The 56,690-nt window shown below is 61.5% G+C and carries 53 protein-coding genes, 2 rRNA genes and 1 pseudogene (1 of these 56 only partly in view); 27 read left to right on the top strand and 29 right to left on the bottom strand.

Going from position 1 to position 56,690, the window contains the following annotated elements:
• Positions 1-169: the final stretch of a phosphoribosylglycinamide formyltransferase gene (gene purN / locus NUH87_RS24415; protein WP_338526924.1), read on the top strand. The gene continues 482 nt to the left of window position 1, outside the view; only the last 169 of its 651 coding nucleotides appear in the window; its start codon lies beyond the left edge, outside the window; its stop codon occupies positions 167-169.
• An 8-nt stretch (positions 170-177) separates the two neighbouring features.
• Entirely contained in the window at positions 178-891 is a 714-nt protein-coding gene (locus tag NUH87_RS24410; protein WP_338523009.1) for a DUF3108 domain-containing protein, read from the top strand.
• A 78-nt stretch (positions 892-969) separates the two neighbouring features.
• On the opposite strand, the gene NUH87_RS24405 is transcribed toward NUH87_RS24410, so the two are convergent.
• Positions 970-1,578 carry a LysE family translocator gene (locus NUH87_RS24405; RefSeq protein ID WP_338523008.1) on the bottom strand — a complete coding sequence of 203 codons (609 nt, stop codon included), beginning with the start codon at positions 1,576-1,578 and terminating at the stop codon, positions 970-972.
• Positions 1,579-1,654: 76 nt separating this feature from the next.
• Here NUH87_RS24405 and NUH87_RS24400 point away from each other — a divergent pair, with 76 nt between their 5' ends.
• Positions 1,655-2,614: a transcriptional regulator GcvA gene (locus NUH87_RS24400; protein WP_338523007.1), complete on the top strand. Its 960-nt coding sequence runs from the start codon at positions 1,655-1,657 to the stop codon at positions 2,612-2,614.
• A 230-nt stretch (positions 2,615-2,844) separates the two neighbouring features.
• Positions 2,845-3,033, top strand: coding sequence for a hypothetical protein (locus tag NUH87_RS24395; protein ID WP_040070139.1), 189 nt, complete (start codon positions 2,845-2,847; stop codon positions 3,031-3,033).
• 92 nt (positions 3,034-3,125) lie between these two features.
• On the opposite strand, the gene NUH87_RS24390 is transcribed toward NUH87_RS24395, so the two are convergent.
• The 5 genes and pseudogenes from NUH87_RS24390 to cysM all read right to left on the bottom strand — a co-directional run bounded on the left by NUH87_RS24390 (position 3,126) and on the right by cysM (position 9,294).
• Positions 3,126-3,671: a DUF2058 domain-containing protein gene (locus NUH87_RS24390; RefSeq protein WP_040070136.1), complete on the bottom strand. Its 546-nt coding sequence runs from the start codon at positions 3,669-3,671 to the stop codon at positions 3,126-3,128.
• Between the two features lie 25 nt (positions 3,672-3,696).
• Complete coding sequence (gene mazG / locus NUH87_RS24385; RefSeq protein WP_338523006.1) at positions 3,697-4,548, bottom strand: nucleoside triphosphate pyrophosphohydrolase; 852 nt, start codon at positions 4,546-4,548, stop codon at positions 3,697-3,699.
• A gap of 129 nt (positions 4,549-4,677) precedes the next feature.
• Positions 4,678-6,920: pseudogene (gene relA, locus NUH87_RS24380) on the bottom strand (GTP diphosphokinase).
• A 119-nt stretch (positions 6,921-7,039) separates the two neighbouring features.
• The gene (rlmD, locus tag NUH87_RS24375; RefSeq protein WP_338523005.1) at positions 7,040-8,392 is read right to left on the bottom strand and encodes a 23S rRNA (uracil(1939)-C(5))-methyltransferase RlmD; all 1,353 of its coding nucleotides are present in this window, start codon (positions 8,390-8,392) and stop codon (positions 7,040-7,042) included.
• A complete protein-coding gene (gene cysM, locus NUH87_RS24370; protein WP_338523004.1) occupies positions 8,392-9,294 on the bottom strand; it encodes a cysteine synthase CysM in 903 nt (300 codons plus the stop codon). The genes rlmD and cysM overlap by 1 nt, the downstream gene beginning before the upstream one ends.
• A gap of 291 nt (positions 9,295-9,585) precedes the next feature.
• On the opposite strand from cysM, the gene NUH87_RS24365 reads away from it, so the two are divergent.
• The 4 genes from NUH87_RS24365 (at position 9,586) to NUH87_RS24350 (ending at position 14,354) form a co-directional block, all read left to right on the top strand.
• The gene (locus NUH87_RS24365) at positions 9,586-12,339 is read left to right on the top strand and encodes a response regulator (RefSeq protein ID WP_338523003.1); all 2,754 of its coding nucleotides are present in this window, start codon (positions 9,586-9,588) and stop codon (positions 12,337-12,339) included.
• A 71-nt stretch (positions 12,340-12,410) separates the two neighbouring features.
• Positions 12,411-13,400: a 2-hydroxyacid dehydrogenase gene (locus NUH87_RS24360; protein WP_338523002.1), complete on the top strand. Its 990-nt coding sequence runs from the start codon at positions 12,411-12,413 to the stop codon at positions 13,398-13,400.
• A gap of 115 nt (positions 13,401-13,515) precedes the next feature.
• Entirely contained in the window at positions 13,516-13,950 is a 435-nt protein-coding gene (locus NUH87_RS24355) for a hypothetical protein (RefSeq protein WP_338523001.1), read from the top strand.
• On the top strand, positions 13,950-14,354 hold the full coding sequence (locus NUH87_RS24350) for an META domain-containing protein (RefSeq protein ID WP_338523000.1): 405 nt from the start codon (positions 13,950-13,952) through the stop codon (positions 14,352-14,354). Before NUH87_RS24355 ends, NUH87_RS24350 begins: the two co-directional genes overlap by 1 nt.
• Positions 14,355-14,357: 3 nt before the next feature.
• Here NUH87_RS24350 and NUH87_RS24345 read toward each other — a convergent pair whose 3' ends face one another.
• Positions 14,358-14,819 (bottom strand): TlpA disulfide reductase family protein, encoded by a 462-nt coding sequence (locus tag NUH87_RS24345; RefSeq protein WP_338522999.1) that lies wholly within the window; start codon positions 14,817-14,819, stop codon positions 14,358-14,360.
• A 115-nt stretch (positions 14,820-14,934) separates the two neighbouring features.
• On the opposite strand from NUH87_RS24345, the gene arsC reads away from it, so the two are divergent.
• The 3 genes from arsC to NUH87_RS24330 are packed head-to-tail and all read left to right on the top strand — an operon-like array spanning position 14,935 to position 16,308.
• Positions 14,935-15,288: an arsenate reductase (glutaredoxin) gene (gene arsC, locus NUH87_RS24340; protein WP_040070126.1), complete on the top strand. Its 354-nt coding sequence runs from the start codon at positions 14,935-14,937 to the stop codon at positions 15,286-15,288.
• Complete coding sequence (gene wrbA, locus NUH87_RS24335; protein ID WP_040070125.1) at positions 15,285-15,890, top strand: NAD(P)H:quinone oxidoreductase; 606 nt, start codon at positions 15,285-15,287, stop codon at positions 15,888-15,890. Before arsC ends, wrbA begins: the two co-directional genes overlap by 4 nt.
• Positions 15,883-16,308 carry a DUF2069 domain-containing protein gene (locus NUH87_RS24330; protein ID WP_338522998.1) on the top strand — a complete coding sequence of 142 codons (426 nt, stop codon included), beginning with the start codon at positions 15,883-15,885 and terminating at the stop codon, positions 16,306-16,308. The genes wrbA and NUH87_RS24330 overlap by 8 nt, the downstream gene beginning before the upstream one ends.
• 124 nt (positions 16,309-16,432) lie before the next feature.
• On the opposite strand, the gene NUH87_RS24325 is transcribed toward NUH87_RS24330, so the two are convergent.
• Together NUH87_RS24325 and ttcA are read right to left on the bottom strand one after the other, a co-directional pair.
• Positions 16,433-17,104, bottom strand: a complete 672-nt coding sequence (locus NUH87_RS24325; protein WP_040070123.1) for a DNA-3-methyladenine glycosylase I — start codon at positions 17,102-17,104, stop codon at positions 16,433-16,435.
• Positions 17,104-17,928, bottom strand: coding sequence for a tRNA 2-thiocytidine(32) synthetase TtcA (gene ttcA, locus NUH87_RS24320; RefSeq protein ID WP_040070122.1), 825 nt, complete (start codon positions 17,926-17,928; stop codon positions 17,104-17,106). Before ttcA ends, NUH87_RS24325 begins: the two co-directional genes overlap by 1 nt.
• Positions 17,929-18,212: 284 nt before the next feature.
• On the opposite strand from ttcA, the gene NUH87_RS24315 reads away from it, so the two are divergent.
• Both NUH87_RS24315 and NUH87_RS24310 read left to right on the top strand, forming a co-directional pair.
• Positions 18,213-18,815, top strand: a complete 603-nt coding sequence (locus NUH87_RS24315) for a Yip1 family protein (RefSeq protein WP_040070121.1) — start codon at positions 18,213-18,215, stop codon at positions 18,813-18,815.
• 135 nt (positions 18,816-18,950) lie between these two features.
• Complete coding sequence (locus tag NUH87_RS24310; RefSeq protein ID WP_338522997.1) at positions 18,951-19,445, top strand: SprT family zinc-dependent metalloprotease; 495 nt, start codon at positions 18,951-18,953, stop codon at positions 19,443-19,445.
• A 15-nt stretch (positions 19,446-19,460) separates the two neighbouring features.
• Here the strand turns inward: NUH87_RS24310 and NUH87_RS24305 are convergent, their stop codons facing one another.
• Together NUH87_RS24305 and NUH87_RS24300 are read right to left on the bottom strand one after the other, a co-directional pair.
• Positions 19,461-20,642 carry a CaiB/BaiF CoA-transferase family protein gene (locus NUH87_RS24305; RefSeq protein WP_338522996.1) on the bottom strand — a complete coding sequence of 394 codons (1,182 nt, stop codon included), beginning with the start codon at positions 20,640-20,642 and terminating at the stop codon, positions 19,461-19,463.
• 158 nt (positions 20,643-20,800) lie between these two features.
• Positions 20,801-22,132: a dicarboxylate/amino acid:cation symporter gene (locus NUH87_RS24300; protein WP_338522995.1), complete on the bottom strand. Its 1,332-nt coding sequence runs from the start codon at positions 22,130-22,132 to the stop codon at positions 20,801-20,803.
• Positions 22,133-22,468: 336 nt separating this feature from the next.
• Here NUH87_RS24300 and NUH87_RS24295 point away from each other — a divergent pair, with 336 nt between their 5' ends.
• The gene (locus NUH87_RS24295) at positions 22,469-23,467 is read left to right on the top strand and encodes an AraC family transcriptional regulator (RefSeq protein ID WP_338522994.1); all 999 of its coding nucleotides are present in this window, start codon (positions 22,469-22,471) and stop codon (positions 23,465-23,467) included.
• 15 nt (positions 23,468-23,482) lie between these two features.
• Here NUH87_RS24295 and NUH87_RS24290 read toward each other — a convergent pair whose 3' ends face one another.
• Both NUH87_RS24290 and NUH87_RS24285 read right to left on the bottom strand, forming a co-directional pair.
• Complete coding sequence (locus NUH87_RS24290) at positions 23,483-24,829, bottom strand: ATP-binding protein (RefSeq protein WP_338522993.1); 1,347 nt, start codon at positions 24,827-24,829, stop codon at positions 23,483-23,485.
• On the bottom strand, positions 24,826-25,503 hold the full coding sequence (locus NUH87_RS24285; RefSeq protein WP_040070114.1) for a response regulator: 678 nt from the start codon (positions 25,501-25,503) through the stop codon (positions 24,826-24,828). The genes NUH87_RS24290 and NUH87_RS24285 overlap by 4 nt, the downstream gene beginning before the upstream one ends.
• A gap of 208 nt (positions 25,504-25,711) precedes the next feature.
• Here NUH87_RS24285 and NUH87_RS24280 point away from each other — a divergent pair, with 208 nt between their 5' ends.
• Positions 25,712-26,503, top strand: coding sequence for a dienelactone hydrolase family protein (locus NUH87_RS24280; RefSeq protein WP_338522992.1), 792 nt, complete (start codon positions 25,712-25,714; stop codon positions 26,501-26,503).
• Positions 26,504-26,592: 89 nt separating this feature from the next.
• The gene (locus tag NUH87_RS24275; protein WP_338522991.1) at positions 26,593-27,318 is read left to right on the top strand and encodes a 4'-phosphopantetheinyl transferase; all 726 of its coding nucleotides are present in this window, start codon (positions 26,593-26,595) and stop codon (positions 27,316-27,318) included.
• A gap of 9 nt (positions 27,319-27,327) precedes the next feature.
• Here the strand turns inward: NUH87_RS24275 and NUH87_RS24270 are convergent, their stop codons facing one another.
• Positions 27,328-28,938: an ATP-binding protein gene (locus tag NUH87_RS24270; protein ID WP_338522990.1), complete on the bottom strand. Its 1,611-nt coding sequence runs from the start codon at positions 28,936-28,938 to the stop codon at positions 27,328-27,330.
• Positions 28,935-29,672, bottom strand: a complete 738-nt coding sequence (locus tag NUH87_RS24265) for a response regulator (RefSeq protein ID WP_338522989.1) — start codon at positions 29,670-29,672, stop codon at positions 28,935-28,937. The genes NUH87_RS24270 and NUH87_RS24265 overlap by 4 nt, the downstream gene beginning before the upstream one ends.
• Positions 29,673-30,395: 723 nt before the next feature.
• Between NUH87_RS24265 and NUH87_RS24260 the strand changes: the two genes are divergently transcribed.
• Positions 30,396-33,296, top strand: a complete 2,901-nt coding sequence (locus tag NUH87_RS24260; RefSeq protein WP_040070105.1) for a ribonucleoside-diphosphate reductase subunit alpha — start codon at positions 30,396-30,398, stop codon at positions 33,294-33,296.
• Between the two features lie 174 nt (positions 33,297-33,470).
• Here the strand turns inward: NUH87_RS24260 and flgE are convergent, their stop codons facing one another.
• The 6 genes from flgE to NUH87_RS24230 all read right to left on the bottom strand — a co-directional run bounded on the left by flgE (position 33,471) and on the right by NUH87_RS24230 (position 38,452).
• On the bottom strand, positions 33,471-34,766 hold the full coding sequence (gene flgE, locus NUH87_RS24255; protein WP_338522988.1) for a flagellar hook protein FlgE: 1,296 nt from the start codon (positions 34,764-34,766) through the stop codon (positions 33,471-33,473).
• Between the two features lie 31 nt (positions 34,767-34,797).
• A complete protein-coding gene (flgD, locus tag NUH87_RS24250) occupies positions 34,798-35,532 on the bottom strand; it encodes a flagellar hook assembly protein FlgD (protein WP_338522987.1) in 735 nt (244 codons plus the stop codon).
• 15 nt (positions 35,533-35,547) lie between these two features.
• Entirely contained in the window at positions 35,548-35,991 is a 444-nt protein-coding gene (gene flgC / locus NUH87_RS24245; RefSeq protein ID WP_040070100.1) for a flagellar basal body rod protein FlgC, read from the bottom strand.
• A gap of 3 nt (positions 35,992-35,994) precedes the next feature.
• Positions 35,995-36,402, bottom strand: a complete 408-nt coding sequence (flgB, locus tag NUH87_RS24240; protein WP_040070098.1) for a flagellar basal body rod protein FlgB — start codon at positions 36,400-36,402, stop codon at positions 35,995-35,997.
• Between the two features lie 241 nt (positions 36,403-36,643).
• On the bottom strand, positions 36,644-37,471 hold the full coding sequence (gene cheR, locus NUH87_RS24235) for a protein-glutamate O-methyltransferase CheR (RefSeq protein WP_338522986.1): 828 nt from the start codon (positions 37,469-37,471) through the stop codon (positions 36,644-36,646).
• 54 nt (positions 37,472-37,525) lie between these two features.
• Complete coding sequence (locus NUH87_RS24230; protein WP_040070094.1) at positions 37,526-38,452, bottom strand: chemotaxis protein CheV; 927 nt, start codon at positions 38,450-38,452, stop codon at positions 37,526-37,528.
• 79 nt (positions 38,453-38,531) lie between these two features.
• On the opposite strand from NUH87_RS24230, the gene flgA reads away from it, so the two are divergent.
• The 4 genes from flgA (at position 38,532) to NUH87_RS24210 (ending at position 41,116) form a co-directional block, all read left to right on the top strand.
• A complete protein-coding gene (gene flgA / locus NUH87_RS24225; protein ID WP_338522985.1) occupies positions 38,532-39,293 on the top strand; it encodes a flagellar basal body P-ring formation chaperone FlgA in 762 nt (253 codons plus the stop codon).
• Between the two features lie 150 nt (positions 39,294-39,443).
• A complete protein-coding gene (gene flgM, locus NUH87_RS24220; protein WP_040070090.1) occupies positions 39,444-39,764 on the top strand; it encodes a flagellar biosynthesis anti-sigma factor FlgM in 321 nt (106 codons plus the stop codon).
• Between the two features lie 48 nt (positions 39,765-39,812).
• A complete protein-coding gene (locus tag NUH87_RS24215) occupies positions 39,813-40,280 on the top strand; it encodes a flagella synthesis protein FlgN (protein WP_040070088.1) in 468 nt (155 codons plus the stop codon).
• A 95-nt stretch (positions 40,281-40,375) separates the two neighbouring features.
• Positions 40,376-41,116: a flagellar brake protein gene (locus NUH87_RS24210; protein ID WP_040070086.1), complete on the top strand. Its 741-nt coding sequence runs from the start codon at positions 40,376-40,378 to the stop codon at positions 41,114-41,116.
• Between the two features lie 66 nt (positions 41,117-41,182).
• Here the strand turns inward: NUH87_RS24210 and NUH87_RS24205 are convergent, their stop codons facing one another.
• The 4 genes from NUH87_RS24205 to NUH87_RS24190 all read right to left on the bottom strand — a co-directional run bounded on the left by NUH87_RS24205 (position 41,183) and on the right by NUH87_RS24190 (position 46,367).
• Entirely contained in the window at positions 41,183-42,526 is a 1,344-nt protein-coding gene (locus NUH87_RS24205) for an MFS transporter (protein WP_338522984.1), read from the bottom strand.
• Positions 42,527-42,598: 72 nt separating this feature from the next.
• Positions 42,599-43,840, bottom strand: coding sequence for a glutamine synthetase family protein (locus NUH87_RS24200; RefSeq protein ID WP_338526923.1), 1,242 nt, complete (start codon positions 43,838-43,840; stop codon positions 42,599-42,601).
• Between the two features lie 233 nt (positions 43,841-44,073).
• Entirely contained in the window at positions 44,074-44,766 is a 693-nt protein-coding gene (locus tag NUH87_RS24195) for a HAMP domain-containing sensor histidine kinase (protein WP_338522983.1), read from the bottom strand.
• Entirely contained in the window at positions 44,763-46,367 is a 1,605-nt protein-coding gene (locus NUH87_RS24190) for a response regulator (RefSeq protein ID WP_338522982.1), read from the bottom strand. Before NUH87_RS24190 ends, NUH87_RS24195 begins: the two co-directional genes overlap by 4 nt.
• Before the next feature lie 495 nt (positions 46,368-46,862).
• Between NUH87_RS24190 and NUH87_RS24185 the strand changes: the two genes are divergently transcribed.
• Positions 46,863-47,333, top strand: a complete 471-nt coding sequence (locus NUH87_RS24185; protein WP_338522981.1) for a hypothetical protein — start codon at positions 46,863-46,865, stop codon at positions 47,331-47,333.
• 111 nt (positions 47,334-47,444) lie between these two features.
• Here NUH87_RS24185 and NUH87_RS24180 read toward each other — a convergent pair whose 3' ends face one another.
• Together NUH87_RS24180 and NUH87_RS24175 are read right to left on the bottom strand one after the other, a co-directional pair.
• Positions 47,445-47,867: a DUF6691 family protein gene (locus NUH87_RS24180; protein ID WP_338522980.1), complete on the bottom strand. Its 423-nt coding sequence runs from the start codon at positions 47,865-47,867 to the stop codon at positions 47,445-47,447.
• On the bottom strand, positions 47,864-48,304 hold the full coding sequence (locus tag NUH87_RS24175; protein WP_338522979.1) for a YeeE/YedE family protein: 441 nt from the start codon (positions 48,302-48,304) through the stop codon (positions 47,864-47,866). The genes NUH87_RS24180 and NUH87_RS24175 overlap by 4 nt, the downstream gene beginning before the upstream one ends.
• Positions 48,305-48,583: 279 nt before the next feature.
• Between NUH87_RS24175 and pstS the strand changes: the two genes are divergently transcribed.
• The 5 genes from pstS (at position 48,584) to NUH87_RS24150 (ending at position 53,256) form a co-directional block, all read left to right on the top strand.
• Positions 48,584-49,600: a phosphate ABC transporter substrate-binding protein PstS gene (gene pstS, locus NUH87_RS24170; RefSeq protein ID WP_338522978.1), complete on the top strand. Its 1,017-nt coding sequence runs from the start codon at positions 48,584-48,586 to the stop codon at positions 49,598-49,600.
• Positions 49,601-49,703: 103 nt separating this feature from the next.
• On the top strand, positions 49,704-50,672 hold the full coding sequence (pstC, locus tag NUH87_RS24165) for a phosphate ABC transporter permease subunit PstC (protein WP_167337450.1): 969 nt from the start codon (positions 49,704-49,706) through the stop codon (positions 50,670-50,672).
• A complete protein-coding gene (pstA, locus tag NUH87_RS24160; protein ID WP_040070067.1) occupies positions 50,669-51,541 on the top strand; it encodes a phosphate ABC transporter permease PstA in 873 nt (290 codons plus the stop codon). Before pstC ends, pstA begins: the two co-directional genes overlap by 4 nt.
• Positions 51,541-52,320, top strand: a complete 780-nt coding sequence (pstB, locus tag NUH87_RS24155) for a phosphate ABC transporter ATP-binding protein PstB (RefSeq protein ID WP_338522977.1) — start codon at positions 51,541-51,543, stop codon at positions 52,318-52,320. Before pstA ends, pstB begins: the two co-directional genes overlap by 1 nt.
• 171 nt (positions 52,321-52,491) lie before the next feature.
• Positions 52,492-53,256, top strand: coding sequence for an SDR family oxidoreductase (locus NUH87_RS24150; protein WP_338522976.1), 765 nt, complete (start codon positions 52,492-52,494; stop codon positions 53,254-53,256).
• Between the two features lie 112 nt (positions 53,257-53,368).
• On the opposite strand, the gene rrf is transcribed toward NUH87_RS24150, so the two are convergent.
• Positions 53,369-53,484 (bottom strand): 5S ribosomal RNA (rrf, locus tag NUH87_RS24145).
• 158 nt (positions 53,485-53,642) lie between these two features.
• Positions 53,643-56,533, bottom strand: a 23S ribosomal RNA gene (locus NUH87_RS24140).
• Positions 56,534-56,690 lie beyond the last annotated feature (157 nt).

The following is a 56,690-nucleotide window of genomic DNA, read 5'->3' as shown; positions in this document are numbered from 1 at the left end:
GTCTGACGATACCGCGCACAGTCTGGCGCAACGGGTCCACACCCAGGAACACAGGATTTATCCGCTGGCGGTACGCTGGTTCGCCGAGGGGCGTTTGGTCCTGAGCGAACAGGGTGCATTGTTGGACGGTCAATTACTTGCGGCCAGCGGCCACATGATTCGAATCTAGGAGATTTTATGCGTCGTGCCCTGCTCTTCGCTCTTACCCTGCTCGCCTTGCCGGCCGTGCAAGCGGCGGATCTTCAACCCTTCTCCGCCAGCTACACCGCCGACTGGAAACAACTGCCCATGAGCGGTTCGGCCGAGCGCAGCCTGTCGAAGAACGACAACGGCACCTGGACCTTGAGTTTCAAGGCTTCCATGATGATCGCCAGCCTGACCGAGGAAAGTACCATTCGCCTCGACAAGGACACCCTGCTGCCACAGAGCTACACGTTCGAACGGGGCGGCCTGGGCAAGGCGAAGAAAATCAACCTGGATTTCGACTGGTCCTCGAAGATGGTCACCGGCAGCGATCGCGGTGACCCGGTCAAGGTGCCCCTCAACAGCGGCATGCTGGACAAGTCCACCTATCAGCTGGCCCTGCAACGCGATGTCGCGGCCGGCAAGAAAAGCATGAGCTACCAGGTGGTCGAAGGTACCGACACCGACACCTACGACTTCCGGGTCCTGGGCGCGGAAAAAGTCAGCACCAAGGCCGGTTCGGTCGATGCGATCAAGGTCGAGCGCGTACGCGACCCGACACAGAACAAGCGCACTACTGTCATGTGGTTCGCCAAGGACTGGGACTACCTGCTGGTCCGCCTGCAACAGGTGGAAACCGACGGCAAGGAGTACAACATCATGCTCCAGGAAGGCACCGTGGCCGGCAAAGAGGTCAAGGGCAGCTGATCCAAGCGCCAAGAAAAAGCCTCGCGAATGCGGGGCTTTTTTATGCCCGCTGTCCCGTTATCCAACACGGGAATTGATTTAGGTGAAGGCGGTATAGGCCGCTACGAGGACCATGCAGATGCCGAACACTCGTCCCTGAATTTGCAGCGCGCGCACCGATTGAAAGCGCTGGAGAATCAACTGGCCGCCATATATCCATGGGAAGTGGCAGGCTACGCACACGAAAAGAAAGGCCACCGTGAATTGGAGAACCTGTACCGGGAGCGATTGTCCAGAGTCGAGAAACTGCGAAAACATCACCAGAATCATCGAATGAATCTTGGGATTCAGCATAACGGATAAAAATCCATCACGAGTACGCAGACGGGCAATGTCCTGTTCGTCGCTGCATGCTGATACAGCCGATGAACGAAAAAATCCCCAGGCCAGATAGAGCAAATAGCAGATACCAGCCCATTTGAGCACTATCTGGATCTCCGGGAGGCCATGCAAGGCCCTTCCCAAACCCATTCCGTAGACAAGACAGAGCACCAGATTGGCCATCTCGAAACCGGCCCAGAACGGGACCGAACCGGCCACGCCGTAACGACCGCCAGCCGTCGCCAGGACCGTATTGCCGGGGCCGGGGCTCACGACCATGGGTATGGTATAGCCAAGGAACAGGATCCAGATTGTCCATGCAATCATAATGAGCCTCATGCTGATCAGGGGAAGGGGAGCAGTGTGTCCACCAGGGGGACACGTCATTAGAAGTGCCTTCCGCATGAGCGACAAACGGGTTATATTGACCTTCTCGATAAGAAAAACTAATCGACAATCCATGCGACGCTTGCCACCGCTGGGTGCGCTGCGTGCCTTCGAGGCGGCGGCCAGGCACCTGAGTTTTACCCTTGCCGCTGCCGAACTGTGCGTGACGCAGGCAGCGATCAGTCATCAGATCCGTCAGCTTGAGGATTGGTTGGGCGCCCGTCTGTTCGAACGTCGCGGGCATGTGCTGAAGCTCACAACCAAGGGCCGGACTTATGCCCCGGAACTGGCCGGCGCGCTCGATCGCATAGCGGCAGCGACACTGCGTCTGCAGGAGCCTGACGAACGGCTTTTGCGCATCACTGTTCTACCGTCATTCGCTTCTCGATGGCTCGTGCCTCGTCTTGAGGCGTTTCGCGCTTTGCATCCGGAAATCGACGTACGACTAGTCAGTTCGGCGGAGGTCTGGGAGTTTGCAACTGAGCGCTTCGATCTTGGCATTCGCTCGGGACTCGGGAAATGGGCAGGCCTCAAGGCGGACCTTATCGCCCGGGAGGGGCTGAGTCCGGTCTGTAGCCCGTCGCTCGCCAATGGCCCACCCGCCCTTCGTGTACCGGCCGACTTGCACCATGTCCGCTTGCTGCATGACACGCCGAGAGAGGCATGGCGATACTGGTGTGACCAAGCCGGAATCGATGGACTCGAAGTAGATGCCGGCGCTTCGTTCAACGATGCAAGCCTGGCATTGCAGGCAGCGGTGGAAGGACAAGGGGTTGCATTAGGCCGACTCATGCTCGCCGCCGACGATTTGCGCGCTGGCCGGCTGGTACAGCCTTTTGACGTCGTGCTGCCCAACGATTACAGCTACTGGCTCGTCTATCCGCCGGCAGCCTTGGACAAGCCTCAAGTAGAGGCTTTCCGGGCATGGTTGTTGTCGGAAGCGAAGCAACGGAATGAGCCGATCCCGGCCCTCTAGATTATGACTCCCAAAGTCGGAGCGCTGTTCGCAGCGAATCCAACATGAAACTTTTGTCAGAAAACTTCAGCTCGAAAGGCGCAAACCCAGGCAATCCGGGCCTTTGCTCATTATTGCATTCCTCGCAAGAGTAAATTCCATCTGTTACGGATTTACGTAGGAAGCTAATGAATTATATAACAGGGGCCTGCGACGCGTTGCCGCAGTTCAACAGAGACCGGAGCTTGCAGATGACCGTAAAAGTGACCGAACGCGATGATGCCCATATGTCCCATGAAGGCGTAGCCAATGGCATTCGCATCTGGGATGTCCACCAGCAGGACCTGCTGGTCGGCATGTTTCACAACGAGGCCGACGCGCATAATTACAAGAACGAGCTGGAAACCCTCGAGAAGAAACGCGAGATGCAGGCGTCCTGAACGCCGGACAATGACAGGCTTGTAAAACGACAAACCCCGCACCTGGCGGGGTTTGTCGTTTCAGGCCGCCCCTCCAAGAGAGGGCCAGCGGGTTACCACATCAGGTCGTCCGGGATCTGGTACGCGGCGTACGGATCATCCTCGTCCGGCACCTGGGTCTCGCTCAGGACGTTGAGCTGGACGATACGCTCGGGGGCGCGCTCCTGGATCTTCAACGCCGCCTCGCGGGGGATCACCTCGTAACCGCCACCATGGTGGACAATCGCCAGGGAGCCGTTGCTCAGCTTGTTGCGCATCAGCGTGTTGACCGACAGGCGCTTGACCTTCTTGTCGTCGACGAAGTTGTAGTAGTCCTCGGTGGTCAGCTTGGGCAGGCGCGAGGTTTCGATCAATTGCTTGACCTGGGCCGCACGGGCCTTGGCCTCGACCTTTTCCTGCTGCTGGCGGTTCAGCTCCTGGTCGCGCTTGACCTTCTCGGCCTGCGCCTCCCGGGCCAGGCGCGCTTGAGTATCGTCGGCCTCGACCTGGCCCTTGTGCACCAGGCGCTGCTGTTTCTGTTTCTCTTTGCCGACCTGCTTGGCCTGCTTCTGGTTGACCAGTCCTGCTTTGAGCAACTGGTCGCGAAGGGAAAGACTCATGGTGCTTACTCACTTGGGCAACGGCTCAGCCGCAGCTGGGCCTATTCTTTTCCTGACGTTTGGCTTCGCCCCACAAGGCGTCCAACTCTTCGAGGGTGCAATCTTCCATGGGACGGTGGGTGTCGCGCAATGCCTGTTCGATAAAACGGAAACGTCTGTCGAATTTGCCATTGGCGCCGCGCAAGGCGTTTTCCGGGTCGACCTTGAGGTGCCGGGCCAGATTGACCACGGCAAACAGCAGGTCGCCCACTTCATCGGTGATCGCCGCCGGGTCGTTGTCGGCCATAGCTTCGAGCACTTCGTCCAGTTCTTCGCGGATCTTGTCCACCACCGGCAATGCGTCCGGCCAGTCGAAACCGACCCCGGCCGCGCGCTTCTGCAACTTCGCCGCCCGGGACAGGGCCGGCAGGGCGGCCGGCACATCGTCGAGCAGGGAAAGCTGTTCCGGCGCGCGATGGCTATTGGTGCGCTGATGGCTCTCGGCGCGCTCCTCGGCCTTGATCTCCTCCCAGCGCAGCTTGACCTGCTCCTCGCTCAAGCTCGGCAGGTCCAGCGGCGCATAGAGATCGCCGCTGGGGAACACGTGTGGGTGGCGACGAATCAGTTTGCGGGTGATGCCGTCGACCACGCCGTCGAATTCGAAACGCCCTTCTTCCCGGGCCAGCTGGCTGTAGTAGACCACCTGGAACAGCAAGTCGCCCAGCTCACCCTGCAAGTGCTCGAAGTCGCCGCGCTCAATGGCGTCGGCGACTTCGTAGGCTTCCTCCAGGGTGTGGGGGACAATCGTCGCGTAGGTCTGCTTGATGTCCCAGGGGCAGCCGTATTGCGGGTCGCGCAGACGGGCCATGAGGTGGAGCAGGTCTTGAAGGCTGTACATCGGTTGTTCTCAATACTCTTGAATTGAGCGTCGCGAGCGAAGGCATGGCTAGGCGGAGCCCGCACGAAAAAGCTAGTCAATGAGCATTTTTCGTGCAGGCTCCAACAACGCCAGGCCGAGCGCAGCAGCTCAAGGGGTGCGGTTGCGCCGGGTCTCGATGATGTTCGGCAACTGGGAAATTCGCCCCAGCAACCGCCCCAGCGCATCCAACCCCGGAATCTCGATGGTCAGGGACATCAACGCGGTGTTGTCCTCCTTGTTCGAGCGGGTGTTGACCGCCAGCACGTTGATCCGCTCGTTGAGCAGCACCTGGGACACGTCACGCAGCAAGCCGGAACGGTCGTAGGCACGGATGACGATATCCACCGGATAGGTCTGCACCGGCACCGGCCCCCAGCTGACCTGGATGATCCGCTCCGGCTCGCGCCCGGCCAGTTGCAGCACCGCGGCGCAGTCCTGGCGGTGAATGCTCACGCCGCGGCCCTGGGTGATGTAGCCGACGATGGCGTCCCCCGGCAACGGCTGGCAGCAGCCGGCCATCTGGGTCATCAGGTTGCCGACGCCCTGGATCTGGATGTCGCCGCGCTTACCCGGCTTGTAGCCGCTGGCCTTGCGCGGAATCAGTTCCAGCTGTTCGTTGCCGCGCTCCGGCTCCACCAGTTGCTGGGCGGCATTGACCAGTTGCGCCAGGCGCAGGTCGCCCGCGCCCAGGGCAGCGAACATGTCCTCGGCGGTCTTCATGTTGGCCTTGTCGGCCAGCTTGTCGAAATCCACCTGCGGCAGGCCCAGGCGCGCCAGCTCGCGTTCGAGCAGGGTCCTGCCGGCCGCGACGTTCTGGTCGCGGGCCTGCAACTTGAACCAGTGGACGATCTTCGCCCGCGCCCGGGACGTGGTGATGTAGCCCAGGTTCGGGTTCAGCCAGTCGCGGCTCGGCGTACCGTGCTTGCTGGTGATGATCTCCACCTGCTCGCCGGTCTGCAGGCTGTAGTTGAGCGGCACGATCCGCCCGTTGATCTTCGCGCCCCGGCAGTTGTGGCCGATCTCGGTGTGCACCCGATAGGCGAAGTCCAGCGGCGTCGCGCCTTTGGGCAGGTCGATGGCGTGACCGTCGGGGGTGAAGATATAGACCCGGTCCGGTTCGATATCGACCCGCAACTGCTCGGCCAGGCCGCCGATATCCCCCAGCTCTTCGTGCCACTCGAGCACCTGGCGCAGCCAGGAGATTTTCTCTTCGTAGTGATTGGAGCTGGACTTGACGTCGGTGCCTTTGTACTTCCAGTGCGCACACACCCCCAGCTCGGCTTCTTCGTGCATGGCGTGGGTGCGGATCTGCACTTCCAGGACCTTGCCTTCAGGGCCGATCACCGCCGTGTGCAACGAGCGGTAGCCGTTCTCTTTCGGGTTGGCGATGTAGTCGTCGAACTCCTTGGGGATATGCCGCCACAAGGTGTGGACGATACCCAGCGCGGTGTAGCAGTCGCGCATTTCCGGCACCAGCACACGGACCGCGCGGACGTCGTAGATCTGGCTGAATTCCAGACCCTTGCGCTGCATTTTGCGCCAGATCGAATAGATGTGCTTGGCTCGGCCGCTGATATCGGCCTTGACGCCGGTGGCCAGCAATTCGTTTTCCAGCTGGTTCATCACATCGCTGATGAAACGCTCGCGGTCCAGCCGCCGCTCGTGCAGCAACTTGGCGATCTGCTTGTACTGGTCGGGCTCCAGGTAGCGGAACGACAGGTCTTCCAGCTCCCATTTGATATGCCCGATGCCCAGGCGGTGCGCCAGGGGTGCGTAGATATCGAAGACCTCGCGGGCCACGCGGTTGCGTTTCTCGTGGTCGGCGGTCTTCACCGCGCGGATCGCGCAGGTGCGCTCGGCCAGCTTGATCAGTGCCACGCGGACGTCGTCGACCATGGCCACGAGCATCTTGCGCAGGTTTTCCACCTGCACCTGGGTGCCGAGGACCTGGGACTGACGCGGGCTGAGGCTGGCGCTGATGGCGGCCATGCGCAGCACGCCGTCGATCAGCTTGGCAACCACCGGGCCGAACTTCTGGCTGACCGTGGTCAAGGGAATCTGCCCTCGCGCACGCAGCGATACAGCACCGCCGCCACCAGCGAATCCTGGTCCAGCTTGAGATCGGCGAGGATCTCGGCGATCTCCAGGCCCGTGCTGAAACTGGAACCGCCTTCGGGCCACAAGTTCTGGGCCGCGTTGCTCTGTTGTTCGGCAAGCCTTGCGAATTCGCAGGCTTGCTTCAAGGCCTCACGGTCCAGCGCCATATCGACGCTCACCGTATGATCGAGCCATGCCTCGAGATTGATACTGCCGTCGGTATTGATCGGCTGGTGTGCTCTCACCTGTACCATCTTGCTTACCTTCCCTACGACGCAGATTCTATGCGTCAAAATCGCTGACCTGTTATGGCCCCCGCAGTCTGTCCGGGCTGACAGGATACGGAGGCGGTCAGTCGGACCAGACGAGCATCCTAGCTCGCTTCAAATAACGCCATGGCCTCGACATGCGCGGTCTGCGGAAACATATCGAGGATCCCGGCACGTTTTAACCGGTAGCCCTGCTTGATCAATTCAACCGTGTCGCGCGCCAGCGTCGCCGGGTTGCAGGACACGTACACCAATCGCTCGGCACCCAGGGCAGCGAGCTTGCCCACCACCTCGAACGCACCGTCACGGGGTGGGTCCAAGAGTACAGCAGAAAAGCCGCCTTTGGCCCAATCGGCATCACTCAAGGACTGGGATAAATCGGCCTGAAAAAAATGCGCGTTATGCAGATTGTTGCTCAAGGCATTGGCGGCGGCACGTTCGACCATGGTCGCCACGCCCTCCACCGCCACCACTTCGCGCACCTGACGGGCCAGGGGCAAGGCAAAGTTGCCGAGCCCGCAGAACAGGTCCAGGACACGCTCGTCGGCGCCCGCCTTCAGCCAGTCCAGCGCCTGGGCCACCATGGTTTCGTTGACCCCGGCGTTGACCTGGACGAAATCGCCTGGCCGATACGCAAGCTCCAGATCCCAGGTTTCCAGGCGATAGCCCAGGGACAACGACGGGTCCACCGGTTGCGGACCATCTTCGCCATGCAACCAGAGTTGCGCGTCATGGGCACTGCAGAAATCCTGTAGTACTTGCAGGTCCTGCGTCGACAGCGGCGCCATATGTCGCAACAACACCGCCACCGCCGAACCGCTGAACAATTCCACATGGCCCAGGGCCTGGGGTTTGCTCAAGCGTCGAAGCATGGCCGGCAACTCGCGCATCAGCGGTTGCAAGGCTTGTACCAGCACCGGGCAGTCGTCGATGGCGACGATATCCTGGCTGGAAGCGGCGCGGAAACCTACCTCGAGGGTCTTGCCCTTGGCGTCCCAGCGCACGGCCACACGGGCCCGGCGCCGATAGCCGAATTCCGGACCGGTCAGGGGCGCCGCCCACTCCAGCGGTTCGACCCCGGCGACACGCGACAGTTGCTCGGCGAGCATGCGCTGTTTCAGGGCAAGCTGGTCGTCGTGGGGCATATGCTGCACGCTGCAACCGCCGCAGCGCCCGGCATGGGCGCAGGGCGCGGGGCGGCGCCGGTCGCTGGCCAGGATCACCCGCTCGGTGCGCGCCTCGACCACCTTGCCGTGGGCACCCAGCACCCGCGCCTCGACCTCTTCGCCGACGAGGGCGCCGGCGACGAACCAGGTACGGCCTTCAATAAACGCAATGCCACGTCCGTCGTTGGACAGGCGCTCGATGGTCAGGCGTTGCTTCTTGCCCGTCGGCACTTGTGGCGCCCGGCTACCGCCAGTGGGCTGGAAGCGCAGGCCTCTTTCATGCTTGGCCATCAGTTGGGTGCGTCGTAGATGCCGGTCGACAGGTAGCGGTCGCCTCGGTCACAGATGATCGCGACCATCACCGCGTTCTCGACCTCACGGGACAGGCGCAGCATCGCCGCCACCGCACCGCCTGACGAGACACCGCAGAAGATGCCTTCCTCACGGGCCAGCCGGCGCATGACGTCCTCAGCCTCTTCCTGCCCCATATCGACGATACGGTCGACCCGGTCGGCCTGGAAAATCTTCGGCAGGTATTCGTGGGGCCAGCGACGGATGCCCGGAATCGAGGCGCCTTCCATCGGCTGCAGACCGACGATCTGTACGGCGGGGTTCTGCTCTTTCAGATAGCGCGACACGCCCATGATGGTACCGGTGGTGCCCATGGAGCTGACGAAATGGGTGATGGTGCCCTGGGTCTGGCGCCAGATTTCCGGACCGGTGCCAGTGTAGTGCGCCTCGGGGTTGTCGATATTGGCGAACTGGTCGAGCACCTTGCCACGGCCTTCGGCCTGCATGCGCTCGGCCAGGTCACGGGCCCCTTCCATGCCTTCCTCGCGGGTCACCAGGATCAGCTCGGCGCCATAGGCGGTCATCGCCGCCTTGCGCTCGGCGGTGGAATTGTCCGGCATGATCAGGATCATCTTGTAGCCCTTGATCGCGGCGGCCATGGCCAGGGCGATCCCGGTGTTGCCCGAGGTGGCTTCGATCAGGGTATCGCCGGGGTGGATCTGCCCACGCAATTCGGCGCGGGTGATCATCGACAGCGCCGGACGATCCTTGACGGACCCTGCGGGGTTGTTCCCTTCAAGCTTGAGCAACAGGGTATTGCTGGTGACGCCGGGCAGGCGTTGCAAGCGAACCAGGGGCGTGTTGCCGACGCAATCGGCGATGGTAGGGTACTGCAAGGTCATGGCGTATTCGCAATCCGGACTGCGGGACTGACATCATACCGGCAAACGTCGGCGCTCCATATCACGCAAAGTGCGGTGATTATGACTTATGGATATAAGGCAGATTTGAAAGCCGCCATGCTCATCGGGCTGCTCGCGGATAGCGGCAACCCATGAAATCCCCGAGAACTTTGCGAGATTTACCCCCCTGCAAATGGCTACACTGCGCAGGTGGAGCGGGCGCGGGAGGCGCACGCCGAGAATCGAAGAGGGGCGTATTTGCCGGACGCCTTATCTGACGGAGAGTGTTGCGTGCTTAAAAACCTGGGAATCAAAGGCCGCGTACTACTGCTCACCCTGTTGCCGACCACCCTGATGGCATTGGTGCTGGGCGGGTATTTCACCTGGTTGCAACAGTCGGACCTGCAGAACCAGTTGCTGCAACGCGGCGAGATGATCGCCGAACAGCTCGCGCCCCTGGTTGCACCCGCCCTGGGCCACAACGATGTCGACCTGCTGGAGCGCATTGCCACCCAGTCCCTGGAACAGACCGACGTGCGCGCCGTGTCCTTTCTCGGTGCCAACCGCGAGCAACTGGCCCATGCCGGCCCGAGCATGCTCAACCAGCCGCCCATCGGCAACAGCAGCCACCTGCTGCAGCGCACCGGCAACGATGCGACCCGCTATCTGCTGCCGGTCTTCGGCCGGCACCGCAACATCTCCGGCGAGGTGCTTCCCGACGAAGCCGACCGCCTGCTGGGCTGGGTCGAACTGGAACTGTCCCATAACAACATGCTGCTGCGCGGCTATCGCAACCTGTTCGCCAGCCTGCTGCTGATTATCACCGGCCTGCTCGGCACCGCGTTGCTGGCCCTGCGCATGAGCCGCACCATCAACGCGCCGATCGGCAAGATCAAGCTAGCCGTCGCCCAACTCAAGGAGGGCAATCTGGAGACCCGCCTGCCGCCGCTCGGCAGCCAGGAGCTGGATCAACTGGCCTCGGGCATCAACCGCATGGCCGAGACCCTGCAGAACGCCCAGGAAGAATTGCAGCACAGCATCGACCAGGCCACCGAAGACGTGCGACAGAACCTGGAAACCATCGAGATCCAGAACATCGAACTGGACCTGGCGCGCAAGGAGGCCCTGGAGGCCAGCCGGATCAAGTCCGAGTTCCTCGCCAACATGAGCCACGAGATCCGCACCCCGCTCAACGGGATCCTCGGCTTTACCCACCTGTTGCAGAAAAGCGAACTGACTCCGCGCCAGCTCGACTACCTGAGCACCATCGAGAAATCCGCCGACAGCCTGCTGGGGATCATCAACGAAATTCTCGACTTCTCGAAGATCGAGGCGGGCAAACTGGTACTCGACAGCATTCCGTTCAACCTGCGCGACCTGCTCCAGGACACCCTGACCATCCTCGCCCCGGCGGCCCACGCCAAGCAGCTCGAGCTGGTCAGCCTGGTCTATCGCGACACCCCGCTGTCGCTGATCGGCGACCCGCTGCGGCTCAAGCAGATTCTCACCAACCTGGTGAGCAATGCCATCAAGTTCACCCGTGAAGGCACCATCGTCGCCCGGGCCATGCTCGAAGAAGAACACGAAGACAGCGTGCAGTTGCGCATCAGCGTGCAGGACACCGGCATCGGCTTGTCGAACCAGGACGTCCGGGCACTGTTCCAGGCCTTCAGCCAGGCCGACAACTCACTGTCGCGCCAACCCGGCGGCACGGGCCTGGGGCTGGTGATCTCCAAGCGCCTGATCGAACAGATGGGCGGCGAGATCGGTGTCGACAGCACCCCGGGCGAAGGCTCCGAATTCTGGATCAGCCTGAGCCTGCCCAAGACCCGCGACGACATCGAGGACCTGCCCGCGCCGCCCTTGCTCGGGCGTCGCGTGGCCGTCCTGGAAAACCACGAACTGTCCCGGCAGGCCCTGCAGCACCAGTTGGAGGATTGCGGACTGGAGGTCACCCCGTTCAACAGCCTGCAAAACCTGGCCAATGGGGTGACCGGGGCGCACCAGACCGACCAGGCCATCGACCTCGCGGTCCTCGGGGTCACCGCCCAGGAAATGCCGCCGGAACGGCTGAGCCAGCACATCTGGGACCTCGAACACCTCGGCTGCAAAGTGCTGGTGCTGTGCCCCACCACCGAGCAGACGCTGTTCCAGCTCTGCGTGCCCAACCCCCACGGCCAGCTCCAGGCCAAGCCGGCCTGCACACGCAAATTGCGCCGCGCCCTGGCGGAGTTGATCACCCCGCGCCCGGCGCGCCTGGAGCCCTTCGAGCCCCTGGGCAGCCGGGCACCGCGGGTGCTCTGCGTCGACGACAACCCGGCCAACCTGCTGCTGGTCCAGACCCTGCTAGAAGACATGGGCGCCCGGGTACTGGCGGTCGAGAGCGGCTACGCGGCGATCGACGCCGTGCAGCGCGAAGCCTTCGACCTGGTGCTGATGGACGTGCAGATGCCGGGCATGGATGGCCGGCAAAGCACCGAGGCGATTCGCCAATGGGAACATGAGCGGCAAAGCACGCCGCTACCCATCGTCGCCCTCACCGCCCATGCCATGGCCAACGAAAAACGCGCCCTGCTGCAAAGCGGCATGGACGACTACCTGACCAAGCCCATCAGCGAGCGACAGCTGGCCCAGGTGGTGTTGAAGTGGACCGGCCTGGCCCTGCGCAACCAGGGTCCGGAACGCGTCGGCGAACACAGCCAGGTCGGCAGCGAACTGCTGGTGCTCGACCCGGACGAAGGCCTGCGCCTGGCCGCCGGCAAACCCGACCTGGCCGCCGACATGCTGGCGATGCTGCTGGCCTCGCTGGAAGCCGACCGCGAAGCGATTCGCCAGGCCCGTGACGCCAACGACCACAACGGCCTGATCGAACGGGTCCACCGTCTGCACGGCGCTACCCGCTACTGCGGCGTGCCGCAGTTGCGCGCGGCCTGCCAGCGCAGCGAAACCCTGCTCAAGCAAGACGCCCCCAACGCCCGTCAGGCACTGGAGGAACTGGACATGGCCATCGCCCGCCTCGCCAGCGAGGCCCGTGTCAGTGCCTGATCCACGGCAAGAGCCGGCATGGACGCCGGCGCTAGAGTGTCGGCCATCCCAATCTGGAAGGAAGCCCCCCGATGCGTGTCATTTTCTTCAGCAGCCAGACCTATGACCGTGACAGTTTCCTGGCCCGCCCTGGCGCCACCGACCTCGAACTGCATTTCCAGCCGGCGCGGCTGAGCCTGGATACCGCGCCACTGGCCCATCGACATGAGGTGGTCTGCGCCTTCATCAACGACGACCTGAGTGCCCCGGTGCTGGAACAACTGGCCGCCGGCGGTACCCGCCTGATCGCCCTGCGCTCGGCCGGCTATAACCATGTCGACCTCGACGCCGCCAAACACCTGGGGCTGTGCGTGGTCCGCGTACCGGCCTACTCGCCCCATGCGGTGGCCGAACATGCGGTCGCGCTGGTCCTGGCCCTCAACCGGCGCCTGCACCGCGCCTACAACCGTACCCGCGAGGGCGACTTCAGCCTGCATGGGCTGACCGGCTTCGACCTGGTGGGCAAGACCGTCGGCGTGGTCGGTACCGGGCAGATCGGCGCGACGTTCGCCCGGATCATGGCCGGGTTCGGCTGCCAACTGCTGGCCTACGACCCCTATCCCAATCCCGAGCTGCAGGCCCTCGGCGCCCGCTACCTGAGCCTGCCCGAACTGCTGGCGCAGTCGCGGATCATCAGCCTGCACTGCCCGCTGACCGCCGACACCCATCACCTGGTCAACCGCGACACCCTCGCCCACCTGCAGCCGGGGGCGATGCTGATCAACACCGGGCGCGGCGGCCTGGTGGACACCCCGGCGCTGATCGACGCGCTCAAGGACGGCCAGCTGGGCTATCTGGGACTGGATGTCTACGAGGAAGAGGCCCAGGTGTTCTTCGAAGACCGTTCCGACCTGCCGCTGCAGGACGATGTGCTGGCGCGGCTGCTGACCTTTCCCAACGTGATCGTCACCGCCCACCAGGCCTTTCTGACCCATGAGGCGCTGGCCGCGATTGCCGCGACCACCCTGGACAACATCAGAGCCTGGAGCGCCGGTACGCCGCAAAACCAGGTCGGCGGCTGAATCGCCATCCGCCCGAGCCCCGGCGACCGCCGCCTGTCACCGGATCGAAGGTCATACGCCGCTGCCATGTGCGCGGCGTCTGCGTGCTAGCATACCGGCCATATTTGGAGGACCCATGGTCGAACACGATTTCCGCTACAGCCTGATGAACCCGCAACACACCCTGACCGAATGCCGCGCCCTGGTGCCGGGGCGTTATCAGGTCACCGGCAACGGTGGCTCGATCCGCGCCAATGACGTCCTGCTGGTGACCCTCAAGGGCAGCAAGGACCTGTCCATGCGCCTGACCGTGGACACCGTGCGCCACCTGATCAATCCGCCGGGCCAATGGGTCGCGGTCGCCAAGGGGCCGGTCTTCGGCGAACTGGCGATCCACCAGTGGCAAGTCAACTGCGACAGTTGCGCCAAGGAGCTGAACTTCGAATTCGCGGTGGACGCCAAGCTCGGCAACCCCGCACAAAAACCGGCCGCCACGGCGCGTATCACCGAGCTGGGCTGGACCACACAGGGCGAGAAACACCTGTGCCCGAGATGCCAGGAGGCAAAGTAATGAAACGCGCGGTGATTCTGGGAGTGCTCGGCACCAGCCTGTTCGGCTGCGCCGGCGAACAGGTGCAATTGCAGCAGGATCACAGCTACGTGCTGGAGTGGATCGGCGAACGGCCGCTGATCGACAACAGCCATCTGACCATCACCCTGGGCGACGATGGCCGGGCCTATGGCAACGGCGGTTGCAATCACTGGTTCGCGCCCTACACCCTGGACGGCAAGAACCTGAGCTTCGGCAAGGTCGGCAGCACCCGCAAGCGCTGCGCACCGGCGCTGATGGAGCAGGAGCAGCGCTTCCTCCAGGCGCTGGAAAATGTCCAGCGCTGGGATATCTCGCCCATCGAACAGGTGCGTTTCTGGCCGCAGCAAGGCCAGCCGCTGCGGCTGTGGTCGGAAGAAGGCTGAGGCTCAGCCACGCAAGGCCTTGAGCTTGGCCAATACCCCCGCCGCGGTCTGCTCGCCCATCAATTGCTCGCGAACCTTGCCCTTGTCGTCGATGATGTAGGTCACCGGCAAGGCTTCGCTACGCGGCAGGTCAAAAAAGTCCGCCGGGTCCTGGGCCAGCACCGTGAAACGGATGCCCAGGGCTTCGCCGGCCTTGCGCAGGTCATCGCCCTGCAAACCGTCGAAGTTCACCCCGAACACCTCCGCCGACTGGCCCTTGAGCTGCTCGGACAAGGCGTTCAACTCCGGGATCTCGGTCCGGCACGGGCCACACCACTCCGCCCAGTAGTTGACCACCTTCCACTGTTTGTCCAGACGCTCGGACGCGACCTTCTGGCCGTGCTGGTCCACCCCGTAGTCGTTGCCACAGCCGCTCAGCAGCAACGCCCCCATCATCGCCAATGCGGCGACCCATTGCCTCGCCATGTGCGCAATCCCCCATCAATTGAGTCATCGACTGCGACCCTTTACCTCACAAGGTTCAGGAGCGCTCGCCAGACAGGTAGAATACCCGCCACCTTACGCAAGATGCGACCCGCACATGACCGATCTGACGCTTTATCACAACCCGCGCTGCTCGAAATCCCGCGGCGCGCTGGAACTGCTCCAGGACCGCGGCCTCACCCCCACCGTCGTGCACTACCTGGAAACCCCGCTGGACGCCACGCAACTCAAGGCGCTGCTGGGCAAGCTCGGCATCGGCGCGCGCCAATTGCTGCGCACCGGCGAGGATGAGTACAAGCAACTGAACCTGGCCGACCCCCAACTGAGCGAAGCGCAACTGATCGCCGCGATCGCCGAACACCCCCGGCTCATGGAGCGACCGATCCTGGTCGCGGGCGACAAGGCGATCATCGGTCGCCCACCGGAGAATGTGCTGGAGATCCTGCCGTGAGCGCACCTTACGTTCTGGTGCTGTTCTACAGTCGCAACGGCTCGACCCGCGAGATGGCCCGGCAGATTGCCCGTGGCGTCGAGCAGGCGGGCCTGGAGGCACGCCTGCGGACCGTCCCGGCGATTTCCAGCCAATGCGAAGCGGTGGCGCCGGAGATTCCCGAGGAAGGCGCCCTGTATGCCAGCCTCGACGACCTGAAAAACTGCGCGGCTCTGGCCCTGGGCAGCCCGACCCGCTTCGGCAACATGGCGGCGCCGCTGAAGTACTTCATCGACGGCACCAGCAACCTGTGGCTGACCGGCGCCCTGGTGGGCAAGCCGGCCGGGGTCTTCACCTCGACGTCCAGCCTGCACGGCGGCCAGGAAAGCACCTTGCTGTCGATGCTGCTGCCGCTGTTGCACCACGGCATGCTGGTCACCGGCCTGCCCTACAGCGAGTCGGCCTTGCTCGACACCCGCGGCGGCGGCACGCCCTATGGCGCCAGCCACCATACCGGTGTCGACGGCAAGCGCGCCCTGGACGAACATGAGATCGCCTTGTGCCGGGCCCTCGGCATGCGCCTGGCGAAGACCGCCCTGAGCCTGGAGAACGGCCGTGGCTAGGAAGCCCAAGGTGCTGCCACCCCAGGCCTGGCTCGAACCGCGCGTGCAGTGGAGTCGCGCGCTGGCGCTGGCATGCTTTTTCGGCCTGATGGCCTTGCTGAGTGTCTATTACCTGGTGTTCGCCGACCTGCACGGCGCCCGACCCTGGGTGATCCTGCTGATCGAACTGGCACCGCTGCTGCCCTTGCTGCCGGGGATGTTGATGGGCAGCGCGCGCGGGCACTCGTTCACCTGCTATGTGGTGAACCTGTATTTCCTCAAGGGCGCATTGGCGGCGTTCGATCCCAATCGGCAGCTCTTCGGGGTGCTGGAGATAGGCGCGAGCGTGGCGGTGTTCTGCAGCGCGATGCTGTATGTGCGCTGGCGTCATCAGTTGAATCGGCGGTTGGCCGGAGAAGGCCAGGTTCAAGCGGCGTGAAACCCTGTAGGAGCCGGCTTGCCAGCGATGAGGCCAGTGAGCCTTGCGCCGCCTGATCGGCCGTTATCGTCGGAACGCCGCCCGCAGCAAGCCTGCTCCCACAGTGAATGCGTTGAGTCCCTGCTCAATGGTTGACGGTGTACGCCAGCATCATCGACAGCTGGCACATCGGCCGGCCACTTTCGGCATGCCACTGGTTGAAGGCGTCCTGCACGATCGCCAGGTCCCGCAGGCTGGTCGGCACCTTGTCGATGATCTGCTGCGCATTGAGCGCGGCCACCACGTCATAGGTCGGGACAAAGGTGTCCTTGCCCACCATCCGCAACAAGCGCGGAGCCGACAGCCCACCCAACTGATGACCATGCTTGGCCAGGTATTTCCACAGCCCGGTGATGTCGCTGACCGGCCAATCGGCGATCAGCGCGCCGAAACTGCCCTTCTCCTTCGCCACGTCCAGGACCATCTGCGCATTGCGCGGCACGCTCTTGAGCTTGCCCAGGTGGCGAATGATCCGCGCATCCTGCATCAGGCGCTCCAGATGCTCGGCGCCCATCAACACCACTTTTTCCGGGTCGAAGCCGAAAAACACCTCCTCGAACACCGGCCACTTGGCGTCCACCAGGCTGTGCTTGAGGCCGGCACGGAAGACCCGCAAGGCGATCATCGACAGATAACGGTCGTCCGGCAGTTCTCGCAGTTGCCGCGGACTGGCGGGCACCGGCAATTCGGCCTCCAGCGCGGCCGCCGAGCCAAAGCGGTTCAGGCAGTACTCATGCAACCATTTGTAGTCGCGCATCAGAGGTTCACGACGTTGACGAAGCGCGACGCGGCGGTTTCATCGATCTTCAACCCGGTGAAGTCGAACAGGTTGCGGTCGGCCAGCTGCGACGGCACGACGTTCTGCAAACCGCGGAAGATGCTTTCGGTACGCCCGGGGGTCTTGCGCTCCCACTCCTGGAGCATTTCCTTGACCACCTGGCGCTGCAGGTTTTCCTGGGAGCCGCAGAGGTTGCAGGGAATGATCGGGAATTGCTTGAAGTCCGAATAGGCCTGGATGTCCTTCTCGCTGCAATAGGCCAGCGGCCGGATCACCACGTTGCGCCCGTCGTCGGCCCGCAACTTGGGCGGCATGGCCTTGAGCGTGCCGTTGTAGAACATGTTGAGGAAGAAGGTTTCGACGATATCGTCGCGGTGATGCCCCAGGGCCATCTTGGTCGCGCCGATCTCATCGGCGAAGGTGTACAGCGTGCCGCGACGCAGGCGCGAACACAGGGAGCAGGTGGTCTTGCCCTCGGGCACCAGCTCCTTGACCACCGAGTAGGTGTCCTTCTCGACGATGTGATATTCCACGCCCAGCTCTTTCAGGTAGGCCGGCAGCACATGCTCGGGGAAACCGGGCTGCTTCTGGTCCATGTTCACCGCGACGATGTCGAACTTGATCGGCGCCACTTTCTGCAGGTGCATCAGAACGTCGAGCATGGTGTAGCTGTCCTTGCCGCCGGACAGGCAGACCATGACCTTGTCGCCCTCTTCGATCATATTGAAGTCGGCGACCGCCTCCCCCGCTTGCCGGCGCAGGCGTTTCTGCAGTTTGTTCTGATTGACCGAAAGAGTGCCCATAGCCCTTGCCTTAACCCTTGATATCCGCGCGAGGTGTATCGAAAGCCGATTATTTTACCTATAAACCGGCGCGGGGCGAAGATGGCGCAGCCGCCCCCGGTTCAGACGGCAAATGCGACAAGGCGATTACAGCCCCACCCGACAGTTCGATTTGCTCTAAAGCCCACCTCCCGACCTCCCTATACTGCGACATAAGGTCGCATATAAATACAGACCTGACTTCGGCCACTTGGCCCGCAAGCGCTCCACCGGGGGCGATGGCAATAGCAAGAGGAGTGACTGGCATGATCCATCACGTCGTAGGACTGTTCACCCACCCTGATCAGGAATGGCGACAAATCCGTGGCGATGCCGAGGAAAGCATCGGTCACATGTACCTCACCCACGTCCTGATCCTGGCGGCCATCCCGGCCATTTCAGCCTTTATCGGCACCACCCGGGTCGGCTGGGTCATCGGCAGCCGCGCGCCGGTGATGCTGACCCAGGAAAGCGCCATCTGGATGACGCTCATGTCTTATATCGCCATGCTCTGCGGTGTCGCGGTGATGGGTGCCTTCATCCACTGGATGGCCCGCACCTATGACGCCAACCCCAGCCTGTCCCGTTGCGTGGCCTTCGCCACCTACACCGCCACGCCGCTGTTCATCGGCGGGCTGGCGGCGCTCTATCCACATATGTGGCTGGGGATGGTCGTCGGTACCGCGGCCATCTGCTACACGGTCTACCTGCTGTACGTCGGCCTGCCGACCTTCATGAACATCCCGTCGGACGAAGGGTTCCTGTTCTCCAGTTCGGTCCTGGCCGTCGGCCTGGTGGTACTGGTGGCGATCATGGCCTTTACCGTGATCGTCTGGGGCCTGGGCGTCGGCCCGGTGTACACCAACTGAATAAAACAAAGCCATAACTGCCAACACCGGCCGCCGCAAGGCGGCCTTTTAATGCGCCGCAACCATTCGGCGCCTGGCGGATTCGGAATTCCCCGGGGTTACGGCATACTGGATGCCTGTGGAGATCCCTAAAGCATGCCCGAGCAACTCAAGACCCGCGTCGAAGACTGTTTCCAACTGGCCGAATCCTTTTTCAAACGACCTTTCAAGCGTCCGCTGGTCAGCCTCAAGCTGCGTGGCCAGAAAGCCGGCGTGGCGCACTTGCATGAAAACCTGCTGCGCTTCAATCCGCAGCTGTACCGGGAAAACCGCGAGGACTTCCTCAAGCAGACCGTGGCCCACGAGGTGGCGCACCTGATCGCCCATCAACTGTTCGGCGACCGCATCCAGCCCCATGGCGAGGAATGGCAGTTGATCATGCGCGGGGTCTATGAATTGCCGCCCAACCGCTGCCACACCTATGAAGTCCAGCGTCGCCGCGTGACCCGCTATATCTACCGCTGCCCGTGCGCCCAAAGCGATTTTCCGTTTTCGGCCCAGCGCCATCGGCTGGTGAGCGAGGGGCGCCGCTATCTGTGCCGACGCTGCCGGCAGACCTTGGTCTACAGCGGCGAAACACGCACCGAGTAAGCCGCTGCACGGGGCTCAGCCAATGACTTTGGCGGCGCGCAATTGATCGATCTGCTCAAGGCTGTAACCCAACTCCCGTAACACCTCATCGCCATGCTCGCCCAGCCGCGCGCCGATATGCCGGGGCGCCGGCAAGCCCCCGGAAAACTTCAACGGACAGGCCATCTGCGCCTGGGTGCTGCCATCGCCGCGCGGTACCTGGGCCACCACCTGCCGCGCCTGCAACTGCGGATGCCCGACCGCTTCGCCCAGGCTGAGCACCGGCTCGACGCAGGCGTCCAGCGCCGCAAACAGGGCGCACAGCTCAGCGAAATCCCGTTGTTCGAACTCGACTTGCAGCGCCTGCTTCAACGCCTGTTGCTCCTCGGGTTTCGACGACAACCCAGAAGCCGCCAGCTCCGGCCTCTTCAACGCCTCGCACAACTGCCCCATGAATCCCGGCTCCAGGCTGCCCACGGAAAACCAGCGCCCTTCCCGGCTTCGGTAATAGTCGTAGAAACTGCCACCATTGAGCATCTGTTCCTCGGGCGCAGGCGTTACCCCACAGGCCAGGAACCCCGCGCCGGCCATGGCATTCAGGCTGAAGGCACAGTCGGTCATGCTGATATCGACGTACTGCCCCAGCCCCGTCTGCTGCCGGGCAATCACCGCCGCCAGCAAGCCGATCACCCCATGCAGCGAACCGCCCGCCACATCCGCCACCTGCATCGCCAGGGGCAGCGGTCCGCCCTCCCGGCGCCCGGTGTAGCTGGCCAACCCCGACAGCGCCAGGTAGTTGATGTCATGTCCGGCACGATCGCGGTAAGGACCGGTCTGTCCGTAGCCGCTGATCGACACGTAGATCAACCCTGGGTTGATCGCCTTCAGGGCTGCATAGCCCAGGCCCAGCCGGTCCATCACCCCGGGACGGAACTGCTCCAGGACGATGTCATGCTCGCGCACCAGGCGATGGATCACCGCCACCGCCTCGGCCTGCTTCAAGTCCAGGGCCAGGCTGCGCTTGTTGCGATTGAGCCAGGCATGGCTGGCGGAAACGTCCCGGTCGTAGGGCGGCAATTCCCGCAACAGGTCCGGGCGTTCGGGAGATTCGATGCGCAATACCTGCGCGCCCATGTCCGCCAGCAACAGCGAGGCGAACGGCCCCGGCAGCAATGTCGAGAAATCCAGTACCTTGAGCGACGCCAGCGGACCTTGCATGGGTTTTCCACTTTCCGGATCGACAGGTTCCAGCGTAGGCAGCCCGCCTCCGGGCGGCAAGCACCACAACGCTCAGCGCCCCTGACACAAACGCTCAGTTTCCCAGCGGCATAAAAAAAAACCCATCCGAAGATGGGTTTTCCTGTCATCGCTGACGCTTACTTGGCGTTTGGCGCCGGCTCTTCGGCCACGCGCAGCTCGTCCTGTACGCGTTCGTCCTCGATACCGCGACCGCCGGAAGCCAGTTCCGTGTGCAGTTTGTCTTCGTCCAGTTCCTTGACCCACTTGGCCACCACCAGGGTCGCCACGGCGTTACCCACCAGGTTGGTCAGGGCGCGGGCTTCGGACATGAAGCGGTCGATACCCAGGATCAGCGCCAGACCGGCAACCGGCAGGTGGCCGACGGCCGACAGAGTCGCGGCCAGCACGATGAAGCCACTACCGGTCACGCCCGCAGCGCCTTTGGAAGACAGCAGCAGCACCAGCAACAGGGTGATCTGGTGGGTGATGTCCATGTGCGCGTCAGTCGCCTGGGCGATGAACACGGCCGCCATGGTCAGGTAGATCGAAGTACCGTCGAGGTTGAAGGAGTAGCCGGTCGGAATCACCAGGCCGACCACCGATTTCTTCGCGCCCAGGCGCTCCATCTTGATCAGCATGCGTGGCAGGGCCGATTCCGAAGAGGAAGTACCCAGTACGATCAGCAGCTCTTCACGGATGTAGCGGACCAGTTTCAGCACGCTGAAACCGTGGGCACGGCAGATCGTGCCCAGCACCACCACCACGAACAGGACGCAGGTGATGTAGAAGCAGATCATCAGTTGGCCGAGTTGCACCAGGGAACCGACACCGTAGGCACCGATGGTGAAGGCCATGGCACCCAGCGCACCCAGTGGCGCCAGTTTCATGATCATGTTGATGATGTTGAACATCACGTGGGCGAAACGATCGATGAAGTCCAGCATCGGCTTGCCGTAGTCACCCAGGCGATGCAGGGCGAAACCGAAGATCACCGAGAACATCAGCACTTGCAGGATGTCGCCGTTGGCGAACGCGCCGACGATGGTGTTCGGGATCACGTTGAGGATGAAGCCAACGACGCTCTGGTCGGCGCCGGCAGTGACGTAGGCCGCGACTTTCGAGGCGTCCAGGGTGGCAGCGTCGATGTGCATGCCGCTGCCCGGCTGGATGACGTTGACCACGACCAGGCCGATCAGCAAGGCGATGGTCGAGACGACTTCGAAGTACAGCAGCGCATAGCCACCGGTCTTGCCGACCGACTTCATGCTCTGCATGCCGGCGATGCCGCTGACGACGGTGCAGAAGATGATCGGGGCGATGACCATTTTGATCAGCTTGATGAAGCCGTCACCCAGTGGCTTGAGGGCCACGCCGGTCTGTGGGTAGAAATGGCCAAGCAGGATGCCGATAGCGATGGCTACGACCACCTGGAAATACAGGGATTTGTACAGTGGCTGACGAGTCGTCATTGCAAAGTTCCTCAATAGATCACACGCCCGTTATCCATCAGCGGCCATGGGACCTGAAGCACGAACCCTCCTGCACCGGAGGGATTTTTGTTTTTTGTCAAACTGCGTGGGGCTAGACCCCTTGTTGTTCGCAAAGCCCGTGCCACTTTTTGCAAAATACCGGCAAAGCCTTTAGCCATCATCCTTTGCGGGGTTTATCGATCGATCACGCCTACAGCATAGATGGCGGTTTTCCGCCTATCCACCCCAAAGCACCCGAGGATTTGGCGGATATCCGCCTTGTCCCTGCGTCATATCCATGACTAGCATCGGCCACTCAACAGACGGAACCGCCCCATGCGCGAACGCACCATCGCCAGCCACTTCGCCCGCGCCGCCCTGGAAGGCGCGCGTCGACAGGGTCACGATTGTTCGCCGCTGCTGCAACGCCTGGGCATCGCCCCGCAATGGCTGGACGAACCCAGGGCCCGCCTGGCGCCGGAGCAGTTCACGCAACTGCTGCAAGGGCTCTGGCTGGAGCTGGACGACGAATACCTGGGTTTCGGCCAGGGCCGCTGTCGGCGCGGCACCTTCGCCATGATGAGCCATGCGCTGATTCATTGCCCCACGCTGGAAAAGGCCCTGAACCGTGGCCTGCTGTTCTACGGCCTGTTCCCCGACGCACCGCGCCTGCGGCTCAGCCGCGAAGGCGACTGCGCGCGCCTGAGCCTGGACGCCTCGAACCTGTGGGATCCGGATCACTTTCTCAGCGAGTGCCTGCTGGTGGTCTGGCACCGCCTGGGCAGTTGGCTGATCGGCCAGCGCATTCGCCTGCTCGAGGCCAGCTTCGGCTACCCGAGGCCCGAGCATGCCAGTGAATACGACCTGTTGTTTCCTTGCCCCCTGACCTTCGACGCCGCGGCCACCAGCCTGCTGTTCAGCAGCCGTTACCTGGGGATGCCGTTGCAGCAGGACGAACGCACGCTCAAGCAGTTCCTCGGTCGCGCCCCCGCCGACCTGCTGGCCCGTCCCGACGACGGCGACAGCCTGAGCAGCCAGCTGCGGCGCCTGCTCAGCCGTGACGCCACGCGCTGGCCGGACCTGGAAGCCGTCGCCCAGCACCTGCACATCAGCCCGCAGACCCTGCGGCGGCACTTGCGCGAGGAGGGCACGAGTTTTCAGGAACTCAAGGATCAACTGCGGCGGGACATCGCCATCTATCACCTGGGCCGCAGCGAACGGTCGTTGCAACAGATCGCCGAGCAGCTGGGTTTTTCCGAGCCCTCGGCGTTTCACCGGGCCTTCAAGAAGTGGACCGGCCTGACCCCCGGTGCCTATCGCGCCCAGGAACTGTAGGCGCGACCCGGGCGGTCATTGTGGCGGGAAATGAATCCGGAACGATGCCCCACCCAGGTTCGAATCCCCCAGGGTCATCTCGGCGTCGTAGCTCTGGATAATGTCCTGGACCACCGCCAGGCCGATGCCCTGCCCCGGGTGCTGACGGTCCAGGCGCTCGCCGCGGCGCAGAACCCGCTCCCGCTGGTCGGGCGGCACGCCCGGGCCGTCGTCCTCGACATACACCTCGATCCCCTGCAAGCCCCGGCGCATGCTGATCCGCACCTGGCTCAGGCACAAGCGATAGGCGTTCTCCAGCAGGTTGCCGAGGAGTTCCAGCAGCGCCCCCTGCTCGATCGGCACATGGTTGAACTGCGGCACGTCGATGACGACCTTGACCTGCTTGTCGCGATAGACCTTGTCCAGCGTGCTGCACAGGCTGTCGAGCACCGGGCGCAATTCGACCTGATGCCGGACCAGGCCGCTCTTGCGCAGGCTGGCACGCTGCAACTGGTAACTGATCTGCTGGTTCATCCGCTCGATCTGGCTCTGCAGGACCCGGGCCTGATCGCGATCCTGGGGCCGCAGGGCCATCCCCTCGCTGACCCCTTGCAGGACCGCCAGGGGCGTTTTCAGGCTGTGGGCCAGGTCGTCCAGGGAATCGCGATAGCGGCTGCGCTGTTCACGCTCGCTGCGCAGCAGGCGGTTGAGCGAGCCGGTCAGGCGCAGCAGTTCCCGCGGATGCTCCTCGCTGAGGCTCTCCAGTTCGCCGCTCTCGATCTGGTCCAGCTCCTGGCTCAAGCGCCGCAGCGCGCGCAGGCCCCAGGTCAGGCCGAGCCAGAGCAGGGCCAACAGCACGGTCAAGGCCGCGCCGAAACCCAGGTAGAGTTTTTCCCGCAGACCGGCCAGGGTCATGTTGTATTCGCGCATCGGCTGCAGGGCGACAAAGCTGTAGGCGGCGCTCTTGCCGCCCAGCAGCTTGACCTCCACGTCGTAGACGAAGAATTCGTCGCCGTTGTCCTCGCGGATCTTCGCGAACTCGCTGCCGCGCCCGTCATAACGGGGCTTGTAATTGATGTGTTCTTCCTGGGTCGCCCGCGAACGCCAGACCTGGCGCCCCTCGCGGTCGAAGATGTAGCCCAGCAGGCGGCTGTCGGGCAGGTTGAATTTTTCGTCGGGCAGCAGATCGGGCATCTGCAGCTTCTGCTTTTCGATGCGCGCCGCGGAAATCAGCGTGGTCACGTCCGAGGCCAGGCGTTGCTCGATGGAGTCCTGCAACGCCAGGCTGAATGCGCCCTGCATCGCCGGCAACAAGGCCAGCATGAACAGGATCGCCAGGATGGTGGCGGCCAGCATCAGCCGCACCCGTAGCGAACGAATCACCGGCAGCGCTCGTTGAACAGGTAGCCCAGTCCCCGCACGGTATCGATCGGCTTGAACCCGACCGGCCCTTCCAGCTTGCGCCGCAGGCGCCCGACCAGCACCTCGATCACATTCGGATCACGCTCGTCGTCGTCCGGGTACAACTGCTCCATCAGGCGATCCTTGGCCACCACCTGCTGGTGATGACGCATCAGGTACTCGAGAATCCGGTATTCGTAGGCCGTCAGGGCCAGGGGCTGGTCGTCGAGGGAGGCCTGCTTGCGGTTGAGGTCCAGCAGCAGGGGGCCGGCGGTAATGGTCGACTGGGTAAAGCCGCTGGAGCGCCGCAGCAAGGCATTCATCCGCGCCTCCAGCTCCTCGAACTGGAAGGGTTTGACCAGGTAGTCGTCGGCACCGGCGGCCAGGCCTTCGACCTTGTCCTGCCAGTTGCCGCGCGCGGTGAGGATCAGGATCGGGAATACCTTGTCGCTCGAACGCAACTGGCGGATCAGGTCCAGTCCGCCCATGCCCGGCAGGCCGAGGTCGATCACCGCCAGGTCATGATGGAACTGCTCGGTCTGGTACAGCGCCTCTTCGGCATTGCCCACCGCCTCGACCACATGACCACTGTCGCTCAAGCGGGTCTGCAAGTGATGGCGCAGCAACGCCTCGTCTTCTACCACCAGCAATTTCATACTGCTCTCCCAACGCTACCGGCATCGCTTCACCCATAACGGTAACTCAGTTCTGCCAAAGTGTTTCATGAAAGACACGGCCGACCGGCAAGCAGCAGATTCGCGCATCATCATTGATACAGAGTAAACAAGCAGCCCTGAACTCCCCCTGAACACATTGGATCGTCTAGGCTTGGCCGGTATCACCTTTTTTCCGGGAGAACCTGCAATGCGGCTGTTACTCGCTGTTTTTCTGCTCGCGCTGAGCACCCTGTCCCAGGCCGAGATCAAGACCCGGAGCATTCCTTACCAAAGCCCTGACGGCACGCGGATGATCGGCTACCTGGCCTATGACGACGCGATCAAGGGCCCCCGGCCGGGCGTCGTGGTCGTGCACGAGTGGTGGGGGCTCAACGACTACGCCAAGCGCCGCGCCCGCGACCTCGCGGCCCTGGGCTACAGCGCCCTGGCCATCGACATGTATGGCGAGGGCAAGAACACCGAACACCCGAAAGACGCCATGGCCTTCATGCAGGCCGCGACCCGGAACAGCGCCGCCGCCAGCGCGCGTTTCCAGGCCGGGCTCGAGCTGCTGAAACAGCAGCCGCAGACCAATCCGGACAAACTCGCCGCCATCGGCTACTGCTTCGGCGGTGGCGTGGTGCTCGACGCCGCGCGCCGGGGCGTGCCGCTGGCCGGTGTGGTCAGTTTCCATGGTGTCCTGGCGACCGACACACCGGCTACGCCGGGCAGCGTCAAGGCCAGGATCCTGGTGGAACATGGTGCCAAGGACAGCATGGTCACCGCACAAAACGTCAGCGCGTTCAAGGCGGAAATGGACAAGGCCGGCGCCGACTACCGCTTCGTCAGCCTGGAAGGGGCCAAGCACGGTTTCACCAACCCGGACGCGGATCGCCTGAGCCACGGCGATCACGGTGGCCCGGATATCGGCTACAACAAGGCCGCCGATGAAAGTTCGTGGGCGGATATGCGCGCGTTCCTGAAGAAGGTCTTTGGCTGACTGCCTCTGCCTGAGCCGGGTGCCCAAGGGTACCCGGCCTGGGAAATAGGCTCTGGAAAGCACCGCCCCAACCCGGCAAAATGCCGGACATGAACAGCCTCCCTGCCCTGCCCGCCTGCTGCACGCCCCTCGACGCCCACTGGCCGCTGCCCGAGGCGGTGGCGCATGGCGTCTTTCTCAGCACCCGGTTCACCCCGTCCCAGCTGGTCCCGGACGACTTCCAGCGCAGCCGCATCGAACCGCCCGCCAGCATTCAACGCTCGGTGGCCAAGCGCCAGGCCGAATTCCTCGCCGGCCGCCTCTGCGCCCGCGCCGCCCTGCGGCAACTGGACGGTACCGACCAGGTTCCCGCCATCGGTGAGGACCGTGCGCCCATCTGGCCGGCCCATGTCACCGGTTCCATCACCCATGGCGGCGGCCGGGCCGCCGCCATCGTCGCGCCCAAACGCCACTGGCAAGGCCTGGGGATGGACCTGGAAGACCTGCTGAGCGCCGAGCGGGCCGAGCGACTGGCCGGTGAGATCCTCACCCCGGCCGAGATGCAGCGCATGGCCGCCGGCGGCGCCGAGCAGCTCGCCCTGCTGGTGACCCTGACCTTCTCGGTCAAGGAAAGCCTGTTCAAGGCCCTCTACCCACTGGTGCGCAAACGCTTTTACTTCGAACACGCCGAAGTGCTCGAGTGGGATCTCCACGGGCAGGTGCGTTTGCGCCTGCTGACCGATCTGTCCAGTGAATGGCGCAATGGCAGCGAACTGCAAGCGCAGTTCGGCCTGCATGAAGGACAATTGCTCAGCCTGGTTGCCATCCCCACCTGAGCCGCCGCGTCAGGACTTGCCCTGATAACGTGGCCAGCTCAGGCTGAAGCACGCGCCATCGAGCAACTGGCTCTTGCCGATCAGCGCCCGGCCCTCGTGCCAATGAATGATCCGGCGCACGATGGACAACCCCAGGCCATGCCCACCCGAGGCCCGAGTCCGGCTGTCATCCAGGCGCATGAACGGCGTGAAGATCCGGTCCCAGGCACTTTCCGGGACACCCGGGCCGTCGTCCTCGACATCCACCCGGCAGCGCAACGGCCCGACCTGGTAGCTGATACAAACTTGGGACTGCGCATGGCGCATCGCGTTGCTGACCAGGTTCTGCAAGGCTCGATGCAGATAACGCGGCTCGGCCTCGACCCAGACCTCGCCCCCGTCGGCCAGCGGAAAGCACAACCCGCGCGTGACCCGCACCTCCACCCGCAACGGCGCCAGTTCACCGATCACCTGGTCGACCAGGGCACTGAGGTCGATCCGCTGGAAGTTCAAGGCCGGGGTGCCTTGCTCCAGGCGGGCGTAGGTCAGCATCTCGTCCACCAGTCGGTCGAGGTCCTGGATATCGTTGTCCATGCCCTCCATGTACTTGTGCCGCGCCTCGGGCGTCTGCGCATCGCCGATCATTTCCAGACCGAAACGCAGGCGCGCCACCGGGGTACGCAACTCGTGGGACACCGCTCTTACCAGCTCGCGCTGGATCATCAACGACCGCTGCAGGTGCTCGGCCATGCCATTGAACGCCGCGGCCAGGCGTCCGATGGAGTCGGCGCCACCGGCCGGCACGCGGGTTTCCAGGCTGCCCTGGGCCAGCCGCGTGGCCGCCGACTCCAGGCCGCGCAGCCGCCGTTCCAGCTGCCGCACCAACAGGTAGACGATCAGGCCGATCAGGCTCAAGCCAAGCACGGCGATCAACACCAGCCATTGGACCGGATAGGGGTCCATCTGATACAGCGGGCCGATTTCCAGGACCCAGGGCGTACCGGAGAGGCCGGCAAACACCCGGATCGAATCGCCGCCCTTGCCCAGGGCCATGACCGTGTCGCCTTCGCTGATCCGCCGGCGCTGGTCTTCATCCATATCGGCCTGGTCCAGGGTGACCAGCTTCATGTCGAAACCAAAGCCCTTGTCACGCTTGAGCGCCGCCAGGCGCCCGGGCTGCTCAACATAGGGATAGCGGACCAACTCGTCGGCCAACAGATAGATGGTCGCCCGGGCCAACTGCTCGCTGATCTGCTGGACCTCGCCGGTCAGTACAAGCTGTTCCGGCTCGCTGACCAGTCGATAGATCTTCGCCGCATAAGGCCCGGTCTGTTCCACCAGGGCCTGCCCCCGCAGCACACGGGTCCTCTGGCCGAGATCCAGGTGCACATCGGCCAGCGACTGCAAGGACAGCGGAATGCCCAGCAAGCGCTCCCACACCACCAGGGCCCGACGGCGCTCGATTTCGTCCATCGGCCGCAGGTTGTCGGCCATCAGCGAGAAGGTGCCGTGGGCCAGGTGTTCGCGATACTGCTCGCCGCGCGCCTGGTTGAGCAGGTGCAGGGCCAGTACCCCGAGCAACGCCACCAGCACCAGCGCGGCGCACATGCCACCGTAGATGCGCAGGAAGATCGAGTTCACGACGGCAGGTCTGCACACGCTTCGGGGACGAAGAGATAGCCTTTGCTGCGAATGGTCTTGATCAGCCTCGGATGCTCGGGGTCGTCGCCGATTTTCGGCCGGATGCGCGAGATGCGCACATCGATGGAGCGGTCCTGGCCGTCATAGCCGATGCCGCGCAAGGCCGTGAAGATTTCTTCGCGAGACAGGATCCGCCCGGCATTCGCCACCAGCAACCAGAGCAGGTCGAACTCGGCGCTGGTCAGCTCGATCCCGACCTCGCTCAGCCAGGCCTCGCGCAAGGCGTTGTCGACCACCAACGGGCCGAACCGCAGACGCCGGACCTTTTCGCCGGTGCCGCCCTGGGGTGACTCGCCGCGCCGCAGCAGCGCCCGGATACGCGCCAGCAACAGGCGCGGGCGCACGGGCTTGCAGACATAATCGTCGGCCCCCAGATCCAGCCCCTGGATCTGGTCGAGGTCGTCGGTGCGCGCGGTCAACATCAGGATCACCCCGTCGTAGCGCTCGCGCACCTTGCGGCAGATGCTCAAGCCATCCTCGCCGGGCAGCATCAGGTCGAGAATCACCAGGTCAGGCTGTTCGGCGATGATCCGCTCGGCGGCCCGGGCGCCGTTGCCCTCGATGGAGACCCGCAAGCCGTTGCTCTCGAGGTACTCACGGGTCAGTTCGGCCAGACGCTGGTCATCCTCGACTATCAATACCTGCCAGGCTTGCTCCACGGGCGACCTCTGCATACGAATATCCAGCATTGAAAAGGATCCGCCCGTCTTTTTGTCATGATTTGGGAGGATATAGAAAGGGTATGGCCGGCCGATTGTAGCAACGACCGGCAATCGTACACACACCTGGATTTGCACTCGGTCATGGGCTTTTTTTGTGATAGGGTGCGCGCCCGCAAAAATCCGCGCGAGGGGCGGTTGCAGCGGTAAAAAACAATGACGGGTGGTCCAATCCCGCCCTGCCGCGGCCTACATGCGGTTTCAAGCTTTCATACACAAATTACGCACAGATTTATCCACAGGTAGCACGTTGCAATCGCCCCCAAAAACGCATTATCTTGTAGCTCGGCGGCAAAAAAACCCAACATGTAGGGTTTTCGCCCAAAATCCCCAACCACATTTCGCGTCAGGAACTCAAGCTCTTTTCTTGCATCCGCGGGGTTGAACTAAACACCGATTTGAAAGCCCAAACCGCAGATGCGGATGGCAGCCGTTCTCCCCCCTCTTGCGTGGGAAAACGGTACGGGTGTTGCAGGACAAAACTGTCACCCACCAGGAATACCGCTTCGGGTCAGCGACCCGTGGCGTTGAAAACTTCGGCATGGAAGCGGCGCCCGACAGGCCCCTTCCTCTGTCTCGAAGTGGTTATGCCCGACATCGCTCGGTTGTAGTGCTTCAGGACAGAACGGTGGGCACCTTCGTGGTGCCCAAACAAACATAGAGAACGTGGAGACACCCATGCAAACCGACACAACTCGCGAGAACCCGCAAGGCACCGTGCCGCAGGCCGCCGATTCGAATCTGGATCTGTCCGCCACCGCGCCGGGCCAACTGCGCGTGATCAAGCGTAACGGCACTGTCGTTCCCTACACCGATGACAAGATCACCGTCGCCATCACCAAAGCGTTCCTCGCAGTTGAAGGCGGCACCGCTGCCGCTTCGTCGCGCATCCACGACACCGTCGCCCGCCTGACCGAACAGGTCACCGCGACCTTCAAGCGGCGCATGCCTTCGGGCGGCACCATCCACATCGAGGAAATCCAGGACCAGGTCGAACTGGCCCTGATGCGTGCCGGCGAGCAGAAAGTCGCGCGCGACTACGTGATCTACCGTGATTCGCGGGCCAAGGAACGCGCCATCCGCACCCCGGCCGAAGCACCGGTCAACGCCCACCCGTCGATCCGCATTACCCGTGCCGACGGCAGCGTCGCGCCGCTGGACATGGGCCGCCTGAACACCATCGTCAGCGAAGCCTGCGAAGGCCTGGAAGAAGTCGACGGCGACCTGATCCAGCGCGAAACCCTGAAGAACCTCTACGACGGCGTGGCCCTGAAGGACGTCAACACCGCCCTGGTGATGACCGCCCGCACCCTGGTGGAACGTGAGCCGAACTACTCGTTCGTGACCGCTCGCCTGCTGATGGACACCCTGCGCGCCGAAGGCCTGAGCTTCCTGGCCGTGGCCGAGAGCGCCACCCACCACGAGATGGCCGACCTGTACGCCAAGGCCCTGCCGGCCTATGTCGCCAAGGGTATCGAGTTCGAACTGCTGAACCCCGTGCTGGCCGAATTCGACCTGGAAAAACTGGGCAAGGCGATCAACCACGAGCGCGACCAGCAATTCACCTACCTGGGCCTGCAAACCCTGTACGACCGTTACTTCATCCACAAGGACGGTATCCGCTTCGAACTGCCGCAGATCTTCTTCATGCGCGTGGCCATGGGCCTGGCGATCGAAGAGAAGCAACGTGAAGAGCGTGCCATCGAGTTCTACAACCTGTTGTCGTCCTTCGACTACATGGCGTCGACGCCGACCCTGTTCAACGCCGGTACCCTGCGTCCACAGCTGTCGAGCTGCTACCTGACCACCGTGCCGGACGACCTGTCGGGCATCTATGGCGCGATCCACGACAACGCCATGCTGTCGAAATTCGCTGGCGGCCTGGGCAACGACTGGACCCCGGTGCGCGCGCTGGGCTCCTACATCAAGGGCACCAACGGCAAGTCCCAGGGCGTCGTGCCCTTCCTCAAGGTGGTCAACGACACCGCCGTGGCGGTCAACCAGGGCGGCAAGCGCAAGGGCGCGGTCTGTGCCTACCTGGAAACCTGGCACATGGACATCGAAGAGTTCATCGAGCTGCGCAAGAACACCGGTGACGACCGTCGTCGTACCCACGACATGAACACCGCCAACTGGATCCCCGACCTGTTCATGAAGCGCGTCTTCGATGACGGCAAGTGGACCCTGTTCTCGCCATCGGAGGTGCCGGACCTGCACGACCTGACCGGCAAGGCCTTCGAAGAGCGCTACGAGTACTACGAAGCCCTGACCGAGTACAACAAGATCAAGCTGTTCAAGGTCGTCCAGGCCAAGGACCTGTGGCGCAAGATGCTCTCCATGCTGTTCGAGACCGGCCACCCATGGCTGACCTTCAAGGACCCGTGCAACCTGCGCAGCCCGCAGCAGCACGTGGGCGTGGTACACAGCTCGAACCTGTGCACCGAGATCACCCTGAACACCAACAAGGACGAGATCGCCGTCTGCAACCTGGGCTCGATCAACCTGCCGAACCATATCGTCAACGGCACGCTGGACAAGGCCAAGCTGCAACGCACCGTGAACACCGCCGTGCGCATGCTCGACAACGTGATCGACATCAACTACTACTCGGTGCCGCAGGCGAAGAACTCCAACTTCAAGCACCGTCCGGTGGGCCTGGGCATCATGGGCTTCCAGGACGCCTTGTACCTGCAGCACATCCCTTACGGTTCGGATGCCGCCGTCGAGTTCGCCGACAAGTCCATGGAAGCAGTCAGCTACTTCGCGATCCAGGCCTCCTGCGACCTGGCCGACGAGCGTGGCGCCTACGAGACGTTCCAGGGTTCGCTGTGGTCCAAGGGCATCCTGCCGCTGGATTCGCAACAGATCCTGATCGAGTCCCGCGGCCAGAAGTACATTGATGTCGACCTGACCGAAAGCCTGGACTGGGCACCGGTTCGCGCCCGTGTACAGAAAGGTATTCGCAACTCCAACATCATGGCCATCGCACCGACCGCGACCATCGCCAACATCACCGGCGTCTCGCAGTCGATCGAACCGACCTACCAGAACCTGTACGTGAAATCGAACCTGTCGGGCGAATTCACCGTGATCAACCCGTACCTGGTTCGCGACCTGAAGGCCCGCGGCCTGTGGGACTCGGTAATGATCAACGACCTGAAGTACTACGACGGTTCCGTGCAGCAGATCGAACGCATCCCGCAGGAGCTCAAGGAGCTGTATGCGACCGCGTTCGAAGTGGAAACCAAGTGGATCGTCGATGCCGCCAGCCGTCGCCAGAAGTGGATCGACCAGGCGCAGTCGCTGAACCTGTACATCGCCGGTGCTTCGGGCAAGAAGCTCGACGTGACCTACCGCATGGCCTGGTACCGTGGTCTGAAGACCACCTACTACCTCCGTGCCCTGGCCGCGACCAGCACCGAGAAGTCGACCATCAACACCGGCAAGCTGAACGCGGTGTCCAGTGGCGGCAACCACGGCGACGATTCGATCCTGGCGGCCCCCACCGCGCCAGCCGGCCCGGCACCTGTGCCAAAGGCCTGTGCGATCGACGAGCCGGATTGCGAAGCTTGCCAATAAGCCGAGCCAGGCCAGCGCGTCACCGCGCTGGTTGAGAAACCCCCGTCAGGCCCAGCCTGGCGGGGGTTTTCTTTTGCCGGAAGCGCCCCTCCAGATTCCCCCCTCCCCTTATCACAGGCACAAAAAAGCCCCATTCAAGGGGCTTTCCTGCAAAGCACTTTCAGTCAGGCCGCATCACGCCATCTGGATGATGGTCTGCATGATGCTGCTCTGGGTGGAGATGGTCTTGGCGTTCGCCTGGTAGTAGCTCTGGCCCTTGATCAGGTCCACCAGCTCGCTGGTCAGGTTGACGTTGGAGGCCTCCAGGGAACCGGAAACGATCGAACCGTTGGTGCCGACCGTACCGCCGTCGAAGGCCGGCTGGCCGGACGAGAAGGTTTCTTTCCAACTGGTGCCACCTACGGCCTGCAGACCTTGCTCGTTGGTGAAGGTCGCCAGGGCCACCTGGCCGATCGCCTTGTGCTGCTGGTTGCTGAAGTTGGCCGAGATCACACCGGTGGCATCGATGGTGACGTCGGTGATCTGGCCGGTGGCGTAACCGTCGTTGGTGATGCTGTTACGGGCGGTATCGGCGTTGAACTGGGTGGTTTTCGTAAAGTCGACAGCAATGCCGGCGGCGTTCGCGCCCGCGCCGTTCGCCGTCCAGACACCCCCGGTGACGGTGCCTGGCACCCAACCGGCAACGGTAATGGAGGTCTGGCCAGCGACACCGCCGATGCTCGCCAACTTGCCCGCGGAGTCAAAGGTCACAGTCACCGGGACAGGGTCGGTGGCCCCACCCACGGTTGCCGCCGTGCCATTAGGGTTGCGACCATCAATCAGCGAATAGACGTTCCAGGTGTTGGAACCGGTCTTGACCGCATACTGGTCCAGGGGGTGGGCATTGCCCTGGGTGTCATAGATAGTGGTGCTGAACGGCTTGGTGTAGGTCGCGGTATTGGTCGGATCGAACGGCGTGGCGATTACCGCCGACTTGGAGTCGAGGTTGAGGGTCGAGCCGATCTTGGTAGTGGTCTGGGGCGACAGGTTCGAGGTGTCGATCCGCAGGTTGGTCAGCACGCCCGGAATGATGTTGCCGTTGGCATCGGCGGCAAAGCCTTGCAGTTTCGCGGTGCCGTCGGTGTTGGTGACGTAGCCGTCCTTGTCGGTTTTGAAGGTGCCGGCACGGGTGTAGCTCAGGGAACCGTTGCCGCTCAGGACGAAGAAGCCGTTGCCCTGCACGCCCATGTCCAGCACGTTGCCGGTGCTGTCCATGCCGCCGTTGCCGAAGTTCTGCGACACGTTGGCCAGGTTCACGCCGTTACCGATGGTCTTGGCGCCGGTACCCAGCTTGGTCGCCGAGTACACGTCGGCGAACTCCGCACGGGAAGACTTGAAGCCGGTGGTGTTGACGTTGGCGATGTTGTTGCCGGTGACGTCGAGTTGCTTGCTGGCCGCAGAGAGACCGCTCAAACCGATATTGAAAGACATGGTTCACTCCTTACTTCGTGTGGGTCGGCTCTTACAGGCCAATGGTCTGGACTTTGGACAGAGCAACACTGCCCACGCCCGCCAGGTTGAGCATCATTTCGCCGCCGTTCTGACCCAGGGTCACGCTGCTGACGGTCGCCGGCAGGTTGGTCGTGAGCGCCGTGGCCGTGCCATTGATCGGCGCGGAGGCATTGAAGGTGTAGGTGCCGCTGGACAACAAGGTGCCCGCATCATTCTTGCCATCCCAGGTAAAGGCGGCATTGCCGGCCGCCTGGGAGCCCAGGTCGATGGTCCTGACCACGGTGCCGCTGGAATCGGTGATCTTCAGGGTCACATCGCTGACGGAGCTTGGAACCACGGCCGTGCCGGTGAAGGTCTTGCTGGTATCGACCACGGCCTGGGTGGCCGGCGCGATAACCGAACGCCCGACCATCGACGACGCCTGCAGCGCCTGGGACGACTGGAAGGAACTGGAGATGTTGTTCACGCTGGTGTTGAGCGTCTGGATACCTTCCAGGCTGCTGAACTGCGCCAACTGTGCGACGAAGGCACTGTTGTCCTGGGGGTTGAGCGGGTCCTGGTTCTTCAGCTGGGTCACCAGCAGTTGCAGGAACGCGTCCTTGCCCAGCGTCTGGCCGCCGGCGGCGCTGCTGATGGCATTGCCCAGCGCGTCGGTACTGCCGGTGGTTGTCTTCTTGGAGTTGGCAATAATCGTATCAAGTGTCGAAGTACTGGTACTCGACGAAGTGCTGGAAACCGTGGTCATGGAAATCGCCCCTTATCACTGACCGAGAGTCAGGACCTTCTGCATCATGGTTTTGGCGGTGCTCATAATGTCCGCGTTGGTCTGGAACGAACGGCTGGCGGAAATCATGTCGGCCATTTCCTGAACCACGTTGACGTTGGGGTAGTAGACATACCCGTTGGCGTCAGCGGCCGGATGGTTCGGCTCATAACGGGCTTCAAGGTTGCTGGGGTCTTCGACCACGCCCATGACCTGAACGCCGGCGCCCGCTCCGTCCTGGCTCTGGAACAGCGAGTTGTCGGTCTGGCCCTGGCCGTTCTGGAACATGGTGGCGAACACCGGATGACGGGCACGATAGGTCTGGTCCATGCTCGACGAGACGGTTTCGGCGTTGGCGATGTTACTGGCGACGGTGTTCAGGCGAGTGGTCTGGGCACTCATGCCGGTACCGGCAATGTTGAAAACGCTGGACAGGGACATGACTTATTCTCCACGCAGGGCTGAAACCAGCCCTTTGAATCGTGCGTTCAGCAGGGTGAAGCTGGCCTGGAAGTCGACCGAGTTCTTCGCATAGTTCGATTGCTCGATCTGCGCATCCACGGTGTTCTGGTCGATCGACGGCTGCATCGGTGTGCGGTACTGCAGCGTGGCATCGCCGTTGCTCAGACCCTGGGCTTCGATATGGCGGGCATTGGTGGTGTTCAGCGCAAAGCTGCCGTTCTGGGCCTTTTCGCTCTGCTCGGCGAGCACCGAGGAGAAATCCATGTCCCGTGCCTTGTAGTTCGGGGTATCGGCGTTGGCGATGTTGTTCGCCAGAACTTCGGCGCGCTGGGCGCGGAAGGCCAGGGCTTGCTCATGGATACCGAGCGCTTTATCGAAGTTGATGCTCATGTCGGGAAACCTTTAGCGGGTTGACCTGGTTTTTTGGAACAGGCTGTTCGTTGCAAGTGACAAAGCAAGGCTCATGCCAGCTTTTCAATGCTTGTAAATCAAGGGCTTGCAGGCAGATGGCGAGCGGCAATGCCAGAAAAGCGGCAAGGCATTTCCGCCGAGCGCCGGTAAAGCGGCAAAACAAGCCAGAAAAAAAAACGGGAACCCGCTGGGGTTCCCGTCTTTTTGTCCTGCTTGCCGCTTACTTGGCCTGGTAGATGATCCCCGGGCTGCACTGCACCATCTGATAGTGATCCGGCAGACCGTTCAGGGCTTCCGATGCCCCGAGGTACAGGTAGCCGCCCGGCTTCAGGGTGCCGTGGATACGCAGCAGAATGTCCTTCTTCACTTCAGCGGAGAAGTAGATCAACACGTTGCGGCAGAACACGATGTCGAACTTGCCCAGGCTCGCATAGCTGTCCAACAGGTTGAACGAGCGAAACTCCACTCGACTCCTGATCGGCGCCTTGACCGCCCAGCGCCCCGGTCCCTTGGGATCGAAGTAACGCTGCAGGCGCTCGGGCGACAGGCCGCGGCCAATAGCCAGACTGTCGTATTCACCGCTCTTGCAGTTGGTGAGCATCAGCCCGGACAGGTCGGTGGCGACAATCTGCGCGCCGCCCTTCAACTGCCCCATGTTGGTCCGCTCGAACTCATCGATCGACATCGAGATCGAATAGGGCTCCTGCCCCGACGAGCACGCGGCCGACCAGATCCGCAGACGCTGGCCAGGACTGGCCTTGATCATTTCCGGCAACACCTTGTTCTTCAGGACCTCGAAGGGATAGGTGTCACGAAACCACAGGGTTTCGTTGGTGGTCATGGCATCCACCACCTGCTCGCGCAAACCGCTGCGTGGCTGGGTCTGGATCCGCTGAACCAGCTCGCCCAGGGACTTGAGCCCCTGCTGCTCCATCAGTTTATTGAGACGGCTGGAAACCAGATACTGCTTGTTTTCACCGAGCAGAATGCCACAGGCCTTTTCCAGGAAGACCCGGAACTGTTCGAAATCCAAATTACCCGTAGACAAATGATGCCGCCTCTACAATCGTTGGTACCGCCGGGAACGGAGGTTCCCGGTCGCTTATTCTGCCGCCTTGATCCGACCGACCACCCGGGCTGCCAGGTCATCGGGACGGAACTTGGCCAGGAAGTCATCGGCGCCGACCTTCTTGACCATCGCCTGGTTGAAGACCCCTGACAAGGAAGTATGCAGGATGATATGAAGTTTTTGCATGCGTGGATCGTTGCGGATCTCGGCCGTGAGGGTGTAACCGTCCATTTCGGGCATTTCGATGTCGGAGATCATCATCAGGAATTCCTCTTCCGGCTTCTTGCCCTCGTCGACCAGCTTGCGCAGGTAATCCAACGCCTGCCGGCCGTCGTTCAACGCCACCACTTCCACGCCCACGGTCTGCAGGCAACGCGTGACCTGCTTGCGCGCCACCGATGAGTCATCCACCGTCAGCACCCGCATCGAAATCGCCTTGGCCTGGGTCTCGACATCGACCACCCCATGGGAAATCGATTCGGAGGTCGGCGACACCTCGGCGAGGATCTTCTCGACGTCGATGATTTCCACCAACTGGTTGTCGATCCGGGTCACGGCGGTCAGGTAGTGATCGCGTCCGGTGCCCTTGGGCGGCGGATGGATCTCTTCCCAGTTCATATTGACGATGCGCTCCACCGATTTCACCAGGAAACCCTGGGTCTTGGTGTTGTACTCGGTAATGATCACAAACGGATTACTTTGATCCTGGAGCCCACCCGCCCCGGTGGCCATCGCCAGATCCAGGATGGGAATGGTCGCCCCACGGATATTCGCCACACCACAGACCACCGGGCTGGATTTGGGCATCAGGGTCAGCTTGGGGCACTGCAGCACCTCCCGCACCTTGAAGACGTTGATCCCGTACAACTGCTGACCATCCAGGCGAAACAACAACAGCTCGAGGCGGTTCTGCCCGACCAGTTGCGTACGCTGGTTCACCGAATCCATCACACCCGCCATACCAGCCACCTCTTACCAAGCTTCATGATCCGACGCCTCTGCGGCATTAAACGGCACGAGCCTTGCTTTTTATACTGTTATGAAAGCACAAACGACATTTTTTCGACGCCTGACCTCACAGTACCGCAGATTGCTCTGGGTCTTGGCGGCTTTATGCTGTCTGAACCCCGGCGGCCCTGCCCTTGCTGAGTCGGCGACCCTGCCTGATCAGCTTATCGGCGTGACCCAAGGCTTTCTTGAGTTCACCGTAGAAGACTATCTGGCTACCAGTCAAACCGAAGGGCGCTACGAAATCCAGGTCAACCAGCTCGATCCCCGTTTGCGCATGGCCGCCTGTGACAAGGAATTGACAGCCACCCTGGAAAGCCCGGCCACCCCCATTGGCCGCGTCACGGTCAAGGTTCGCTGTGAAGGCAGCTCGCCCTGGACCGTGTTCGTACCGGCCCAGGTCAAGCTGTTCCGCAATGTGGTGGTCACCACACGCCCCCTCAAGCGCGCCGGCATCATCGAACCCGGTGACGTCACCCTGCGTGAGCGCGACATCAGCCTGAACAACCAGGGCTTCCTGACGTCCACGGACGAAGCCATCGGACAGAAACTTGTCCGACCAATGGTCATGGACCAGGTCGTCACCCTGGTCCATCTGGAACAGGCCGAGGTGGTCCGCAAGGGTGATCAGGTGGTCATCAGCGCGACGAGCGGTGGCCTGGTGGTCAAGATGCCGGGTGAAGCCCTGTCCAACGGCGGCCTGAACGAGCAGATCAGGATCAAGAACCTGAATTCCCAACGCGTGATCAAGGCCCGGGTGACCGCGCCGGGACAAGTGGAGGTCGCCTTGTAGGGAACTGGCGCTAAGCGAAAGCTTTTCCTAAACTGTGCTCCAGACAGCGACACCGCCATCACGTGGGGCTCATTCTCATATGAGCCTAAAGTTTTACCGGGTATGGCCGAAAACAAGGCAAGCGTCCAAATACCCAGAGGTTTTTTCATCATGGTCATCGATTTCAGTCGTTTGAATAACGCCCCGTCACTGACAGGCAGTACGCGCACCAGCGCCAGCAAGGAAGCCGACAGTTCCGGCAAATCCGCGTCCGTGAACACGCAGGCGGCAGCGGTCAGCCAAAGCGGGGAATCGGTACACCTCAGTAATGAGGCTCAGCAGTTGCAACAAGTCACTGACAAGCTGCGCAATCAACCTGTTGTCAACAGCGCCCGTGTGGCCGAGTTGAAGCAGGCGATTGCCGATGGCAGCTACAAGGTCGACAGCAACCGCGTAGCCAGCAAATTGCTCAACTTCGAAGCCCAGCGCTAGGCTCCGGCCTGCGTCAGGCTTTTGGACGCTTAAAAACCAAGGCCAGCCATGCACGACAACACGCTACTGCAACTGATCACCGACGATTTTGCTCCCGCTCAAGACCTGCTTGAGTTGCTGCGCGCCGAATCCCTGGCGCTCCATGGTCGCAATATGTTGGAGCTGGAAGATATTCTGGCTCGCAAGCAAGCGCTGATCATTCTGCTGGAACAGCATGGCCGCAAACGCAGCCAGGTACTCGCCGGCCTCAATTTGCCCACCAACCGCGCCGGCCTGGAACAGCTCGCCGCGCAGTCCGGTATCGGCGAACAATTGCTGAGCCAGAGCGATGTGCTGACCCAATTGCTGGCCGAATGCCAAGCCGCCAACGAGCTCAACGGTCGTAATATCCAGGTTCAACAAGCGACAACCGCAAACCAGTTGAAGATCCTGACCGGCGGTGAAACACCTGCCCTCTATGATGCGCGCGGCTCGACAGCGAAGTCTGTGAAGCCACGCCCACTCAGTCAGGCTTGAATCGGGCCTTGCGCGTGCTCTACCAAGGCGTGCAACATGCTGGCAAAATGCTAGCCTGTGCGTGCAGTCGTATTTTGTCTGGAGATTGATGAACCGTGTCCAATGCCCCAAGCGCGGATGATGCTCCGCAGCCACCCAAGGTGCTTAGCACGCCCCTGGAAATTTCCGCCAACTTGCGGATGCTGCAGGAAAGTCATGACCCGCTGATCATCACCTTTCATGAGCGCAGCCAACGCTTCCAGAGCTTTGTGATCGATGTCGACCGCGAAGCCGGCACCCTGGCCCTGGACGAAATGATCCCTCGCGACGGAGAGCGCTTCCTCTCCGCCGGCGAACCCTTCCGGATCGAAGGCTTCCATGAAGGCGTGCGCATCGCCTGGGAACAACCGCAACCCATGACCATCGACGAGACCAACGGTTGCTACCGTGGCTCGATGCCCGATGAAGTGGTCTATCACCAACGTCGCAATGCCTTCCGCGCCGCCCTGAAGCTGACTGCACTGGTCAATGTCGAACTGGGCGGCGAGAAGCTCAAGACACCGGTGAACGGCAAGTTGCTGGACATTTCCGCCACCGGCTGCAAGCTGCGTTTCGACGGTGATATTTCCGACCGCCTGCAACTGGGCCAGGTCTACGAGCGCTTCATTGCCGCCCTGCCCTATGGCCCCATGACCGCCCCCGTGGAACTGCGTCACCTGCACTTCGAGGAAAGGATCAACACCACCTTCGCCGGCGTGCGCTTCCACAACATGAGCGGCCTGGTCCAACGCCAGGTCGAGCGCTTCGTCTATCAGTTGCAGCGTGAAGCGCGGCGCTTCGACAAAGACGACTTCTGACCCGGCAGCCGCCAGGAAAAACGGGCCACCCTCATCAGGTGGCCCGTTTTTTTTATGCTCGCCGCCTCAGTTGCTCGACTTGTGCGCCGGCTCCGGGTCCGACTCGTCCACCTCGGATACCGCCTCGACCTCGTGCTGTGCGCGCGCGACACCGTCGCACATCTGGTCGAGCACGATCTGCTCATCGACCCGCGGGTCAAGCGCGGCACCCAGCGGCGACATGGCTTCCGGCACGACCACCTGCTGCTGCAGCGGCGCATCCTCGACTTGATGCAGGTGGGTCACCGCCTGCGGCCGGATCCGCCAGACCAGCATCAAGGCGAAGAAACTGAAAAACGCGTAGAGCATCTGGCTGCCGAACAGCTTCATCAGCACACCGGCCACCAGGGGCCCGATGCTTGCGCCGATGCCATAGGTCATCAGCAGCATGGCCGTCAGCGAAACGCGCCGATCGCCCTCGATATGGTCGTTGGAAAACGCCACCGCCAGTGGATACAGGCAGAACTGCAGCAAGGACACCACAAAGCCCGCGACGAACAGTACCTCCAGCGGCGCATGGGACAGGATCGCCAACGGCAAGGAGGCCAGCGCCAGCAGAAAGGCGATGCTGCGAATCAGCACCGCCCGGTCATAGCGATCCGACAGCCAGCCCAGCGGCCACTGCACCAGGAAGCCGGCGAAAATGCAGCAGCCCATGAACAGGCCCACCTGCTCGGTGGAAAGCCCTTGTTGGGACGCATACAACGGTGCCAGACCGTAAAAGGAGCCGACGATGATCCCGCCGCCGAGGACGGTGGTCAGCGACTGCGGCACCCGTTCCATGAAGAAGCGCGGCTCCAGCGGCGCCGGATGCAGGGGCGCCGGGTGGATCCGCCGGGTCATGGCCACGGGCACCAGGCACAGGGCAAAGCACATCGCCACCGCCATCAGCAGTTCCAGGCCCAGGGCCGGGTGCAGGACCAGGATCATCTGCCCGAGGATCAGCCCCAGGTAAGAGGCAATCATGTAGCCACTGAAGACCACGCCGCGCTGATTGGCTTGCGCCTGCTCATTGAGCCAGCTCTCGATGACCATGTACTGGCACATCATCCCCAGGCCCACGATCATCCGCAGCAACAGCCAGGCCGGCAGCCAGTCGATCAGGCCATGGCCGAGCACCGCCGCCCCGACAAACCCGGCGCAGGTGGCATAGGCGCGAATATGGCCGACCCGGGCAATCAGCCGGTGGCCGAGCTTGCCGCCCAGCACCAGGCCGAAGTAGTTGGCGGCCATCAAGGCCCCCACCCACAGGCCGTCGACATGCTCGGACGCCAGGCGCAGGGCCAGGTAGGTACTCAGGAGGCCCGAGCCGATCAACATCATCAGCGAGGCGAAATACAACGCTCGAAAGGGTTTCCAGATTTGGCGCATCGGCGTTCCGAGCGGCTCCTTGAGTGAGGTATCGGGCTATCCGACAAGATAGCCCGAACGGGACGGCTACAGCTATGCCTGGGCGCCCAGAACACGACGCTCCCAGGGAGTAATTTCATCCAGGAAACTGGTCAGCTCCATGCTCTTCGAAGCGATGTAGCCTTCGATGAACAGGTTGCCGAACAGTTCCCTGGCCAACGAACTACACTTCAGACGCTCGAGCGCGGCGTGCAAGGTACATGGCAACGACAAAGCCTCCGGGACTTCGAACTCGCCCTGGACCGCCGGCGTCGGTTCCAGCTCATGCTCGATCCCATGCAGGCCCGCCGCCAGGCTCGCGGCAATGGCCAGATAGGGGTTGGCATCAGCGCCCGGCAAGCGGTTCTCCACCCGCCGCGCCACCGGCGAACTGGCCGGAATGCGCAAGCCGGCCGCGCGGTTGTCGTGGGACCAGCAGGCATTGTTCGGCGAGGCGAAGGGGTGGCACAGCCGTTGGTAGGAATTCACGTTCGGCGCGAACAGCGCCGTGAAGTCCGCCAGGCAGGCCTGCTGTCCACCGATGAAATGCCGGAACATCGCCGTCGGCTCGCCATTGGCATCGCTGAACACATTGCGCCCACCCTCGGTGCGCACCACGCTCTGGTGAATATGCATCGAACTGCCGGGGGTGTTGGCCAGCGGCTTGGCCATGCACACCACGGTCAGGCCGTGCTTGAGGGCGACTTCCTTGAGCAGGTGCTTGAACAGGAAGGTCTGGTCGGCCAGCAGCAGCGGATCGCCATGCAGCAGGTTGATCTCGAACTGGCTGACACCCATCTCGTGCATGAAGGTATCCCGGGGCAGACCCAGGGCCGCCATGCACTCATAGACTTCGCTGAAGAACGGGCGCAGGCCGTTGTTGGAACTGATGCTGAACGCCGAATGGCCATCCTCGCGACGACCGTCCAGGCCCACGGGTGGCAGGAAAGCCTGGGTCGGGTCGGGATTGGGGGCGAAGACGAAGAACTCCAGCTCGGTGGCGACCACCGGGGCCAGGCCTCGGGCCGCATAACGCGCGATCACCGCCTTGAGCTGGCCACGGGTCGACAGACTGGAACTTTCGCCGCTCAGCTCATCCGCATCGCAGATGGCCAGGGCACGCGGTTGCCGGCTCCAGGGCAGGCGATGAGTCTGCCGGGGGTCGGCGGTGAGCGCCAGGTCGCCGTCGTCACTGCCGTAGAAACGTGCCGGCGGGTAACCGCCCATGATGCATTGCAGCAAGACCCCACGGGCCATCTGCAGGCGCCGCCCTTCGAGAAAGCCCTCGGCGGTCATCACCTTGCCGCGGGGTACGCCATTGAGGTCCGGGGTGACACACTCAATCTCATCAATGCCGGTCAGTCGCTGGGCGAGTGAACGCTGGCCATCGGTCGTCATGACTCAATCCTTGTTATTGTACGGGCCGCGAACGGCGTCCCGTACAAAATACGCATCACCCGTTCAGGATTTCAAGCAGGGAATACAGAAAAGCCTGACAGCCTGATCCATTCGAGGTTGCGTCCCCGGGATCAAGGCAGATAAAGACTGAACAACGCCCCGCCCAAGGTCCCGCCATTGGCGATCTCGATCCGCCCGCGCACGCCGTTGCGCTCGTGCAGCCCGGCAATCCGCGCGGCGAAATACAGCCCCAGGCCGGTGCTGCCGGTGGTCGGATTGATGCCCTGGACATAATCGGCCTGGCGCTCGACCATCTGCTCCGGATAGCCGGGGCCGTCGTCATTGATGCTCAACACCAGCTGCTCGCCCTCTTCACGGACGCTGACCAGCAGCGCATGACAGGCGTAGCCGATGGCATTGGTGACGATATTCCCCACCACCGAACTGATCAATTCCCGATCGAAGAACCCCAGCGGGCTGAAATCGTCCACCTCGCAACTGGCCACGATCCCGCGGCTGCTCAGCAACTCCTGGCGCCCCGCCAGCTGCGCGCCGATGAAGTCGTCCATCTCATGATAATCCGGGCGCAGCGGCAGCTGATTGACGCCCAGTTTGTACAACCCGAGCAATTGCACCAGCATGGTGTTGAGATGTGCGAACTCATACTCGATCACACTGTGCTCGGGCGTTTCACGCTCGACGCCGGGCAAGCGCGCCAGCCACTGGCCATGGGCCTGGGTCAGCATCGCCAGGGAGTTCTTCATGTCATGCACGGTGGAGGCGATCACCGTGGAAAAATCCAGCCCCTCGTGACTGTCACTCATTCGCCAAACGCCCGACTGCGCAATTTCTGATACCTCTCATAACGGGGGTCGCTGTCCGGCATCTTGCCGACCATTTTCAGACAGCCGCGACACTCCTCGAGCACAGCGGCATCGCTGCTCTTCTGGGCAATGACGAGCAAGGCCTGGGCCGCGTTCAGGGCGATACTGATGTTCTTCGGTTGCAACGCCAGGGCGCGACGGAACAGGCCCACGGCTTCGTCCAGGTTGCCGCCCTTGTAGCTGCGCACCCCCTGCACGTTGAGATCGATGGCCGCTTTGCCGCCGCCGAGGATTTCCGGGTCGTCGGTCAGCTTGGCGATGCCTTTCATCACCGTCGGATCGTCACCGTAGATCTCCACGCAGTTCTTGAGCATCGATACCCCGGCATCGGCCTGCCCCAGTTGCTGGAGCTGCTTGGCCACCAGCAGCGCGGCCTCGGCGCTCATGAAGTTCTCCATGCCGTCCAAGCGGGCCATCGCCTGCTCGGTGAGCTTGTCGGCGGTTTCGGCATCGTTGAGCAGCAGGCTGGTGGCCTTCATCAAGCGCGCGCGCACCTGCAAGCCCTGGTCGTTGGCGTTTTCCTTGGCCACCGCGCTCAGGGTCTGGTTGATCTCCAACCGGGTGCGGGTGTCCAGTCCACGCTCGGCGCCCTTGCTGATCAGCGCGTGGGCCAGGCCGAGGTTGCTTTCCGGGTCCTTGAAACGCGATTGCTCGCCCTGAGCCACGGCCTGGCGATAGGCCCTGGAAGCGCTTTCAAAATCTTCGTTGGCCATCGCCAGCTTGCCCAGCAGCGACTGTCGGCGTACCGCCAGGGGCGACAAGCGTACGGCCTCCTCCAGCACGCTCTGCGCGCGCCGGGTATCGCCCTCCACCACCAGCACCTCGGCCAGGCCGTCATAGAGCGCCGGCATCATCGGAAACGCCTTGAGCGCGGTCTCGTAGAGGGCCTTGGCCTGAGCGGTCTGGTTGCGCTTGAACAGCAACTGCCCCATGCGGGCATAGGCCCAGGGCAACGGGCGGTCGGCCAGGATGCCCGAGAGAAAACGCTCCAGGGGCTCGAACTGGTTCAGGTTCCACATCGCGTCGGCGCGATAGCGCAGGCACAGCGGGGCGAAACGGGTGTCCTGCTGGGTCAGGCGAGTACAGGCCGCCAGCACTTCGGCCGGTTTGTCGCGGTCCAGCGCCTGCATGATCGGCTTGAGCAGGTTCTTGCGCTGAACCAGCTTTTCCAGGCGCTGGGCCAGGCTCGCGCGGTTGAACGGCTTGGTCAGGTAGGCATCGGGTTCGTGCTCGAGGGCCGAGAGCACCATGGCCTGGCTGCTTTCGGCGGTGACCATGACAAATACGCTTTCATGGCTGATCAGCTTGTCGGTCATCAGGTCTTCGAGCACCTGCTGGCCGTTCTTCCTGCCGTCGCCCAGATGGTAGTCGTGCAGCACGAAATCGTAGCGCTTCTGCGCGCACATGCGCAGCGCCTGCTCCCCGGTGTCGGCGGTGTCCACTTCCTTGACGCCCAACTCGCGCAGCATGGACCTGACAGAACTACGGAAATCGGAGAAATCGTCGACGATCAGAAAGTTTTTTTGGTGATACGCCAGCATCGAGATTCCTGTCATGGGAAATAAGAAGATGAGCCCGTGGGCAATCACCGGAGCGGGTTCAGCTTCCCTGCCACTTTCGCGCGCAGATAATAACTAAAGGCAATTTGCCATCAAGCAACTTTACAGCATCGTACAAAATGGCAGGTAAAGCCTGACCTTTTGCCCAGCGTAGCGGCAAAAGCTATAGAGGCTCGATCGACAGCTTGAGACACACGATCCCCCCACGGCAGTGGTTTTCCCGGGTTCTCCCAATCAGGGTATCGTCAGGTGCTGCAAAAACCTGAGAGCGGGACAACAGGTGCAAGTATCGAGCGTGGCACCACCCTGGCCTATACTGCCCGCGGCTTCATCCGGTATCCATGGAATCGACTCGTCATATAAGGGAATAATCTTGAGCGCCAGATTGTGTAACACCGGCAACGCAGCGAAAGGTCGCCGTAATGGTTTCACCCACTATCTGGCCGACATCATCACGACAGTCAAAGGACGGTTAGCGTGCTGATCAAAACCGTCTCTGCATGGCTGCTGACTCTGAGTCTGGCCAGCGCCACGCTCTCTGCCTGCGCTGCTTCGGCACTGCCTCCCGAGCAGATCAAGCCAGAGGGCCTGAGCCGCGAGCAAGCCCAGCAAGTACTGGTGGTCGCGCTCAAGCAGCAGCCCTACAAACTGAGCAAGCCCGGTGTCTTTATCGACGGCGACCTGGCCGACGACAACGGCAATCCGCCCCACCCCGGGTATTTCGATTTCAGCCTGGGTTACGACGATCCCAAGGCGGGTGCCACCGAGTATTGGGGACTATTCTCGGTCAGCGTGCTCACCGGTGACGTGTGGGAAATCAACAGTTGCAAGCGCCTGACCGCGCCCGCGCTCAAGCAACTGCAGACGCAGATCATGGCCAGGACCGGCAAGACTCTGAACGACGAAGCAGGACAACGCCAGGGGTTGGGGTGTGAGGATGATAAGTAGGCTATCGGCCTGATCTGCCATGCCAGGCGACGATGATGACTTGATGCAGTGGCCAGGGTCACACCACAAGAACGGCCTCGTTGCATGAGGCCACTGCATCGGGCGACCCGCTCAACGACCCGCCTGGCGTTTTTCCAGCACGGCAAACAGCTGGATACCCGCCAGCATGGTCAGCACGAAGACGATGACCTGCCAATGCCCGGTCAGCAGAATCGTCAGCGCAGGTCCCGGGCAGATACCGGCGATCCCCCATCCCACGCCGAACAGCACGCTGCCACCGATCAACCGTGCATCCAACTCACGCTTGAGCGGTATCTGCATGGGCGCTCCCAGCAGGGACTGCTTGCGCTTGCCGGCCCATCGGAATGGCAAGGCCGCCACGGCCACGGCTCCCACCATGACCAACCCCAGGGAAGGATCCCAGGCCCCTGCCAGGTCAAGAAACCCCAACACCTTGGCCGGGTTGGCCATACCCGCCAGCAGCAGGCCGATACCGAAAATCAGCCCGCCCAGAAAAGCCGTCAGCCTGGTCATAGCGAGGCTCCCGACATATGCCGAAGAACATGGACCGTGGCGAATCCCGCAGCCATGAAGCACAGCGTGGCCACCATGGAACGCGGGGACAGGCGTGAAATACCACACACACCGTGGCCACTGGTGCAACCCGAACCATAACGGGTTCCCAATCCCACCAGCAGGCCCGCCAGCACCAGGCCGGGCAAACCGGTCTCGAAGCGGATCGTCGGCAGCCCATGGAAGACGCCCCACAACAAAGGAGCCAGCAGCAGGCCAAGCAGAAACAGTGCCTTCTCACCCCACCCTTCACTGCCACGCTGAAGCACACTGCCGAGTAATCCGCTGATGCCGGCGATACGGCCATTGGCGAGCACGAAGAGCCCGGCCGCCAGTCCGATCAGCGCGCCCCCGGCCAGTGCCGACCAAGGCGTAAAGTTCAGCCAGTCGATAGTCATATCGCCTCCTGCGCTTAATAAAGAGATGAGTGTCGAACTGGATCAGTTGTCACAGGAATGGGGGATGCTGGCGACGCACGTCAGTGACTGATGGCTTCACCAGAGCGCTTCCTATTTTCCGATGCCCAGGACCGCCAACACAAATGAATGAATTTTCATGTCGAAATATTACTAAAAATCCCCTCACAGTCATCAGACAGAAATATTTCAGGAATTAAATCGTAACGTCTCTTTATAGGTGGATCACTCCACTTAACCCTTCCATGAGGTGTTGTCGTGATGTTGCTGACTAAAAAAGGCCTGTCTGTCCTGCTGGCTTCCCTCTGCCTGAGCGGCGTTGCCCATGCCACCGACGTGACCGGTGCAGGTTCCAGCTTTGTCTATCCGGTTTTGTCCAAGTGGTCGCAGGACTACGGCAAAAGCTCCAGCAACCGTATCAATTACCAGTCGATCGGATCGGGTGGCGGCATTGCCCAGATCAAGTCGGCCACCGTGGATTTTGGTGCCTCCGACGCCCCGTTGTCGGCTGATGAGCTGAAAACCGGTGGCCTGGGTCAATTTCCCAGTGTCATCGGCGGCATCGTGCCAGTGTTGAACGTCGAGGGGATCGCGGCGGGCCAATTGAAGCTCGACGGCGAGACCCTGGCAAAAATCTTCCTCGGGGAGATCACTGTCTGGAACGACCCGGCTATCGCCGCACTGAACCCCGGCACAAAACTGCCTGACGGTAAAATCACCGTCGTTCACCGTTCGGACGGCTCGGGCACCTCTTATAACTTCACCAACTACCTCTCCAAAGTGAGTGATGGCTGGAAATCCAAAATCGGTTTCGGCACCGCGGTGCCTTGGCCGGTCGGTGTAGGCGGCAAAGGCAACGAAGGCGTCTCCGCCTACGTCAAGCAGATCAAGAACTCCATTGGTTATGTCGAATACGCCTACGCCCTGCAAAACAAGATGACGCACGCGCAGTTGAAGAATGCCGCCGGCAAGTTCATTCAGCCGAACGCCAAGGCGTTCCAGGCCGCTGCCGACACCGCCGACTGGGCAAGCGCCAAGGACTTCAACCTGATCATGACCAACGCCCCGGGCGATGGCGCATGGCCGATCACCGCGACTACCTGGATCATCATGTACAAGCAGCCGAAGAACGCCGAGCAAAGCCAGGCAGCCTTCAACTTCTTCAAATGGTCGCTGGAAAATGGCCAGCAACAGGCTTCGGCACTGGACTATGTCGCTTTGCCCGACTCCCTCGTCCAGCGGATCGAAGGCTATTGGAAGTCTGACTTCGCCCATTGATCCGGCAATAGCCAAAACACCCCTTCCTCGGGCCGTTCTTGCCGAGTGAAGGGGTTTGTTCGTGAGCAGACTTTTGATGAACGATATAGTCCAACCTCCGGCCATGACCCTTTACAGCAGTGAAGTGACGAGCGATGCGCGTGCGACTCGCGATCATCGTCATGATCTCTGGTTCAGGCGTTCGATGATGGGCGCAGCGATGCTGGTGCTGCTGCTACTGGCGAGCATCGCCGCGTCGACACTTTGGGGTGGCAGCCTTGCGCTCAAGACCTTTGGTCTCGGCTTTCTTACCAGCACCGAGTGGGATGCGGTCAATAACCACTTTGGTGCTCTGGTGCCGATTTACGGCACCCTGGTGACGTCTTTTCTGGCGTTGCTGATTGCGGTTCCCGTCAGTTTTGGCATTGCGATTTTTCTCACCGAGGTTGCACCGCCCTGGCTGCGGATGCCCGTCGCCTCGGCGATTGAATTGCTCGCGGGGATCCCATCGATTATCTACGGCATGTGGGGCCTGTTCATTTTCGGCCCGTTCATGGCCGAACATCTGTCTCCCTGGATCAACGATTACCTGGGCGCGCTTCCCTTGGTCGGCTCGCTCTTTCAAGGCCCACCCTTGGGAATCGGCATGCTGACCGCCGGCATCGTCCTGGCAATCATGATCATGCCTTTCATCACCTCGGTCATGCAGGAGGTGTTTCGTAGCGTTCCCACCCCGCTCAAGGAGTCAGCCTACGCCTTGGGGGGCACCACCTGGGAAGTGGTCTGGGACATCGTCCTGCCTTACACCCGCTCCGCGGTGGTCGGCGGTATTTTCCTCGGGCTGGGACGGGCATTGGGCGAGACCATGGCGGTGACCTTCGTGCTGGGCAATGCCCAACAGTTCTCGGCCTCATTGCTGATGCCCAGCAGCTCCATCGCCTCGGTGATCGCCAACGAGTTCAGCGAAGCCTATACCGACCTGCATCGTTCCGCGCTGATCGCGCTGGGCTTCTTGCTGTTTATCGTCACCTTTATCGTATTGGCACTGGCGCGACTCCTGCTGATGCGGCTTTCACGCAAGGAGGGTGTATGACGAGCAATGAACGTCTCTACCAGATCCGCGCCTTCAAGAATCGGCTGGCCATGGTGCTCAGTTGCGGCGCCACGGCCTTCGGCCTCATCTGGCTGGTGTGGATACTGGTGACCACGGTCATCAACGGCTTCCAGGCACTCAACCTCAGCCTCTTCACCCAGATGACACCGCCGCCGGGGACGGAAGGCGGCCTGGCCAATGCGCTCTATGGCAGCGCCCTGATGTCGGCCATCGCCCTGTTGATCGGCACGCCGATCGGCTTGATGGCGGGCATCTGGCTGGCGGAGTTCGCACGACACTCGCGCCTGGGCAACACCGTTCGTTTTATCAACGACATCCTGCTGTCGGCCCCGTCGATTGTGCTGGGTTTGTTCATCTACACCGCGGTGATCCTGCCGTTGAACCTGCTGACGAATCACCAGGCCGGCTTCTCTGCCATCGCCGGTGCCCTGGCCCTGGCGCTCCTAGTGATTCCGGTGGTGGTCAGGACCACCGACGAAATGCTTCAGCTGCAACCCACCACCCTGCGGGAAGCCGCGCTGGCATTAGGCGTCCCGCAGTGGAAACTGACCCTGCAGATCGTCCTGCGAGCGGCGAAAGCCGGCGTGCTGACCGGAATACTGCTGGCGCTGGCGAGAATCACCGGTGAAACAGCGCCACTGCTGTTTACCGCGTTCGGCAACCAGTTCTGGAGCAGCAACCTGCTCAAGCCGATTGCCAGCGTGCCCGTGGTCATTTTCCAGTACGCCATGAGCCCGTTCGAAGACTGGCACTCCCTGGCCTGGGCAGGCGCATTGGTACTGACCCTGTTTGTACTGATACTCAGCCTTCTGTCCCGTTTGATCCTTTTGCGCAATAGGTTGACTTGATGAATAGCCGTGACCTTGGCAACGAAAAAACCAAAATTCGCGTTCGTGGCCTGGAGTTTTTTTACAACAACCAACGCTCTCTGAAGTCCATCGACATGGATATTCCAGAGAAACGCATCACCGCAATCATTGGGCCTTCAGGTTGCGGCAAGTCGACGCTGTTACGGGTATTCAACCGGATCTACTCCATGTACCCGAAGCAGGAAGCGCGCGGCGAGGTGCTGCTCGACGGAGAGAATATCCTCGCCCCGGGCTACTCGATGAATCGCCTGCGCAGCCATGTCGGCATGGTCTTCCAGAAACCCGTACCCTTTCCGATGTCGATCTACGACAACGTGGCCTACGCCGTACGCCACCATGAGCAGCTCTCCCGGCATGAGATGGACGCCCGTGTCGAGCAGGCCCTGAGTGGCGCGGCGCTTTGGGACGAGGTCAAGGATAAGCTCAAGCAAAGCGCACAGGGTCTCTCAGGCGGTCAACAGCAACGCCTGTGTATCGCACGGACCATTGCCTTGCGGCCCCAAGTCTTGCTCCTGGACGAGCCGACTTCCGCGCTTGACCCGATTTCCACCGGGCGCATCGAGCAGTTGATCACTGAGCTGAAAGAGCAGTACACCATCATCATCGTGACCCACAACATGCAGCAGGCGGCACGGGTGTCGGACTACACGGCCTTCATGTTCATGGGTGAATTGATCGAGCATGATATGAGCGACACCATCTTCACCAATCCCAAGAAGAAGCAAACCGAAGACTACGTCACCGGCCGCTTTGGATAATCCACCCGCTAATAAAAAGACCACCTGCACAGGTGGTCTTTTTTTGCCCGGGATTTGCCAACGGTGCCGTGTCTCTCGATTTCGCCTGAATTCAATGCCAAGAAACAGAGTTCCTGCGCCTCGAGAGGCGAGCAGACTGCCGACTGATCAATTTGAACATCGGGAAGAAACATGAATACGCTTGCAAACAAAGTCGCCATCGTCACCGGTGCCAGTTCAGGGATTGGACGCGCGACCGCGCTACTCTTCGCTCGTGAGGGCGCAGCAGTGGTCGTTGCCGCTCGCCGCAAGGCTGAGTTGGAGGACCTTGTGAGGGAAATCACTGGAAATGGCGGAACGGCCACATACGTCGCAGGCGACGTCAGAGAGGAGGCCTATGCACGGACTCTCGTTCAGACGGCCGTTGACCATTTCGGTGGATTGGACATCGCGTTCAACAACGCGGGGACACTCGGCGAAATGGGCCCTACGCCGGGAATCTCGGCGACGGGTTGGGGCGAGACCCTTGATACCAACCTCACCAGCGCGTTCCTTGGTGCAAAGTATCAAATCCCCGCGATGCTGCTTCGTGGCTCCGGAAGCCTCATCTTCACTTCGACTTTTGTTGGCTACACCGTCGGTTTCCCCGGCGTCGCCGCCTACGCCGCCAGCAAGGCAGGGGTGATCGGGTTGACACAATCACTCGCCGCAGAGTTCGGACCGAAGGCCATTCGCGTCAATGCAATCCTTCCTGGCGGAGTAGACACGCCCATGGGGCGCACAATGAGTGCGTCGCCCGAAGCAATGGCCCATGTGGCAGGACTACACGCTCTCAAACGCATCGCTACACCGGAGGAACTTGCGCAGTCCGTCCTGCACCTGGCGTCCGACGCCTCGTCATTCATGACCGGCGCAGCGCTGCTGGTTGACGGAGGCGTGTCGATCAATCGCACCTGATGTTGCTGGGGCGAGGGTCCGGGCCTGCCTTGAGGTCAGAGGTGTCTGGACTTTCGCCAGCGCAAAAACAAAACCCCTACCTGCATGCGCAGATAGGGGTTTCGGAATTTAATCTTGACGATGACCTACTCTCACATGGGGAAACCCCACACTACCATCGGCGATGCATCGTTTCACTGCTGAGTTCGGGATGGGATCAGGTGGTTCCAATGCTCTATGGTCGTCAAGAAATTCGGTAGCCAGGTCGTTTTCTCTTACGAGATCACGCTCCAGCGAATGGGTATGTGACAGCTTGGTGTTTTGTGAGCTACAAACTTTCGGTTCGTTTCGTCTTCACACACCGCAATCTGGTGATCTTTCGAGTCAGCAAATTGCTTGGGTGTTATATGGTCAAGCCTCACGGGCAATTAGTATTGGTTAGCTCAACGCCTCACAGCGCTTACACACCCAACCTATCAACGTCGTAGTCTTCGACGGCCCTTCAGGGAACTCAAGGTTCCAGTGAGATCTCATCTTGAGGCAAGTTTCCCGCTTAGATGCTTTCAGCGGTTATCTTTTCCGAACATAGCTACCCGGCAATGCCACTGGCGTGACAACCGGAACACCAGAGGTTCGTCCACTCCGGTCCTCTCGTACTAGGAGCAGCCCCTCTCAAATCTCAAACGTCCACGGCAGATAGGGACCGAACTGTCTCACGACGTTCTAAACCCAGCTCGCGTACCACTTTAAATGGCGAACAGCCATACCCTTGGGACCGGCTTCAGCCCCAGGATGTGATGAGCCGACATCGAGGTGCCAAACACCGCCGTCGATATGAACTCTTGGGCGGTATCAGCCTGTTATCCCCGGAGTACCTTTTATCCGTTGAGCGATGGCCCTTCCATACAGAACCACCGGATCACTAAGACCTACTTTCGTACCTGCTCGACGTGTCTGTCTCGCAGTCAAGCGCGCTTTTGCCTTTATACTCTACGACCGATTTCCGACCGGTCTGAGCGCACCTTCGTACTCCTCCGTTACTCTTTAGGAGGAGACCGCCCCAGTCAAACTACCCACCATACACTGTCCTCGATCCGGATAACGGACCTGAGTTAGAACCTCAAAGTTGCCAGGGTGGTATTTCAAGGATGGCTCCACGCAGACTGGCGTCCACGCTTCAAAGCCTCCCACCTATCCTACACAAGCAAATTCAAAGTCCAGTGCAAAGCTATAGTAAAGGTTCACGGGGTCTTTCCGTCTAGCCGCGGATACACTGCATCTTCACAGCGATTTCAATTTCACTGAGTCTCGGGTGGAGACAGCGCCGCCATCGTTACGCCATTCGTGCAGGTCGGAACTTACCCGACAAGGAATTTCGCTACCTTAGGACCGTTATAGTTACGGCCGCCGTTTACCGGGGCTTCGATCAAGAGCTTCGCGTTAGCTAACCCCATCAATTAACCTTCCGGCACCGGGCAGGCGTCACACCCTATACGTCCACTTTCGTGTTTGCAGAGTGCTGTGTTTTTAATAAACAGTCGCAGCGGCCTGGTATCTTCGACCGGCATGGGCTTACGGAGCAAGTCCTTAACCCTCACCGGCGCACCTTCTCCCGAAGTTACGGTGCCATTTTGCCTAGTTCCTTCACCCGAGTTCTCTCAAGCGCCTTGGTATTCTCTACCCAACCACCTGTGTCGGTTTGGGGTACGGTTCCTGGTTACCTGAAGCTTAGAAGCTTTTCTTGGAAGCATGGCATCAACCACTTCGCGTCCTAAAGGACACTCGTCATCAGCTCTCGGCCTTAGACTCCCGGATTTACCTAAGAGTCCAGCCTACCACCTTAAACTTGGACAACCAACGCCAAGCTGGCCTAGCCTTCTCCGTCCCTCCATCGCAATAACCAGAAGTACAGGAATATTAACCTGTTTTCCATCGACTACGCTTTTCAGCCTCGCCTTAGGGACCGACTAACCCTGCGTCGATTAACGTTGCGCAGGAAACCTTGGTCTTTCGGCGTGGGTGTTTTTCACACCCATTGTCGTTACTCATGTCAGCATTCGCACTTCTGATACCTCCAGCAAGCTTCTCAACTCACCTTCACAGGCTTACAGAACGCTCCTCTACCGCATCACTTACGTGATACCCGTAGCTTCGGTGCATGGTTTGAGCCCCGTTACATCTTCCGCGCAGGCCGACTCGACTAGTGAGCTATTACGCTTTCTTTAAAGGGTGGCTGCTTCTAAGCCAACCTCCTAGCTGTCTAAGCCTTCCCACATCGTTTCCCACTTAACCATGACTTTGGGACCTTAGCTGACGGTCTGGGTTGTTTCCCTTTTCACGACGGACGTTAGCACCCGCCGTGTGTCTCCCATGCTCGGCACTTGTAGGTATTCGGAGTTTGCATCGGTTTGGTAAGTCGGGATGACCCCCTAGCCGAAACAGTGCTCTACCCCCTACAGTGATACATGAGGCGCTACCTAAATAGCTTTCGAGGAGAACCAGCTATCTCCGAGCTTGATTAGCCTTTCACTCCGATCCACAGGTCATCCGCTAACTTTTCAACGGTAGTCGGTTCGGTCCTCCAGTCAGTGTTACCTAACCTTCAACCTGCCCATGGATAGATCGCCCGGTTTCGGGTCTATACCCAGCGACTAAACGCCCTATTAAGACTCGCTTTCGCTACGCCTCCCCTATTCGGTTAAGCTCGCCACTGAATATAAGTCGCTGACCCATTATACAAAAGGTACGCAGTCACCCAACAAAGTGGGCTCCCACTGCTTGTACGCATACGGTTTCAGGATCTATTTCACTCCCCTCTCCGGGGTTCTTTTCGCCTTTCCCTCACGGTACTAGTTCACTATCGGTCAGTCAGTAGTATTTAGCCTTGGAGGATGGTCCCCCCATATTCAGACAAGGTTTCTCGTGCCCCGTCCTACTCGATTTCATGACTAAGAGATTTTCGCGTACAGGGCTATCACCCACTATGGCCGCACTTTCCAGAGCGTTCCGCTAATCTCAAAGCCACTTAAGGGCTAGTCCCCGTTCGCTCGCCACTACTAAGGGAATCTCGGTTGATTTCTTTTCCTCAGGGTACTTAGATGTTTCAGTTCCCCTGGTTCGCCTCTTACACCTATGTATTCAGTGTAAGATAACCAGCTTATGCTGGCTGGGTTCCCCCATTCAGAGATCTCCGGATCAAAGTCTGTTTGCCGACTCCCCGAAGCTTATCGCAGGCTACCACGTCTTTCATCGCCTCTGACTGCCAAGGCATCCACCGTATGCGCTTCTTCACTTGACCATATAACCCCAAGCAATCTGGTTATACTATGAAGACGACATTCGCCGAAAATTTGCATGCTGCTCAATTAAGAGCCTCACAAATTTTACCTTAGCCTGATCCGTTACCAGTGAAAGTAACGTTCAGTCTATCTTTCTATCACATACCCAAATTTTTA

The organism is Pseudomonas batumici (assembly GCF_036585405.1).
Lineage (GTDB): Bacteria > Pseudomonadota > Gammaproteobacteria > Pseudomonadales > Pseudomonadaceae > Aquipseudomonas > Aquipseudomonas batumici.
Note: the sequence above shows the minus strand (reverse complement) of the source record. Positions and strands in the feature narration are given on the sequence as shown.

What these genes read in the sequence shown, in the direction of transcription:
- NUH87_RS24410 (WP_338523009.1), top strand. Translation starts at nt 178, where the DNA reads ATGCGTCGTGCCCTGCTCTTCGCTCTTACCCTGCTCGCCTTGCCGGCC.
- NUH87_RS24405 (WP_338523008.1), bottom strand. Translation starts at nt 1,578, where the DNA reads ATGATTGCATGGACAATCTGGATCCTGTTCCTTGGCTATACCATACCC.
- NUH87_RS24400 (WP_338523007.1), top strand. Translation starts at nt 1,655, where the DNA reads ATGAGCGACAAACGGGTTATATTGACCTTCTCGATAAGAAAAACTAAT.
- NUH87_RS24395 (WP_040070139.1), top strand. Translation starts at nt 2,845, where the DNA reads ATGACCGTAAAAGTGACCGAACGCGATGATGCCCATATGTCCCATGAA.
- NUH87_RS24390 (WP_040070136.1), bottom strand. Translation starts at nt 3,671, where the DNA reads ATGAGTCTTTCCCTTCGCGACCAGTTGCTCAAAGCAGGACTGGTCAAC.
- mazG (WP_338523006.1), bottom strand. Translation starts at nt 4,548, where the DNA reads ATGTACAGCCTTCAAGACCTGCTCCACCTCATGGCCCGTCTGCGCGAC.
- rlmD (WP_338523005.1), bottom strand. Translation starts at nt 8,392, where the DNA reads ATGGCCAAGCATGAAAGAGGCCTGCGCTTCCAGCCCACTGGCGGTAGC.
- cysM (WP_338523004.1), bottom strand. Translation starts at nt 9,294, where the DNA reads ATGACCTTGCAGTACCCTACCATCGCCGATTGCGTCGGCAACACGCCC.
- NUH87_RS24360 (WP_338523002.1), top strand. Translation starts at nt 12,411, where the DNA reads ATGCGTGTCATTTTCTTCAGCAGCCAGACCTATGACCGTGACAGTTTC.
- NUH87_RS24355 (WP_338523001.1), top strand. Translation starts at nt 13,516, where the DNA reads ATGGTCGAACACGATTTCCGCTACAGCCTGATGAACCCGCAACACACC.
- NUH87_RS24350 (WP_338523000.1), top strand. Translation starts at nt 13,950, where the DNA reads ATGAAACGCGCGGTGATTCTGGGAGTGCTCGGCACCAGCCTGTTCGGC.
- NUH87_RS24345 (WP_338522999.1), bottom strand. Translation starts at nt 14,819, where the DNA reads ATGGCGAGGCAATGGGTCGCCGCATTGGCGATGATGGGGGCGTTGCTG.
- arsC (WP_040070126.1), top strand. Translation starts at nt 14,935, where the DNA reads ATGACCGATCTGACGCTTTATCACAACCCGCGCTGCTCGAAATCCCGC.
- NUH87_RS24325 (WP_040070123.1), bottom strand. Translation starts at nt 17,104, where the DNA reads ATGCGCGACTACAAATGGTTGCATGAGTACTGCCTGAACCGCTTTGGC.
- ttcA (WP_040070122.1), bottom strand. Translation starts at nt 17,928, where the DNA reads ATGGGCACTCTTTCGGTCAATCAGAACAAACTGCAGAAACGCCTGCGC.
- NUH87_RS24315 (WP_040070121.1), top strand. Translation starts at nt 18,213, where the DNA reads ATGATCCATCACGTCGTAGGACTGTTCACCCACCCTGATCAGGAATGG.
- NUH87_RS24310 (WP_338522997.1), top strand. Translation starts at nt 18,951, where the DNA reads ATGCCCGAGCAACTCAAGACCCGCGTCGAAGACTGTTTCCAACTGGCC.
- NUH87_RS24305 (WP_338522996.1), bottom strand. Translation starts at nt 20,642, where the DNA reads ATGCAAGGTCCGCTGGCGTCGCTCAAGGTACTGGATTTCTCGACATTG.
- NUH87_RS24300 (WP_338522995.1), bottom strand. Translation starts at nt 22,132, where the DNA reads ATGACGACTCGTCAGCCACTGTACAAATCCCTGTATTTCCAGGTGGTC.
- NUH87_RS24295 (WP_338522994.1), top strand. Translation starts at nt 22,469, where the DNA reads ATGCGCGAACGCACCATCGCCAGCCACTTCGCCCGCGCCGCCCTGGAA.
- NUH87_RS24285 (WP_040070114.1), bottom strand. Translation starts at nt 25,503, where the DNA reads ATGAAATTGCTGGTGGTAGAAGACGAGGCGTTGCTGCGCCATCACTTG.
- NUH87_RS24280 (WP_338522992.1), top strand. Translation starts at nt 25,712, where the DNA reads ATGCGGCTGTTACTCGCTGTTTTTCTGCTCGCGCTGAGCACCCTGTCC.
- NUH87_RS24275 (WP_338522991.1), top strand. Translation starts at nt 26,593, where the DNA reads ATGAACAGCCTCCCTGCCCTGCCCGCCTGCTGCACGCCCCTCGACGCC.
- NUH87_RS24265 (WP_338522989.1), bottom strand. Translation starts at nt 29,672, where the DNA reads ATGCAGAGGTCGCCCGTGGAGCAAGCCTGGCAGGTATTGATAGTCGAG.
- NUH87_RS24260 (WP_040070105.1), top strand. Translation starts at nt 30,396, where the DNA reads ATGCAAACCGACACAACTCGCGAGAACCCGCAAGGCACCGTGCCGCAG.
- flgE (WP_338522988.1), bottom strand. Translation starts at nt 34,766, where the DNA reads ATGTCTTTCAATATCGGTTTGAGCGGTCTCTCTGCGGCCAGCAAGCAA.
- flgD (WP_338522987.1), bottom strand. Translation starts at nt 35,532, where the DNA reads ATGACCACGGTTTCCAGCACTTCGTCGAGTACCAGTACTTCGACACTT.
- flgC (WP_040070100.1), bottom strand. Translation starts at nt 35,991, where the DNA reads ATGTCCCTGTCCAGCGTTTTCAACATTGCCGGTACCGGCATGAGTGCC.
- flgB (WP_040070098.1), bottom strand. Translation starts at nt 36,402, where the DNA reads ATGAGCATCAACTTCGATAAAGCGCTCGGTATCCATGAGCAAGCCCTG.
- NUH87_RS24230 (WP_040070094.1), bottom strand. Translation starts at nt 38,452, where the DNA reads ATGGCGGGTGTGATGGATTCGGTGAACCAGCGTACGCAACTGGTCGGG.
- flgA (WP_338522985.1), top strand. Translation starts at nt 38,532, where the DNA reads ATGAAAGCACAAACGACATTTTTTCGACGCCTGACCTCACAGTACCGC.
- flgM (WP_040070090.1), top strand. Translation starts at nt 39,444, where the DNA reads ATGGTCATCGATTTCAGTCGTTTGAATAACGCCCCGTCACTGACAGGC.
- NUH87_RS24215 (WP_040070088.1), top strand. Translation starts at nt 39,813, where the DNA reads ATGCACGACAACACGCTACTGCAACTGATCACCGACGATTTTGCTCCC.
- NUH87_RS24205 (WP_338522984.1), bottom strand. Translation starts at nt 42,526, where the DNA reads ATGCGCCAAATCTGGAAACCCTTTCGAGCGTTGTATTTCGCCTCGCTG.
- NUH87_RS24200 (WP_338526923.1), bottom strand. Translation starts at nt 43,840, where the DNA reads ATGACCGCCGAGGGCTTTCTCGAAGGGCGGCGCCTGCAGATGGCCCGT.
- NUH87_RS24195 (WP_338522983.1), bottom strand. Translation starts at nt 44,766, where the DNA reads ATGAGTGACAGTCACGAGGGGCTGGATTTTTCCACGGTGATCGCCTCC.
- NUH87_RS24190 (WP_338522982.1), bottom strand. Translation starts at nt 46,367, where the DNA reads ATGCTGGCGTATCACCAAAAAAACTTTCTGATCGTCGACGATTTCTCC.
- NUH87_RS24180 (WP_338522980.1), bottom strand. Translation starts at nt 47,867, where the DNA reads ATGACCAGGCTGACGGCTTTTCTGGGCGGGCTGATTTTCGGTATCGGC.
- NUH87_RS24175 (WP_338522979.1), bottom strand. Translation starts at nt 48,304, where the DNA reads ATGACTATCGACTGGCTGAACTTTACGCCTTGGTCGGCACTGGCCGGG.
- pstS (WP_338522978.1), top strand. Translation starts at nt 48,584, where the DNA reads ATGTTGCTGACTAAAAAAGGCCTGTCTGTCCTGCTGGCTTCCCTCTGC.
- pstC (WP_167337450.1), top strand. Translation starts at nt 49,704, where the DNA reads ATGACCCTTTACAGCAGTGAAGTGACGAGCGATGCGCGTGCGACTCGC.
- pstA (WP_040070067.1), top strand. Translation starts at nt 50,669, where the DNA reads ATGACGAGCAATGAACGTCTCTACCAGATCCGCGCCTTCAAGAATCGG.
- pstB (WP_338522977.1), top strand. Translation starts at nt 51,541, where the DNA reads ATGAATAGCCGTGACCTTGGCAACGAAAAAACCAAAATTCGCGTTCGT.
- NUH87_RS24150 (WP_338522976.1), top strand. Translation starts at nt 52,492, where the DNA reads ATGAATACGCTTGCAAACAAAGTCGCCATCGTCACCGGTGCCAGTTCA.